Genomic DNA, 57671 nt, shown 5'->3' on the forward strand with positions numbered 1-57671 from the left:
AAGACATTCAAAATGGAAGATATATAAAAATTCTTGAGAGAGCTGCTATTTCAAAGGAGAATGCTCTTTTAGTAGTCAAGATAGGTGAAAAAGGATATGTTATGTCTTCTGTTACTGGTAAGCTTGAAATAGTTTCTGAATTAGAGAAGGAAGAAATCTCAAAAATAGAGTCAGCAAGAGTTATTCCACAGTATGAGAGTTTGAAAGATTTTTATGAAAAATCAGGATTTAAAAATTTTTGTGATAAAACTAATTTAACCACTGTATATGAAAAACTAAAGATTAAAAAAGGAAGGTAGAGATGGATAAAAAAAATAGCAAAATTATTGTAACTGCGTTAGCTTTAATGTTTGTATCTATAATATTTGTTACTACTAAGGTTCATGCGGCACCAGAGACTTTGCCTATACCTAAGATTAACATTTCCGTAGATAATGCAAACACTCCACAGCAATATGTAGGAAACTTAAAGCTACTAGTAATGCTTACAATTTTAACGTTGTTACCTTCTTTTATTATGATGATGACAAGCTTTGTAAGAATTATAGTAGTTTTTGGTTTCTTAAGGACTGCACTAGGAACACAGCAGTCACCACCAAATCAGGTTTTAATTGGACTAGCCTTGTTTTTAACTATATTTATTATGCAGCCAGTTTATAGTCAGGTGAATACTAATGCTATACAGCCTTTTATGGAGAATAGGATAACTCAGGATCAGGCAATTGAACAAGGGGCAAAGCCACTAAGGGATTTTATGCTTAAGCAGACAAGAAAAAAGGATTTTGACTTATTTATAAATGTTGCAAAGCTAGACTATAAGGCAACTAAGGATAATGCTCCATTACATGTAGTAGTGCCAGCATATATGATAAGTGAGTTAAAAACATCCTTTCAAATAGGATTCTTAATATATATTCCATTTATGATAATAGATCTAGTGGTAGGAAGCGTGCTTATGTCAATGGGTATGATGATGCTACCACCGGTAATGATATCTCTGCCCTTTAAGTTATTGTTGTTTGTAATGGTAGATGGTTGGTATTTGTTAGTGAAGTCTTTAATTATGAGTTTCACATGATGAGGTGAGTTAAATGAGCGAAAATTTAGTTATAGGAATTATAAGAGATGCACTTCAGACTGGAATCCTAGTATCAGCGCCACTACTAGGGGTATCCCTAGTAGTAGGATTAATCATCAGTGTGTTTCAGGCTACAACACAAATACAGGAGCAGACATTAACCTTCGTGCCAAAGCTTATAGCAGCAGCCGTTATTGGGCTCTTAACAGGGACCTGGATGCTCCACCAGCTTGTAAGCTTTACTGAAAGGATATTTACTTATATAGCGCACATTACGCAGTAAAATCCAGGTTGACGATTGAGAAATTGACAATTGACAATTTAGGATGCTTTTTTATATAACAAAAGGAGTTTGTTGTAATTGTCTATTGTCAAAAATCTATTGTTAATGTGGGGTGATAAATATTGATTGACACTTTATACTTTACAGCATTAATTTTAATTACAATTAGAATGTTTTGTTTTTTTCTAGTAGTTCCCGTATTTTTCCCAAACGGGACTCCAAACACCGTTAAAACCGGTTTAACTTTAGTTATGGCTTATATATTAGTACCTGGAATAGATTATTCAGGTATTAATACCATAAATAATAATATGTCTTTTATAATCAACTGTATGAATGAAGCAGTGGCAGGGCTTACCTTAGGATTTATAGTAAATTTATGTTTTATGTCAGTGAGAGTAGCTGGAAATCTTATGGATTTTCAAATGGGATTTTCAATGATGACAATGTTTGATCCAAATTCAAGCAGTAATACTACTTTAATGGAACGATTATTATATTGGTTTAGTATGGTAGTGTTTTTTATTGTAGATGGACATCATATGCTGATAAAGGCATTGATGGAAAGCTTTAGTGTAATAAAACTTGGAAACTTTTTTTTATCCCAAGATTCAATAAATGTAATTATAAGAGTTTTTATTGAATACTTTGGCATAGGGTTGAAAATAGCAATACCTATCGTATTGATAATTTTTATAACAGATTTAACTTTGGGACTTATTGGAAGAACAGTTCCTAATTTAAACTTAATGATACTTAGTCTTCCCATAAAAATACTTGTAGGACTTGCAGCCTTCTCTTTTGCACTTCCTATATTTTTAAGAGTTATAGAAAATTCTTTCTATGGCATACCAGATGCTATAAAAGGTTTTTACAAAACTATACCTTTACTTGTAATATTTGCCTCTGACGATAAAACTGAAGAAGCTACTCCTAAAAAGAAGAGTGATGCAAGGAAAAAAGGTCAGATACCTAAAAGTAAGGATGTAGCCTTAGCACTAACACTATTATCATCGACTATTGTTCTAGCATCTTTAGGGGGATTTGTTGGAAACGAACTAAAAACTACAATGATCACATTTTTAAATAATTATTTGACTATGGCATTAGATTATGATAGTGTGCAGAAGATTTCAGTTATAGTTATATGGAGACTGGCAGTAATCTTCTTGCCGATAGTGGTTCCAATAATGCTTATGGGAGTACTTGCAAACTTTTTGCAGACTGGTGCACTTATCACTGGAGAACCATTAAAGCCAGATTTAAAAAAGCTTAATCCTATAAGTGGATTGAAAAGAATGTTTTCTATGAGGTCCTTAGTGCAGCTTGTAAAAGATTCAGCAATAGTATCCATAGTTGGTTTTATAGGGTACAAGTTTATTAAAGATAATTATACCTATATACTTACACTAGGAGATTTAAATGCTGCAGGAGTAATAGCAGCTGTTGGAAAACTTACAGTAAGTATATTTTTTAAAATAACCATCGTAATGGTGGTAATAGCATTAGCTGATTATATTTATCAAAGATATCAATTTAACAAGGATTTGAGAATGACCAAGCAGGAAATAAAGGAAGAATATAAACAAAGCGAAGGGGATCCTCAAATTAAAGGTAAGATAAAGCAGAAGCAAAGAGAAATGGCTATGAGAAGAATGATGCAGGAGGTTCCTAAGGCAACTGTTGTTGTAACAAACCCAACACATATTTCAGTAGCGCTTAGGTATGAAGAAGGACAAAATGCTCCAATGGTTGTAGCAAAGGGTGCAGATAGTGTTGCTCTAAAGATTAAGGAACTTGCAAAGGAAAATGATGTACCTATTATTGAAAATAAGCCACTTGCACGACTTATGTATAAGGAGCTAGAAATAGATCAGGAAGTTCCAGTTGAAATGTATCAAGCAGTAGCAGAGATACTTGCATTAGTTTATAAGCTTAAGAAAAAGTAGTAACAAAAACGGGGTGATATCTTGGAAAGTAGTAAGAGCAAATTCAGTATAAAAAATAACATAGACATATTAATGGCCTTTGTAGTTATAGCGGTAGTTTTGATGATTATTATACCACTACCATCAATCCTATTAGATGTACTTTTAGCTTTTAATATAACAGTATCTGTAGTAATTATTCTTTTAACCTTGTTCACTACAGAAGTACTGCAATTTTCAGTGTTTCCAACCTTACTCTTAATTACCACATTGTTTAGATTGGCACTAAATATATCGTCTTCAAGACTTATACTTAAAGATGGTTATGCAGGAGAAGTAATTAATGCCTTCGGAAGCTTCGTTGTTGGTGGAAACTATGTGGTTGGTATAATTATTTTCTTAATCATAGTTATAATACAGTTTATAGTTATTACTAACGGTGCTGGCAGAGTATCCGAAGTATCTGCAAGATTTACACTGGATGCTATGCCAGGTAAACAGATGAGTATTGATGCAGATTTAAATGCTGGTACTATAGATGAGAGTCAGGCTAGAGAAAGAAGAAAGAAATTACAGCAGGAAGCAGATTTTTATGGTTCAATGGATGGTGCATCCAAGTTTATTAAAGGGGATGCCATTGCAGGACTTATAATCACAGCTATAAATATCTTAGCAGGTATAATAATAGGTGTTATGATGCTTAATATGGATATCTCAACGGCTGCTCAGACCTATACAAGACTTACTATAGGAGACGGACTTGTAACACAGGTGCCTGCACTTTTAATATCTACTGCATCTGGTATACTGGTTACACGTTCTGGAAGTGATGAAAACTTTGGTACATTAGTTGTAAAACAGTTAACAGGGTTTCCGAAAGTTATAGCGATAGCTTCAGTAGTTCTTTTATTTATGGCTATTATACCGGGACTACCTCATATGGCATTCCTTATTCTATCTGTAGCTTGTGGAGTCGCAGCATACTTGCTTTATAAGGATGCAAAGGAACAAATTATACAACAAGCAGAAATAGAACAACAGGAAATAACTGAAACAGAGAGTAAAGAACCTGAAAATGTAATGAGTTTGATATCTGTAGAACCAATGGAAGTTGAGATAGGTTATGGACTTATTCCTCTAGCAGATGAAGGCTCCGGTGGAGATCTTCTCCAGAGAATAACTTCTGTAAGAAGGCAGTGCGCAATTGAGATGGGAATAGTTGTACAACCTATTAGAATAAGAGACAATCTTCAATTAAAAACAAATGAATATGTTATAAAAATAAGAGGTACAGTGCTTGCAAAATCAGAACTTATGCCAAGTATGCTCTTATGTATGGATCCAACTAATGGAGAAAGTGAAATTCAGGGAATAAGAACTATGGAACCATCCTTTGGACTTCCTGCAATATGGATAAATAAGGATCAGAGGGAAGAAGCGGAAATAAGGGGGTTAACAGTAGTAGATCCCACTACTGTTATGGTTACCCATCTAACAGAAACAATAAAAAATCATTCCTATGAATTACTTGGAAGACAGGAAGTTAAACTAATAGTTGAATCAGTAAAAGAGAAATATAGTGCTGTAGTAGAAGAATTAATACCAGATCTTTTAACTATAGGTGAGATTCAAAAAGTACTTCAAAATCTCTTAAGAGAAAGGGTTTCTATAAAGGATATGGTAACAATAATGGAGTCTTTAGCAGATAACTCTAGAACAACAAAGGATATAGAGGTTCTTACTGAATATGTAAGGTTTGCACTAGGAAGAGGTATATGTAACTCTTTAGTTGATGATAATGGGGCAGTAACAGTTGTTACATTAGATCCTCAAATAGAAGATTTAATAGGTAATAATATACAAAAATCTATGCAGGGTTCATTTCCAGCAATAGATCCTGATATTACAGGAAGAATATTGAATTCAATTAAAAGTGTTCTTGATTCAGTTTATTTTTATGAAAACCAACCTGTAATTTTAGTATCACCAAAAATAAGACCTGCTTTTAGAAAACTAATTGAAATGGTATTTCCAGCAGTAAATGTGCTATCACTTAATGAAATCCCGAATGATATTCAAATAAGAACTGAAGGAGTGATTTCCATCTAATGGTTATTAAAAAATATAGAGTTAATAATATGACTGAGGCTCTAACCCGCATAAGATATGAATTAGGGAAGGATGCAGTAATAGTAAGTCAAAGAAAGATAAGAAAAGGTGGAATATTTGGGCTTTTCACAAAAAAAATTCTTGAAGTTACAGCTGCAGTGGAAAATAATAAAAATGACAGCTCAAAGGATATGCAGGAAAGTATAGATGCTATAAAAAAACTAATGAGTAATAAGCTTGGCGAAGAGGCAGTAGTAAGTAAAGTATCTACAGAGGTGGAAAAGAGAAGTCAAGATAGAATTGAAATAAAAGAAGATATGGAAGAAAAGGTTAGATCTAATAGAGTTATATATGATGAAAATTTAATTGAGAGATATAATGAGAAAATTGTAGAAGAAGTTCAGCAAATGAAGTCTATGATTAACGAAATGATGAATATGAATAATATACAAAAATCTGGTAAAGGGAAGGTTCAACTAAAGCTTGAAAAATGTGACTTAAATGAAAACCTTGCAAAGAGAATAGTTGATAAAGTAAATAAGATAGAAGAAAGTAAAACAGAAGATGAGAAGGTTAGAGAAGTAGTTGAGGACATGATAAATGTGGTACCTACTAAACTGGATAATGTTGTAGTACTTGTTGGACCTACGGGAGTGGGAAAAACAACAACTATTGCAAAACTCGCAGGAAGACTTGCGCTGCTGGAGAAAAAGAAGGTTGGCCTTATAACTATTGACACATATAGAATAGGCGCAGTGGAACAGCTAAAGACTTATGCAGATATTATGAATATACCCTTTAAGGTAGTACTAAGTATAAAAGATATGGAATTAGCAATAGAAAGCATGAAGGATTGCGATGTAATTCTAGTAGATACCACAGGAAGAAGCAGTAAAAATACTATGCAGATATCGGAGCTTAGAGCCTTTGTAGATAAGGTGAATACGGAAAATATCCATCTTGTAATAAGCTGCACTACCAAGAATAAGGATATAGAGGTAATAGTTAATGGGTACAAGTTATTGAACTATAATAGTATAATAGTAACTAAGCTAGATGAAACCTCAACCTATGGATCAATACTAAATATACTGGAATGTGCAGATAAACCAATAAGCTTTGTAACTACAGGACAAAATGTTCCAGATGATATAAAAATGATGAATCCTAAAGAGTTAACAAATCTTATTTTAGGAGAGGAAGTAATATGCTAGATCAGGCCGAAAAATTAAGACAGTTAGCTGTAAAAGATAAAGAAAATAAAAAAGATATAGGCTCAGAGAAATCTAAACCTAGAATAATTACAGTAACCTCTGGGAAGGGTGGAGTAGGGAAGAGTAATTTTGTAGTAAATATAGCTATATCCCTTCAAAAGAGAGGAAAAAAGGTACTTATATTTGATGCAGATATGGGTATGGGGAACGACGATGTACTTATGGGATTCTTACCTAGGTACAATGTATTTGACGTAATTGTAGGAAATAAAACTATAGCTGAAGTTATGATAGAAGGTCCCCATGGGGTAAAACTACTTCCAGGAGGAACAGGGGTTGCACGAATTGAAGAAGTAGAGACTGAGCAGCGTGAAAAATTTATAGAAAAACTATCAAGTTTAGCCGATCTTGATTATATTATTATGGATACTGGAGCTGGAATAAATAGAACTGTACTTGGATTTGTTGCATGTTGTGAAGAACTTATAATTATTACTACACCGGAACCAACATCCCTTACTGATGCATATAGTCTTATAAAAGCAGTAAGTCATTTTAATATAAAAAAATCGGCCAAAGTAGTTATAAACAGAATAATAGACGATAAAGAAGGTGAGCTAACCTTTAATAAATTTAACAGCGCAGCAAAGAAATTCTTAAATATAGATCTCCAGTACCTGGGAAGTATAGCGGATGATAAGAGACTTGTTCAAGCTGTAAGAAAACAAGAACCTTTTGTAATTAGCTATCCAAGTTCTACTGTGGCGAAGGATGTAAATAATATAGCAGATAGGATAATAGGACAAGAAGTAAATAAAAAAGAAAGTAGTGTGCAGGATTTGTTTAGAAAAATCTTTAATATTTTTTCATAAGAAGTAAAAGGAGTAATATGGTATGAGTGTTAAGGTAGAATTCCTAATCAATAGTAAGTTAGAAATAGAATATAATGATGATTCCTATAAAAGCAATATTCAAGATATAACAGATGAATATTTAGGGATAAGTATTCCTGTAAGTGATGGGAAATATTTACCTTTAGCAAGAGGAGAAAAGGTTACAGCAGTATATTATTATGGTAAAGATATATTTAGGTTTGATACCGTAGTAATAGGAAGAAAAGTAGAAAAAATACTTATTATTATGCTAAAAAAACCTGAAAAAGTAACAATGGTTCAAAGAAGAAACTTTGCAAGGGTTCCTTTAATGATAAATGTTTATTGTGCACTAATCTGTAATGAGAAAAATATATACACCATAGGTGATAATCAAATTGAGTTTTTTGATGCATATTCGCTAGACATTAGCGGCGGTGGAATGAGAGTTGCTATAGATAGAAAATACGAAAATAAGATCCAGAGAGGTAATATGCTTATGGTGACAATACCTCTTGGCAACGAAAATGTAACTATTCAAGGAAAAATAGTTAGGGTTGAAAACGATAGGAAAAATCCAAAGATTATATGTGGATTAAATTTTATAGATTTAGACAGGAAAGTTCGTGAAACTATAATTAAGATGGTTTTCAATACAATGAGAGATCAAATGAAAAAAGGGGCTAGGGAGGAATAATCTATGGCAATGGCAGCTGAATTAGATATGAAAGAGCAATTAGTTAAGAAGTATATACCGCTAGTTAAATATATTGCATCAAGGGTTATAATAGGCAAAACTAAGCATATCGAGTTTGAGGATTTAGTAAGCTACGGAATGCTTGGTCTTATGGATGCTATAGGAAAGTTTGATGAAACTAGAGGAATGAAATTTTCAACTTATGCATCTATAAGAATAAAAGGTGCTATGATAGATGAGTTGAGAAAGAATAGTCCCATTTCCAAAGGAGCCATGGATAAGCTCAACAAATATAATGAAGCTGTAGAAAAACTGCAAAAACAACTTGGAAGAGAACCAGAGGATATTGAAATAGCTAAAGCTATGCAAATATCTTTAAAAGAGATGATGGAAATTGAAAATTATATAAATTATATATCTGTAGTTTCTTTAGAGGATTTAATATTTTCAGAAGATGATGATATTCCTCTAATCGGTACAATAGAAGATGATAAAAGTCCAAGCCCAGAAAAAAGTTTAGAAGAAAAAGAAGAGTTAGAATATTTGGCAAAAGCTTTAGATATGCTTAACGAAAAGGATAAAACGGTATTATCTTTATACTATTATGATGGTTTAACTTTAAAGGAAATAGGCAAGGTCTTAAATGTTTCCGAATCTAGAGTATGCCAACTTCACAGCAGAGCAATTGTCCATTTAAGAAAGTCAATGACTAAGTTGAAGTATATCTAGATATCCAAGAGCGAAAATTAACTTAGCACCGGTATTTCTATGGATATCTCTTCCGCACTGTTAACAATTTAAAGTTATCTCTAAGGCTCAACATCAAAGAAAATTAATGAAATTAAATAAACTCGCTGTAGCTCAGACAATATTTAATTTCATTAATTTTCTAAGATGTTTCACCAAGAGCTAACTTTAAATTGTTAAATGTGCTATTAGAGATATCCATAGAAATACCTAACATAAGTTAATTTTCAGACATAGATTTGCACATATTAAGTTTGAAGTAATTTGGTGTATTTAAAATTAATGTTTAGGGAAACTAAAAAGTAATTACATTTGCCAGCTAAAGAGGAGAATAGATATGACTGAAGTAATTTTACTTTTGTTTATTGCAATAGTATTAATAGTGTTGAATGTTAACGCAATAAAAAAACAGAAAAAGTCTTTTAGTGGAGCACTAAAGGATAAAGAGAGTAGCATGCAGGATTATGAGATAGAAATCGGAAGGCTTAGAAGGGATTTATCTGAAACGGTATTAGAACTTCAGCAAGAAATTGAAGCTTTGAAAGTAGCAAGGGAAAATGATAATTTTAAAGAAGTAAGTCATAGGGACAACTTAGAAGATAAGGAATTTTATAAAAACCTATATGAAAGAAATTCACATAATGATGAGATAGAGATAAATAAGGATTTAAAATCAGAAGAAGCTAGGCAGCAACTAGAAGAAGTAGTTATGAAAGAAATTGAGCTTGAGCAGAATGGTGAATTAAATGAAAAAGATAAAAATGAATTTGAACATAAATCTATAAATGTTGTAGAATCAGTAAGCGAAAAAGATGATGAAAAAAAAATAAATAATAAACTAAATAATCATGATGTAGTGGACGAAAATAATAAGAGTTATGAAATTAGCAAGAGTAATGAAAATAATAAGGGCAATCAGAATAATATTAAAGTAACTGAGATAAAAACAATGTTAGATGAGGGGTTATCCATTGATGAGATATCAGAAAAAATAGGTATAGGTAAGGGGGAGGTACTATTAATAAAGGAATTATATCTAAAATAAAATTATTAATAGACTTTCTAAGCGACAGAAAACTTTTAATAGGAATAGGAATAGGAATTATTATTTCTACAACTGTTATGGCTGGAGCAAAAATAGAATACCAAATGAGTAAAAGTCAGATTGAAGATAAGGCTAGATCTATGGGAATGGTATATCCAGATGAGGTTAAGGTAATAAATGAAAAGGATAAGGGTGTGAACAAATGATAAGAGGTTTGTATACAGCAGTATCGGGCATGATAACACAGGAAGCTAAACAGGATATAATAACTAATAACATAGCTAATGCAAATACTGTTGGTTTTAAAAGTGATAATTTAGCAATACGTAAATTTGATGATGTGCTACTACAAAACTATGATAAAGTATCTGGAGGCAAAAACGTAAGGAATGTAATAGGTTCAATAAGCCTTGGAAGTGAATTGGATTCAGTAAATACGGATTTTACTCAGGGAATGATACAGTCCACAGATAAGGATACAGATTTTGCAATTGAAGGTAAAGGATTCTTCACTGTGCAAAGAAATAATGGAACTAACAATGAGCAATACTATACAAGAGATGGTCATTTTCATGTAGATATGAATGGAATCTTAGTAAATGATTCTGGTGATAAAGTAATGGGAAGAAATCTGCAGACCAATGAACTAGAGCCTATTAATATTGGTAATGGTAAAATGGTATCTGATGTGTATGGAAATATAAGTGTCAATGGTAGTAGGGTGTACAAACTATATACTGTAGATTTTAATGATTATGGAACATTAAAAAAGATAGGAGACAATCTATACCAAGGAAATAATCCAACGGAAAATAATGCTTTAGTTAAGCAAAAGTCACTTGAAAAGTCTAATATTAATATTATAAATGCAATGACGGACATGATTACAACTATGAGAAGCTTTGAGACAAACCAGAAAATAGTACAATCCTTGGATGAGACCTTAAATAAATTAGTAAATGAGGTAGGAAGTGTAAGATAATAAGGAGTGATTTTTGTTATGATAAGAGCTTTGTGGAGTAGTAGAGCTGCTATGAATGCACAGCAGGAAAAATTAGATAGCGTATCTAATAATATTTCAAATGCAAATACAGTAGGTTATAAAAGGGAAGATGTAAGTTTTCAAGATTTGGTTTATGAAACTTTAAACAGAAAGGGAACTCCTACCGGTGGAAATAATACAGATACTCTTATAAATGGTACGGGAGTAAAAGCCACAAATTGGCTTAGAGATACTAGTCAAGGAAGTCTAAAAGAGACTGGTCAAAACACTGATTTAGCTCTTGATGGAGAGGGATTCTTTAGAGTTACACTTCCAGATGGAAGTAAAGCTTATGAAAGATCAGGAAGTTTTAATATAGACAGTGCCGGTGAAATTGTAGATAAGAATGGTAATAGGTTAGATGTAGCCTTAACTGAAGAGGGAGCTAATATGCTGAGTTCAGGTACAGTTCTAACTACGGATAACTTTGCAGTAAAGGAGAATGGAGACGTTTATTTAGCTGTAGATAATAATGGTTCCAAAAGTAGTTTACTTTATGGAAAAATAAATATTTATAATCCAGTAGGTCAAAACTCTTTAAGGTCAATAGGAGAAAACCTATATGTTCCAAGTGCTGGAGCTACAGTGAATATAACTACAGATGTTAGTATAATGCAAGGATTTGTGGAATTATCTAATGTAGATATGGGAAAAGAAATGACAGATATGATAGTAGCCCAAAGAGCTTTTGAACTTAGTTCAAGAACTCTTAAAACTGCAGATGAAATGTGGGGACTTGTTAACAGCATGAAGGGAAGATAAAGTTCGCCAGTTAACTTTAATAAGATATAAGGTTGTCAGCAAGTATTTATCAAAACACACTAGATTTTATATTATTAATCTGGTGTGTTTTGTTTTTAGTCTATGTTTTAGCTTATTTCAAGTTTTTGTAAACATATGACTTTCTTATACATATAATATATGGATGCAATACTTTGGGAGGATTTATATAATGGATAATACATTTTCGAGGGACAAAAAATGTAAGGGAAAGCATGGGAAACATAAGAAGCATGCTATGTGCCCTATGATGCATCATTGCATGCACAGCAAGCACAATATGGACATGATGGCTCCAGTTAAGTTAGAGGAGCAAGAAGATAAAGCATTTATGAAGGGAATGCAGCAGCCAATGATGGAAACGCCATGTCCAGCAATGCATATGGGAATGCAGCAGCCAATGATGGGAATGCCATGTTCAGCGATGCATATGGAAATGCAGCAGCCGATGATGGAAATGCCATGTCCAGCGATGCATATGGAAATGCAACATCCGATGATGGGAATGCCATGTCCAGCGATGCATATGGGAATGCAGCAGTCAATCATGGAAATGCCATGTCCGGCTATGCATATGGGAATGCAGCAGCCAATGATGGGAATGCCATGTCCAGCGATGCATATAGGAATGCAGCAGCCAATGATGGGAACGCCATGTCCAGCGATGCATATGGAAATGCAGCAATCAATGATGGGAACGCCATGTCCAGCGATGCATATGGAAATGCAGCAACCAATGATGGAAATGCCATATCCATCAGCGGATATGGAGATGCAGCAACCAATGGCGGGGATGGAAGAAATGGAAGAACTAATGGAGGGTATGGAAGAACCAATTATGGAAATGCAGCAGCCAGTAGAAAGAATAGATCAGCCTTCAGAGATTATGAAGGATGCTGGTAGTGTAAAAATAAAAAAGGTAGATATAAGTGAGATAGAAGATTAATTTTACTGGAAGACGTACGGCTCATAGAAGAAAAGCTCCATTTTTTACTACTCTTTTAAGAGATAAAAAATGGAGCTTTTTAAAAATATTAATGATTTAAGACACCTTAAAAGAAGCAGCTAGTCAGTATTCTAGTTATTTCTTTAAGATTCCCAAGTTTTATCCAATGACTACCCGCTCTAATACTGCCATACGCACTCTGTGAAAGCGATTCACACAAAATCATAGATTTTGGTTCTCTGCTTTTCTTCAAAGTGTACGTTGCGAGCGGCTACGTTCCTGGATTCGTTCAACTAAGAATTAGGTGGAGTTTGAAACTCCACCTAATTCAAGTTTTCACTTCATTTTTGAGAAGCCATTGCTGCAGTTAATTGAGGTACAACTTGTTTCTTTCTTGAAAGAACACCAGGTGCATAAGCGCTATTGCCCTCAAGGGTTACACCAAAGGCTCTAGAAACAGCATCCGTATGATCACCGATAGCGATTAATTCTGAACCACCTTTTAATATGTCCGTTACTAGTAGAAGAACTAATCCGTAACCTTCATCGGTAGCTGTTTTTTCCATTAATTCAACAACATCTTTTCTTACAGCTTCAAAACCTTCTGTATCCATAGTTGTAATTTGGCCTACTCCAACTTTAATATCGCTCATACTAAATGGCTTAAAGTCTTGATTAAGTATCTGAGAAGGTGTTTTTCCTTCTAATGAAGATCCTGCCTTAAACATTTCCTTTGCAAACTTTTCAGGATCTATATCAGCTATACTTGCAAGTCTATTTAATGTAAGTTTATCTGCATTAGTTGAAGTTGGTGATTTAAATAACAATGTGTCTGAAATAATTGCGGCACATAAAAGACCGGCAGTCTTTTTAGATGGTCTTATACCATTCTCGAAAAAGATAGAAGCAACTATTGTAGCTGTACATCCAACAGGTTCATTTCTAAAATATATAGGATTTCCTGTTTCAACACCTCCAATTTTATGGTGGTCAATTATTTCTAATATTTCAGCATCCTCTAGACCATGAACAGACTGAGCTTTTTCATTATGGTCTACAAGTACTACCTTCTTCTTATTTTTAGAAATTAAGTGATATCTAGAGATATTTCCTACTATTTTATTTTCAAAATTTACAACAGGATAGCTTCTAAATCTAGTTTTAAGCATAACTTCTCTTACATCATCAATGAAGTCATCAGTTCTAAAACATACAAGATTCTCACTAGTCATCACATGACTTACAGGGACACTTTGAGTAATTAATCTTGAGGCAGTAAATGTATCGTAAGGTGTTACTATTATGGAGCAATTTTCTTCTTTAGCTCTTTGTAGTATCTCGTCACTTACAGCATGATTACCTGTTATTATCATAAGAGATGCATGGCAGTTAAGTACTACATTTTGAGCATCTTCTCTATTTCCACAGATAACTAAGTCTCCCTCATCTATAAATTCTCCAGCGCTTTCAGGCTGCATCGCTGCAACAACTACTTTGCCTGTAAATTTAGGATCATTTTCAGAAACATATATGCATTTAGCTGAAAGAGTATCTAAGATGTTTTCAAGCTTTGTATTGCTTTTCTCAATTACATTAGTATCCCATATATCCATATAACATGAAGTTATATTTGACTGAGATGCAAGACCTATTAATCTGTCTTCATCATCAACAACAGGTAAAGTTTTAACGTTATTCTTTCTTATCATTGACCAAGCTGTCTTTAATGAAGTTTCAGCACAAATAGGTGTAACACTATCAATCTCTAAATCTGCTATTTGAGTTTTTACAGTCTCCACTAATTTTGGAACCTTAACGCAAAAATAATCAAGTGCAAACTGAGTTTCACGACTTACTTCTCCCAATCTAATAGGAACAGCATTTATTCCAGTTTTGTTTTTAAATTCTGAGTAGGAAATAGCGGAACAAATAGAATCCGTATCTGGATTCTTATGCCCTGTTATGTATACTACATCATTCATTTGTGAATTCCTCCTAATTTATATGTATATAAATATTTTTGTATTTGGGAATTAGACAGTAAATTATATCTATAATCTATAACTTTTATAAGTAAAGCCCATATATATTATATACAATAGCTAAGTTTTATCAAAGATATTTTAACATAAAATTTAAAATTCGCAAATTTAATATAGGACCCCCTCAATATGCTCACATAATTACGTATATATTTATATACGTAATTATGAAGCAAAAGGAGAAGAAACAATAATGGATAGATATTATGAAGAAGGAACAAATAATACTACTACTGAAGCTGTAATATGGACATCATCTAATCTAAATGTAGCTACTGTAAATAATGGAGTAATAACAGCAGTAGGTGTTGGTACTGCTATTATTACAGCAACTACACTTGATGGAAATAAGTCTGATTCTTGTTCTGTTACTGTTAGCTAATTTAAAGTTTCTTTATTTAAATAGTAATTCAATCAATGATAATTATAAACAGTCATTGGAAATGCTTTACCTAGCTTAATTAAAAAATTTTGTAATTTACTTAATCATAATACTGCATCATCTCCTCATATATTTAATTAGTGAAAGACCATGTAAAAATGTAGTGCTTGGGGGATGGAGTTGATTAATGAAAGGGAATTACAAAATGGGTTAACACAAGTTGAAGCAGCCAGAAGGCTGAAAAAACATGGGCCAAATAGGCTAGAAAATAAGAAGAAAATATCTCCTGTAAAGATATTTTTAGCACAGTTTAATGATTTCATTGTATGGGTTCTTATTGCAGCTACACTGATATCAGGCTTTATAGGAGAAAAAGCAGATGCTATTACAATATTGGTTATAGTTATAATGAATGCAATATTGGGTTTTATACAAGAGTATAAGACAGAAAAATCTCTAGAAGCTCTAAAGGAATTAGCAGCACCTACTGCAAAAGTAATAAGAGATGAAAATATTAAAGTAATAAATGCTGAGGAAATAGTTATAGGTGATTTATTAGTACTTGAGAGTGGAGATAGAGTTCCAGCAGATTGTATGCTTGTAGAAGACAGCAATTTTATGGTAGATGAATCTCTTTTAACGGGAGAATCTGTTGGAGTAGAAAAAAGCTCTAAAAAGAAAGATAGTTCTGCCTATATGGGGACTATAGTTCTTACTGGTAAGGGTAAAGCCAGAGTTGTACAAACAGGTATGAATACTGAAATGGGAAAGATAGCAGGTATGCTTCAGAGCATTGAAAATGAGAGGTCCCCTCTTAAAGAGAAGCTCAATTCTTTAGGAAAAGTATTAGTAGTAATCTGTATTGTTATATGTACAATTGTAACTCTAACAGGTATTTGGAGAGGGGAAGACAGATATGAGATGTTCCTCCTTGGTGTTAGTTTAGCAGTAGCAGCAATTCCTGAAGGTCTAGCAGCAATAGTTACAGTAGCATTAGCACTTGGAGTTTCAAGGATGCTAAAGAGAAATGCTTTAGTAAGAAAGCTTCCAGCTGTGGAAACCTTAGGGTGTACATCAATAATATGTAGTGATAAAACTGGAACCTTAACAGAAAATAAGATGGCAGTAAAGGCTATGTATTTTAATGGAAGAGTTTTTAATGTGGACAAAGATCAAGTGCCTGAAAACTTATTGCTAAAAAAAGCTTTTACATATTGTAATGACTGTAATTTCGATTTTCAGGAAAGCAATATTTCAAAAAGCTTATTTGGAGATCCTACTGAGACCGCATTAATTAAGGCATTTTTCATAGAAAATACAGATTTAAAAAAATTTTTAGATGTGTCGCGAAGAGTATATGATATTCCTTTTGATTCTGATAGAAAAATGATGTCTGTAGTAATGAAAGAAGGCGGAAAAGAAACCTGTTATGTAAAAGGTGCACCAGAAAGAGTAATAAACAGATCTAAATATATATTAGATCAAGGTCAGGTAAAATTACTTACATCAGATTATAAACAAAGGGTATTGAAAGCAGTTGAAACTATGTCTTTCAATGCATTAAGATGTATTGCTGGAGCCTATAAAGAACAGAATATTATAAAGGGAAAAGGCTTGGAAGATAATCTAATATTTATAGGTATAGCAGGAATTATAGATCCTCCAAGAAAAGAAGTAAAGGACGCAGTTTTAAAATGCAGAATGGCAGGTATTAGGCCTGTTATGATCACTGGAGATCATAAAAATACAGCCTTTGCAATTGGGAAGGATTTAGATATCTGTAAGAGCCAATCTGAAGTTATAACAGGAGAAGAATTAGATGGATTAAGTGACAAGCAGTTGGCTTCAAGGGTTAGTGAACTTTCGATTTTTGCAAGGGTAAGTCCCAATCATAAATTAAGAATTGTAAAAGCTTTTAAAACTAAAAATAAAATTGTGGCAATGACTGGAGACGGTGTAAATGATGCACCGGCAGTTAAGGAAGCAGATATTGGTATATCTATGGGGGTATCTGGAACAGATGTAACTAAAGAAGCATCTTCTATGATACTTTTAGATGACAACTTTGCTACAATTGTATCCGCGGTAGAAGAGGGGAGAGTAATTTACGATAATATAAGAAAATTTATAAGGTATCTTCTTTCATGTAACCTAGGGGAAGTTTTAACTATGTTTTTAGCCTCACTATTATATTTAGATACACCGCTTCTACCTATTCAAATTTTATTGGTTAACCTAGTAACAGATGGATTACCAGCTATGGCTTTAGGAGTAGATCCGGCTGATGGTCATATAATGAGTGGAAAGCCAAGGCCTAAAAACGAAAGTATATTTGCTAGAGGATTAAGTGAGAAAATTATTGTAAGAGGCTCTTTAATTGGAGCATGTACAGTATTGGCATTTTTGGTAGGAAGATACTATGGATTTGAATTGAAGACCTGTAGAACTTTGGCCCTTTGTACTTTAGTAATGTCACAGCTTATACATGTATTTGAATGCAGATCTGAAAGACATTCAATATTTGAAATAAAATTATTTACTAATCCTTATCTTGTTGGTGCAGTAGCTATTTCAATAACTATGATTTTATGTGTACTGTATATTCCATTTATGCAAGGTGTATTCCACACAACAGCACTTGGCATTGGTCAATGGGGAATAGTATTATTCTTCTCAGGAATAATTGCATTAATAAATAGCCTCTATTTGTACTTTAAGTAAAGATAACAGTAGAGAATTGTAACTTGAAGTTAATTTTGAGACATAGAGATATATAAGTAAAAATAAAAGGTCAGAACTGCGATGGCAATTCTAACCTTTTATTTTTATTTCATTCTTTGAACTTTTTGTACCTTCTGCATTTTTCCTTCCATAGGCACTAAGTCTTTTTTAGTAGTCATGTTTCTAATATTAATCATTTCAACTTGTTCGCTGTTTCCTTTACCTTTTTTACCTTTCAATCCTTGAACTAAAACAAGATTCCCCTGATTTACAGTTATAAATTCAGGCTTTTTGAACCATCTGTTTCTTAAATAAACGCATTTAATTACGTTCTTGCTTCTTTCAGGTCTTACTAAAAGAGTAACAGTTATCTTATTAAATATCCATAAGATAGTCTTCTCAGAAACTTTAACAGATACAACAGTACCTTGCACTTGAGTAAGTCTATCACCGTATTTTTTCAAATAGGATTTTGTGTAATATTGAGCGATTTTTTCTTTAAAACTCATATGTATAACTCCTTTGTGTTAAAAAATTATTGAATGCTGAGTACTCAGCAGTATTGCTTGTAGAATTTTACGTATATTATAACATAGTATTCTCAGTTTTAAAATATAATGAGTAACTTTTGTAATAGTTTTCCCTATTACATATATATAGATACATGCGATAATTAAGTAAAGTTATTAAAAAGATCAAGTTCACCCTTTATTTTTTTGTTTTTTGTGCCTAAATCTCTTTTTTAAGAATATTATTATAGTAAGCGGTGAAAGGGGGATGAGATATGAATAGAGAATTGACGCCACAAGAAATAATCTATGATTTTAAGGTTACTAACTTTAATCAGAGAGAAGATATTGATAGTATGCCTGAATATGATCAGGTATATGAAAAAATAAAAACAGCTTTAGAGATAGAGAAAGAGGGATATAATGTTTATCTTATAGATGATTTTTCAAAGGATAAGTTAGATAAGATCACTGAATTTGTAAGAAAAAAACTTGAAGCTAAAGATAAGCCTCAAGATATATGTTATGTGGTGGATAATGATGAAAAGTGCCCCAAACCTTTATTTTTACCAGGAGGTAAAGGTGTAGAGCTTAAGAGAACCCTTGAAAATATACAAAAATTATATGCAGAGCGAACCTATGAGTTCTATAACAGTTCCTCAAATAAGGAAAAAGAAGAAATAGTTGAAAGTCTTCAGAAAAAAAGAAGCAATTTAATAAATAAACTTGTAAAAATGGCAGAAGATGATGGATTTACAATGAAAGCTACACAAAATGGATTCACTTTCATTCCTCTTAAAGAAGAGGGCGAATTAATGAATGAGAACGATTATGATGATTTAAAATGTGATGAAAAAGAAAATATATTAAATAAAGTTGGTAATTTAAAAATTAATGCTCAGGACTTGTTAGAGGAGTTAAAGAAGATGGAACTATCAGAAATTGAAAAAATAAAAAAGCTGATGGTACAATATTACAATAAAGAATCAAAAGAACTAAGAAATCAGTTTTTAATGGATTTTGAAGAAGATCCTGAGACTTTAGAATTTCTAAAGAATGTATGTGACAATATTGAAAAACAGGTAATGGAAATATACTCAATAAATTATGAAGATGATGAAGAGTATATAAGTGAAATAATTTATAAGTATGTTGTCAATGTCTTAGTTGATAATAGCGAAAATGATACACCACCTGTAATATTTGAAGAGGATCCCAATATCAATAGTTTACTTGGAAGTATGGAATATGAGAACAAGAATGGGGTGTATACAACAGATGTAAGCTTAATTAAAGGGGGATCATTTTTAAAAGCTAATGGAGGTTGTTTAATATTAAGGGTCAGCAGTCTTTTAACTAATTCATCAGCCTATTATTATTTCAAAAAGTCCCTTATTAGTGGAAAAGTAGACTTAGATTACAACAGAGGATATCTAGAACTTTTATCACTTAGTGGATTGAAACCAGAACCTGTGAAGTTTGATGCAAAGATTATACTAATAGGTGATTATCATACCTATGATTTACTTTATAGCTATGATGAGGATTTTAAAAAAATATTTAAAATAAGAGCTGAGTATAAATCAACATTAGATATCAATAAAGAAACAAAGCAATCTTTTTTAGGAAAGCTCTCCAGTATTTGCAGTGACAATGGAGTCCAATCTCTTACAGACGATGCTGTAAAAGAGTTAGCAAAATTTCTATCAAGAAAAGCGGAAGATAAAAATAAATTATATATTGATGAGTATGAGTTAGAAAGAGTTTTAATGCTCTCAAATAATAGGGTGCAAAGGGAAAATAGAAAATTTATAGAAGGTCAGGATATAATAGATACTGCTTACTATGAGGAATTGATAGAAAAGGAAATAGATGAAAGTTACAGGGAAAATAGAATATTTATTAATGTAAAAGATAAGCTTATAGGTCAGGTGAATGGACTATCAGTTATAGATACTGGATACTTCAGTTTTGGAAAGCCGATAAGAATAACTTGTTCCTGCTATAAAGGAAATGGAAATATAATAGATGTACAGAAGGAAAGTGATTTAAGTGGTAAAATTCATAATAAAGCTATAAATACTCTAAGAGGATTTATGAACACATTACTTGGAGGATATGAGAGACTTCCTGTGGATTTCCACTTGAGCTTTGAACAATTATATGGAAAGATAGATGGAGATAGTGCCTCTGTAGCAGAAATTATTTCGATGATGTCCTCTTTGAGCAAAATAGGTGTAAAACAGAATATAGCAGTTACCGGTTCTATAAATCAGTTTGGAGAAGTACAGCCAATTGGTGGTGTGAACGAGAAGATAGAAGGGTTCTTTAAGATATGTAAGTTAGTAGATACAATAAAAGATAAGGGTGTACTAATTCCTGAATCAAATGTAAATAGTCTGGTGCTAAATCAGGAAGTTGAAGAGGAGATTACAAAAGGAAATTTTCATATATACTCTATGTCTCATATTAAAGATGCAGTGGAGATTCTAATGGGAGAGAATGAATTAGGTTATAGTTATGTTATGGATGAGATATTAAAAGAATCAAAAAAATACGCAGATAAAAGTGAAAGTAAAAGAGGTGGAAAAACAAGTAAATAGCATAAAGGTTAGCTTGAACTCGCCTGTTTATAAGCATCTTTCTGATAATGTTAATAATTTAAAGCTATCTCTAAGACCTATACCAAGAGATAGCTTTAAAAGATTTACACGTTAAATCTAAAGTTTACTATATCGCCGTCCTGCATAACGTATTCTTTTCCCTCAAGTCTGTAGTAGCCTTTTTCTTTAGCTGCTGCTTCTGAGCCTACTTCTACTAATTTGTCATAAGAAATGGTTTCAGCTCGGATAAATCCTTTTTCAATATCTGAATGAATTTTTCCAGCAGCTTGAGGTGCTTTTGTACCAATTCTTATAGTCCAAGCTCTTGCTTCTTGAGGTCCAACAGTTAGAAAACTCATAAGACCTAAAAGCTTATAGCTTGCATGAATTAACTTATCAAGGCCAGATTCCTCAAGTCCATATTCTTCAAGCATTTCTTTTTTCTCTTCTTCATCTAAAGTAGAGAGTTCTTCTTCGATTTTAGCAGAAATAACTACTACACCAGACTTTTCATTAGCTGCGAATTCCTTAACTTTTTTTACATAATCATTTTCTAGATTGCCGCTTACTAAGTCGTCCTCAGAAATATTTGCTGCATATAATACTGGCTTTGTTGTAAGTAGAAAGAATCCATTAACAATAACTGTTTCTTCTTCAGTTAAGTCTAAAGTTCTTACTGGCTTTCCTTCTTCAAGGTGATTTTTAATTCTTATCATTAAATCATATTCAGCTTTTGCTTCCTTATTGCCACTTCTTGCAAGCTTGACAACCTTTTCTATTCTTCTGTCCATAACCTCTATATCTGAGAATATAAGTTCAAGAGTTATAGTTTCAATATCACGAATAGGGTCGATAGTAGCATCTACGTGAACTATATTAGGGTCATCAAAGCATCTTACTACATGAACTATTGACTCAACTTCTCTTATGTGTGATAAGAATTTGTTTCCTAGTCCTTCTCCTTTGCTTGCACCTCTAACTAATCCTGCTATATCATAGAACTCAATAGCTGTAGGTATTTTCTTTTTTGAACCATATATTTGTTGAAGGACATCTAATCTTTTATCCGGAACACTAACTACTCCAACATTTGGTTCTATTGTACAGAAGGGATAGTTAGCTGATTCAGCTCCTGCTTGCGTTATAGCGTTAAATAAAGTACTTTTACCTACATTAGGTAATCCTACAATTCCTAATTTCATTTATGTACATTCCTTTCATAATAACTTATATTTTCAAATTAAATCTATTAAATTATACTCTACAAAGCTAGCCATTTCAAGAAAAGCAGGAGATTTTATATATAAACAATTTTAGGCTAGCTCATGGCAAAGTACCTTAGAGCTAGCTTAAGATTGCTAATAGTATTATTTACGACCTAAATACATTCCAACCATGATACCTCGGATAAAGCTAATTCCTATAATTCCGGCAATACACATTTTTTCACAGTTATTTAAACAATTCATATGATGACGCTTAAACATGTACTTCATAGTTTTATGTCTCATCATTTTAAATCATCCTTTCCTATCTTAGTTATATATAATATGTAGCGTTAGTATGAAAATTTTGTCTGTTAGAAATTTTCATTCATGATTAGTGTTAAAAATTTAATATATTTTTATTAATAAAAGTTAAGGATATAGTGGTTATGGTTGGAGTATAATCCATAAAAATACCTACATTAAAATTAGGCTTCTTACTTACATGTCTATGTAATTTTTACTAAGAAAAAACAGTCGTATTTAGGAGAGTTAAAGTTAATTTAAATAGGACAAATTACAGAATATGAATAAATTTTACACTATTTGAGATAAATAGAACAACATAGCTGCTACATCCTAAAAGTATATCAGTCGATAAAGCTGGAAAAAACAATTTTAATAGACTTAAAAAAAATATTAAAAAAGCTTTTTAAAAAGAGGAAATTTTATGTTATTATAGAATAAGTAATCTTAGTGGTTAAAAGTGGGGTAAAGTGGAGTGAAATAACAAAATAGGGGGACAATATGTTTATTGGGGAGTATGAACATGCCTTAGATAGCAAAAATAGAATAATTGTTCCTTCGAAATTCAGAGAAGAGTTGGGAAATAAATTTATCCTCACAAAAGGTTTAGATGGTTGTTTATATGCATACCCCTTAAATGAGTGGCAATCGCTAGAAGAGAAATTAAAGAAACTCCCTTTAACTAATAAAAATGCAAGAGCTTTTGTAAGATTCTTCTTTTCAGGAGCTAATGAAATGGAATTGGATAAGCAATCTAGGACTTTAATTCCACAAAGTCTTTTAGAATATGCTGCGATAAAAAAGGAAATAGTAAGTATAGGTGTATCAAATAGAGTGGAGATATGGAGTAAAGAGAACTGGGAAGAGTATAACAATTCAAATATAGATTTTGATGATATAGCGGAACAGATGAGTGAACTTGGAATATAAGAAAAATTGGAATAAAGAGCAATGAATAGAGCACACATACTGATTATAGATTAGGAAACGAAGAAGTGTGGTAGAAATATAAGAAAAATTGGAGTAATAAGAAAATGAATGGAGTACACGTATTGATAATAAATTAGGAAACAAGAAGTATGATAGAAAGATAAGAAAAATTGGAGGAAGTAAGATATGGAGTTTAAACATGTATCAGTTTTATTAGGTGAGTGTATAGAAGCATTGAATATAAAGGAAGATGGAATATATGTAGACTGTACCCTTGGAGGCGGGGGCCATTCCTATGAGATAGCTAAAAGGTTATCTAATAATGGAAGACTAATAGGAATTGATCAAGACACAGCTGCCTTGAGTGCAGCAAAGGAAAGATTAAAAGAATTTAATAATGTAACTTATGTCCATAATAATTTTTATAATATAGATTCAATATTAAAGGATTTAAATATAGATAAAGTAGATGGAATATTAATGGATCTAGGAGTATCATCATATCAACTAGATGAAGCTGAAAGAGGATTTAGTTATATGAAGGATGCGCCACTGGATATGAGAATGAATAGAGAAAGCGATCTTTCAGCCTATGATGTAGTTAATACTTATAGTGAAGAGCAGCTTTTTAAAATAATAAAAGAATATGGTGAAGACAATTTTGCTAAAAGGATAGCTAAATTTATAGTAGAAAGAAGGGGGAATGAAGGTATAAAAACTACTGGAGAACTTGTAGATATAGTAAGAGCTGCTATACCAGCAAGGTTTCAAAAAGATGGTCATCCAGCAAAAAGGACTTTTCAGGCTATAAGAATAGAGGTCAACAAAGAACTTGAAATACTAAATAAAGCAGTAGAAGATAGTGTAAACCATCTCAATTCTGCAGGAAGAATAGCAATTATAACATTTCATTCATTAGAAGATAGAAAAATAAAAGTGAAATTTAAGGAATTAGAAAATCCATGTAAGTGTCCATCAGATTTTCCAATTTGCGTATGTGAGAAAAAACCTACAATTAAAATTGTAAGTAGAAAGCCAATAGAGCCCTCTGAGGAGGAAAGAGAAAACAATTCAAGAAGTAGAAGTGCAAAGCTTAGGGTAGCTGAGAAAATTTAGTTCTAAAAATTGTGTGGGGTGAATAAAGTGATAGTGGTAAATGAAAATAGTGTTATACGCGGTAATACTGTTCTTAAACCTAATTATAATCCTTATGAAGATGACCAATTACAAAGAGAAGAGGAAAGAGAAAGAAAACTAAAACAGAATAAACAAAGAAACAGAAGAGTAAAAAGTAAGGTTAAAGTTATGAGAAATATTATTTTTACATTTATTACGGGACTTACACTTGTGGGAAGATATTGTATTATATATGACATGCAAAGAGAGTTAAATTCAGTAAGATCCAGTATAAGTGTAATAAATAAGGAAAATGAAAATTTGAAAGTTGAACTAGTTAAATATAATAATTTGCAAATGATAGAAGAAACCGCGATAAATAAACTTAAGATGATAAAGCCTGATAAAAGTGGGGCAATATACACAAACTTAAGTAAAGAAGTTATACAATCTAGAGAACAGAAAAAGGAAATAGAAGCACAACAGAACATTTGGAATAGATTAAGAAAAATACTATTTTAGATAAAAAAGTCTCATAAGGATTTGGATATACTATAGGATGAAGTAGAAATTAACTTGCTTTAATTATATTGATATTTACAGTAATGTTTAACGGAGGTAAACAGGTTGGCTAAAAAGGAATACAGGGATACAGTTATCATTAGAAAAAGAATGATAGTTATTTTCAGTTTTCTTTTCCTTACGTTTTGCGTACTATTTAGCAGGATGTTTTACATAATGGTATACCAATCCCCAAAATTAAAATCCTTGGCAATTGATCAGTGGACAAGCGAAGTAAAAATTGATGCCAAAAGAGGAAGAATCCTTGATAGAAATGGACATGAATTGGCTGTTAGTGCAAATGTGTATAGAGTAGATTTGGACATGAATACTCTAAGAGATACAATGAAAGAAAAGAATTTATCACTAGATCAAGTGGCGGAAAAGCTTGCTGGAGCTTTATCAATGGATAAGGCAGAAGTATCAAAAACTTTAAGTAAAACACTGCCAGGAGGACTTCCAATTGGATCTGCTACATTAAAAAGAAGAATTGAAAAGGATGCAGCAGATAAAATTAGAGATTTAAATTTAAATGGAGTCTTAGTATCGGCGGATACTAAAAGATATTATCCTAATGATAATTTTTTGGCACATGTACTTGGGCATACTAACTCAGATGGAAATGGACTTACGGGAGTAGAGCTTTACTATAATAAGGAGTTATCAGGTACTCCAGGTGTTAGAATAGCAGAAACTGATAGAAAGAGTAAAGATCTGCCATACACCATATCAGAATACTCAAAGCCTGTAGACGGAAGAGATGTAATTCTAACTATAGATGAAATGATTCAGCATTTTGCTGAAAAGGCGGCAGACCAAGCTTTAAAGGATAATAAAGCAAAAGCAGTTTCAATAATTGCTATGGACCCTACAAATGGCGAAATACTTGCGATGGTAAATAAACCGGACTATAACCCAAATGATCCTTGGATAAAAGGAGTATCCTACGAGGAGCTTCAAAAGAGTTGGAGAAATAGAACTGTAAGTGATACCTTTGAACCAGGATCTATATTTAAGGTAATAACAGCAACAGCGGCTCTTGAAGAAGGGGTTGTTTCCGAAAGTGATAAGTTTATATGCACAGGAAGTTTTACAATAGGAAATAAGATAATTCACTGCTGGAAAACTTCAGGACATGGAGAACAAAATTTTATAGAAATACTAAAGAATTCATGTAATGCGGGTTTTGCTGCAGTTGGAAAGAAAGTAGGTAAGGAAAATCTATATAAATATATAAAAAAGTTTGGTTTGGGTGAAAAGACAGGAATAGATTTACCAGGAGAAGCAAAGGGGATTATTAAGAAACCAGAAAATATAAGTGAGATTGATTTAGCTACTATATCCTTTGGTCAAGCTAATACTGTGTCAGGAATTCAGTTTTTAACAGCCTTCAATGCGATAGCTAATGGGGGATCTCTAATAAAACCTCATGTTATGAAAGAAATAGCTCATTATGATGAAAGTAAAAATGTTGAGATAACAGATCAGAAATTTGATATATCGGTCAATAATATTAAAAAGGTATTAGATTCAGATAAATTAGCACAATTAAGAGGATATTTGGAAAAGGTTGTTTCTGAAGGTGGAGGTAAAAAGGCATTTATAGAAGGCTATCATATAGCCGGAAAAACAGGAACAGCACAAAAGGCAGGAGTTGGAGGATATCAACAAGGAAAGTATGTAGCATCTTTTGTAGGTATGGCACCAGCTAATGACCCAAAAGTAACTCTTTTTGTATCAATAGATGAACCGGATCCATCTAACTACTATGCTGGTCAAATATCTGCTCCAGTGGCGCAACAGGTCTTTAATGATGTTTTCAATTATCTGGCTATGAAAAGCGATGCCAGCAGCAGTGATATAGCTAGAAGCATGCTTAAAGATGTGGTTGTGCCAGATGTAAGAGGTATGAAAAAGGCTGATGCGGAAAAGGTATTAAAGGAGCAACACTTGGAGGCAGAATCAGATGCTAATGGTGAGTATATTGTAGATATGAATCCCAAACCAGGGTATACCGTTAAAGAAGGAAGTAAAATTGTACTTTACACAGGTACTACACCAACTTATAATAAAGTAGTGGCTGTTCCAGATGTTACTGGATTAAGCCCTGAAAGAGCAGTAGCAGTATTTAATAGTGTAGGGCTAAAAGCGGAATTTGACGGGAACGGAATGATATCTGATCAAAGTGTCGAAGTAGGAAAAGAAGTAGAAAAAGGTACGGTTATAACCCTTCACACAGAAGAAATAGGAGACTAAATTTTAGGCATGCAATACATATAGAAGAATTCTATATGTGCTGCATGCTAATGCTATGTTAAAGTAAAGGAGTTGAGTTTATGAAACTAAAAGAAATCATGAAGCAAATAGACTATACAATTATTAAAGGAAATGATGATTTAGAGATAAGGGAAATACAGTATGACTCAAGGGAAGTTAAGAAGGGCGATTTGTTTGTTTGTATAGAAGGATATAATACAGATGGTCATAAATATATAGATAGTGCAGTTAAGAATGGAGCTTCTGTTGTTATCTGTGGTAAGGATATTGAAAACCTTCCAGAGTGTACTGTGATAAAAGTTGAAGATAGCAGAAAAGTATTGGCGTTGGCTTCAGCTAATTACTATAACAGACCGGCAGATAAGCTTAAGGTTATAGGGATAACAGGCACCAATGGAAAAACTACCTCTACGTTTATGATGAAATCAATATTGGAAACAGCAGGCTATAAGGTAGGGCTTGTTGGAACTATAGCAAATTATATTGGGGATAAAAAAATACCATCTCACAGAACTACACCGGAATCCTTAGAATTGCAAAAGCTATTTAAAGAGATGGTTGATGCTGGTGTGGAGTATTGTGTAATGGAGGTATCCTCTCACTCTTTATATCTTCATAGAGCTTATGGGGTTAAGTTTTCTCAGGCAATATTTACAAACTTAACAAGAGATCACTTGGATTTTCATAAAACTTTTGAAAACTACTATGATGCAAAGCTTATGTTATTTAAAAATACATTAAACTCAATTGTAAATATAGATGATGAATATGGAGAAAAAGTCTATAGTGATGCATTAGGAAGCAAAATTTCTTACTCAATAGATAAAACTTCTGATTTAAAGGGAAGTGACTTACATATGCATTCTAGAGGTGTTGATTTTAATATAACATATGATAATCAGACTGAGCATATAAATTTAAATATACCAGGTAAATATAATGTAATGAATGCACTAGGAAGTGCAGGGGCATGTTTAAAAGAAGGGATATCTCTTAAAGTGGTAAAACAAGGATTAGAGAACATGCTTTGTGTACCAGGAAGGTGTGAAATAGTAACAAAAGATTATAATTTAGGCTATGAAGTTATAGTTGATTATGCACATACTCCAGATGGATTAGAAAACATATTGAAAACTGCTAGAGAATTTACAAAAGGAAGACTAATAAGTGTATTTGGATGTGGAGGAGACAGGGATAATACGAAGAGACCTATTATGGGTAAGATAGGCACAGAATTAAGTGATTTAGCTGTAATTACATCAGATAATCCTAGAACTGAAGACCCAATGTCAATAATAAATGAAATAATTACAGGAGTAGAAAAAGATAATTATACGATGGTAGAGAACAGAAGAGAAGCTATTAAAAAAGCAATGGAAATGGCTAAAAAAGATGATATTATAGTTGTAGCAGGAAAAGGCCATGAAGATTACCAAGTTTTAAAGGATAAAACAATACATTTTGATGAAAGAGAAATTATTGCTGAAATAGTTAAAGAGTTATAGGAAGGAGGTTGTTTTTAGTTGGAACACATGACACTGGATGAAATAGTTAAGGCAGTACAAGGGGAAATTGTAATTCCAGGTAAGTTTACTGGATTTAATTTAGTAAGCACTGATACTAGAAAGATAGAAAAAGGTAATATTTTTATTGCACTTAAAGGTGAAAAGTTCGATGCAAATGATTATATAGAGGAAGCCAGTAGTAAGGGAGCAGCAATATGTATTGTTGATCAAATTAAATATAATTCAGAAGAGATTCAAAAAGATACTACTATTATTAAAGTTGAAGATACAGGGAAGGCGTTATTAGATTTAGCAGAATTCTATAGAAGCAAGCTAAATTTAAAAGTAGTTGCCATTACTGGGTCTACAGGAAAAACATCCACTAAAGATTTAGTAGCGGCTGCTCTTAGTTCCAAATATAAGGTTTTTAAGACAGAGGGAAATTTTAATAATCAGATAGGACTTCCTTTAATGATTTTTAAACTAGATAATAATTATGATATTGCTGTTTTAGAAATGGGAATGAATAATTTAGATGAAATTCATTCCATGGCAAAGGCAGCAAGGCCAGATATTGCTTTAATCACAAATGTAGGAACAGCTCATATAGGAATGCTTGGAAGCAGAGAAAATATATTAAAAGCAAAGCTTGAAATAACAGATTTTTTTGATCATAAAAGTATATTGGTGATAAATACAGATAATGATCTACTTTCTACGGTTAAAACTGATAAATTCAAAATTGTTAAAACAGCTGTTGATAATGATGTGGAATTTAAGGCTGAGGACATAGAACTAGGAGAGGCTTCTGTGGATTTTACTTTGAGAGAGAATGGGCATAACACTGGAGAAAAATTTCATGCAGATGTTCCAGGAAAACATACTATATATAATTCACTATTAGCTATAGCTTGTGGTAAGGTTCTAGGTATTGAGAATAAAGATATAATTCAAGGATTAAAGAACTTACAAACTACAGCAATGAGATTAGACATAATTAAAGGAAGTAAGTTCAATATAATTGATGACTGCTATAATGCAAATACTGAGTCTATGAGAGCGGCTATAGAGGTTCTTAAAAATATAAACTCTAATAGAAGAGTTGTAGTACTTGGAACTATGGGGGAACAAGGCAAAATAGCTTTTGAGGCACATAGAGCTGTAGGAAAGTATGCTGCAGAAAATGGAGTAGACTTGTTAATAACACTAGGCGAATTTAATAATGCATACGAAGAAGGCTTTAAGCTTGGTTTAACTAATAAATTCAAAAGTGAATTTAAGGCTTTCGATGACTACGATAAAGCAGTGGATTATCTTTTAAATGAATATCTAAAATCTGGTGATACAGTTTTAGTAAAGGCATCAAGGGCTGAAAAGTTCGAAAAAATAGTAGATAAACTAAAGAAGAATAACGGATAAGGGGAGGTGAAGACGCTCTAATCTTAGAGCGATAACGTATAATGGATAGATTAATTTATTCAGTGTTAGTTGCATTTTTAATATCGATTTTAGAGGGACCAGTCATAATACCTTTGTTACACAAACTAAAATTTGGCCAAAGTATAAGAGAAGAAGGACCTAAAAGTCACCAAAAGAAAGCAGGAACCCCTACAATGGGAGGAATAATATTTATAATTTCATCATTTATAACTATGCTGCTTATAGTTAAAAAACCTGGTGATGAAGCTATGGTTGCACTATATGCTTTTGTAGCTTTTGGGATAATAGGTGCATTAGATGATGGTTTGAAAATTATTCGAAAGAAAAATTTAGGTCTTAGAGCTTATCAAAAAATGATACTCCTTTTAGTTGTATCAGGTAGTTTTGCATATTATGCTGCTCATAATCCTTATATAGGTACATCTATAATATTACCTTTTGCGCATAAGACTTGGGATTTAGGTGTATTTTATATTCCATTTATAATAATTTATTTTGCTGCAACAACTAATGCAGTTAACTTAACTGATGGGCTTGATGGTTTGGCTACATCTGTAACACTACTAGTTATGACCTTCTTTGCTTTAGTAAGCTTTGCTACAGGACATTATACTTTAGCAATATTTTGTGCAGTAGTTGCAGGTGCACTTTTAGGATTTTTAAGATATAATGCTTTCCCAGCGCAGGTATTCATGGGAGATACAGGATCTTTAGCTTTAGGTGGAGCAATTGCTGCTATAGCTATGATATTAAAAATGCCGTTGTTGGTTATAATAGTAGGTGGAATTTATGTAATGGAAACATTATCTGTTATACTTCAGGTAGCATCCTTTAAGCTTACTGGAAAGAGAATATTCAAGATGAGTCCATTACACCATCATTTTGAGTTATCTGGCTGGCATGAGACAAAAGTAGTTTCTATATTTTGCATTGTTACAGTTATTTTGTGCTTAGTGGCATTCTTGTCATTATTAGTTTAGGCTTAGGTTGCTAGCTTGATAGGAGTAATCAGGTAGGAGGAATAAAGATGAGTAAACCTGGCAATAAAATGGGGCCCATTGATTTTATGCTTTTTTCAACTATAATGCTTCTAGTAGCTATTGGAGTTGTTATGGTTTATAGTGCCAGTTCTTATAGTGCATTTTTTAATCCTGCATTTAAAAATGATAGTATGTATTTTTTAAAAAAGCAAGGATTAGTAGCCTTGGTAGGAATAGGGGCCATGTTTCTTGCTATAAGAACTGATTATCATAAGATAAAAAAATATACAAAAATAATTATGATAGGGGCAATAATACTTCTATCAGCGGTGTTTGCTTTCCCACCAGTAAACGGGGCTAGAAGGTGGATTAATCTTGGTCCAGCTTCATTGCAACCTTCAGAAATCGCTAAATATATCGTAGTATTATATATGGCTAAAAGTATTGAAAAGAAAGGTGAAAAGATTAAGAGCTTAAGTCACGGAGTTGTACCATACCTTTTAGTTTCTGGTTTCTATGCAGGAATGGTATTTCTAGAAAAGAATTTAAGTATTGCCGCGGTAATAATGATAGTTACACTTATCGTACTTTATGTGGCAGGAGCTAAAACTTCTCATATGCTTGGATTAATTGGGTTGGTAGGATTAGCAGGGGTAGCAGGTATACTGTTTGAGCCTTATAGAATGGCTAGGTTTACTAGTTTCTTGGACCCTTGGGCAGATCCAAAAGGTAAGGGATATCAGCTAATTCAGTCTTTATTAGCCTTAGGATCTGGTGGGATATGGGGTATGGGACTAGGCGAGTCAAGGCAGAAATGTTACTACATACCAGAACCTCATAATGATTTTATATTTTCAATAATTGGAGAAGAGTTGGGGCTTATTGGTTGTACCTTTATTGTTATATTGTTTATTATTTTTATATGGCGAGGAATTGTTACAGCGGTAAGGGCAAAGGACACTTATGGAACTCTTTTAGCTACGGGCATTACATCCGTAGTAGCGGTGCAAGCCATAATAAATATAGCAGTTGTTACAGGTTCTATGCCAGTAACAGGAGTACCATTGCCGTTTATAAGTTATGGAGGGTCATCACTGGTGTTTAATCTAATCGCCATGGGTGTACTTCTAAATATATCAAGGCAAAATGAATATAGTTAATTCTTAATATAGCATTGCGTTAAGCAATGCTATAATTTATATTCGGAAAAGATAAATTATATATAAATTTAATGAATAATTTAATGAAATTAATTCTATGAAGTGTTATTATATATATATCTTAATACAGTGAACTAAGGCAGGTTGGTGTAATATGGGTAAAACTACAAGTAAAACAGATAATGAATTGATTTTAAGAAGACGAAGAAAAAAGAAACTGCAAAAGACACTTTTGTTGTTTACGCTTATGATATCACTATGTGCAATACTTTGTCTGAAGCTTCCATATTTTAATATAAAAACAATTCAGGTTCTTGGAAATAAAAATATTTCACAAAGTAATATTATTTCGCTTTCTAAAATAAGTACTGGCAATAATATATTTTATATTGATTTAAAAGACAGTGAAAATAATATTTTAAGCAATCCATATATATATAGTGCTGAAATTATAAGAAAACTGCCATCCACTGTACAAATAAGTGTAAAAGAGAGGGAAGCGGTATTTTATAATGTAAAAGATAATATGAACCTTGTAATTGATAAAAATGCTATTGTACTGCAGCAGAGAGAGGATATACGCGGCATGAAGTTAATAAAATTAGATGGACTTGATTATAATAAGGTGGAACTTGGAAAAATAATTAACGATGCAGATAGTAGAAGAGTAGATGTAGTAAAAGCTTTAGGTGATATTATTGAAAGCAATAAAATTTTAGGTATAACGTCTATTGATGTAAGTAGTTCAGTAGATATAAAAATATATTATGGTAATATCTTGATAAAAATTGGTAATGAAGATGATATAGATAAGAAAATGAATAAGGCCCTAAATATGATTGAAAGAAAAGAGATAAAAGGGGCTAAAGGATATATTGATGTAAGTTTTGAGGGTAATCCTGTATTCTTTATACAAAATTAGGAGGATGTATTAGATGCGTAGAGTTAAATCGCAAGTTGGTGTTGCTGTGGTATGTGCAATATTAGGATTTATGGTTGCATATCAATTTAAAGTTCTTATGAAACAAGATAAGGCACTACTAAATACTAATAATAAAAATAGTACTGATGTAACTGTTGAGATAGAACAATATAAGAAACAAAAACAAGAATTAGAAACTAAAGTTGATGATCTTCAGAATCAAGTTAAAAATTACGAAAAGGCAGCAGCGGGAAAAAGTGATGCTACAAAAAATATGCTAAAGGAACTTGAAGACACTAGAATTCTTACTGGAACTACTGATGTAAGCGGACAAGGCATAACCATTTATCTTACACCAGATAGTAAAATTTTTGGAAATAATATAGAGGATCACATAACAGATAAGCATTTGGTTTATCTTGTAAATGAATTAAGATTTGCTGGAGCGGAGGCTATATCTATAAATGATATAAGAGTAGTTTCAAGAACGGGAATAAGAAATGCAGGTAATTATATATTAATAAATGATGAAAAAATTTCTCCTTCAAGAAGAATTGTAATACAGGCAATAGGAGATAAAAATTTGTTATATAGCGCGATGAGTTTTCCAGAAGTTTTTTCTGATTTTAAAGGTTTGAGTGATGTGAAATTTGAGAAGACTGATAATATTAAAATAAATAAGTATAATAAAACTTATAAATTTGAGTATGCTAAGCCAGTTAAAGAATAGGTTAGTAGGTATAATATATTATTTTTTATAATTATAATTGACTATAAGGGAGTGTTGTCTAGGATGGTTGGTTTTTTGGGGCTTATAATAGGAGTTATAATTGGTATTGTTTGGAATGTAAATATTCCAGATCAATTTTCTCCATACATGTCCGTAGCGATATTAGCTTGTTTAGATTCTGTATTCGGAGCAATAAAAGGAAGTCTTGCTAAGAATTTTCAGCCAGATATATTCATATCAGGATTTTTTGGAAACGCAGTATTAGCTGCGGGGCTTGCTTATTTAGGAGATAAGCTAGGGGTGCCTATATACCTAGCAGCAGTTATAGTTTTTGGAGGAAGAGTATTTGATAACTTCGCAATAATAAGAAGGTTATTAATAGAGAAAGCTAGATCTCGTCAATGAGGTGGAATAAATGAAAAATAACGAAGCTAACACTTTTGTATTCATAGCTTCTATAATTATAGGTATACTAATATCAATGAATATTAGTTTCTCTAGAAGTAGTGAAATGGTATTTTTGAGTACGAAGCAGTATCACGATGCATACAATTATAAAAATAAATTATATAATGATATTGTTGGACTTGTAGAACAATACGATAAATATTCTTCTAAACTTGAAAAGTATAAAAGTAATGAACAAAGTCAGGAGCAAGTTACAGAAGGAATAGAAGAAGAATTGAGAGAAAATGAAATAATAATTGGAAAAACTCCAGTGGAAGGTCAAGGAATAAAGATAAAATTAAATGATGCTAGCATAGAAGATGTTGAAGATACTTTTGACTATCAGTTAAGACTTGTCCATAATACTGATATAATACAGGTATTAAATGACTTGAGAAATGCTGGAGCAGAAGCAATTTCAATAAATGGTCTAAGGATAGTGGAAAGTTCAGAAGTGTACTGCAGTGGACCCTTCCTAAGAGTAAATGGTGTAAAAATAGCAGCAGAATTTAGTATTGACGCCATTGGAAATAAGGAAGTTCTATATAACTATATGATGTCAAATGAAAATTACTTAAAAACCTTGATGATTAGAAAATTAAATGTAAAAGTTGAGCAATCAGATAAAATACGAATTTCAGCTTATACAGATCAGCCAAAACTAAGCTTTATGAAGTGAAAACTTGAATCAGATGGAGTTTCAAACTCCACCTGATTCTTAGTTGAACGAATCCAGGGACGCAGCCGCTCTTTACTCCCACTTTGAAGAAGATGGGAGTATTAGAGCGGGTAGTCATCGGATAAAGTCAAAATAGCAGTATATTGCAATTTATTCCAATAAGTATATTTATTATATTTAAATTAATTAAAAAATTAATTAATTTTGAAGGAATTTTAAATTTTATGAAGAATAGTATTAATAGTTAGATGGTAAATTGGAAAATTAGAAGAATTGTATAGTTAATTAACTATCTAAAATTCAATTTGGCATAAAAAGGAGACGATAAAGTTGTCAGTTGAAGAAAATATAAATAGAATTAAAAACAACATTTCTGAGGATGTTACTTTAATTGCAGTTTCGAAAACCAAACCTGTTGAAGTAATAGAGGAAGCATATGGTATTGGAATTAGGGATTTTGGTGAAAATAAAGTTCAAGAACTTGTAGATAAGTATGATAAGCTACCAAAAGATATAAGATGGCATTTAATAGGTCACCTTCAGAGAAATAAAGTTAAATATATAGTTGGAAAGGTACATCTTATTCATTCTCTAGATAGTATAAAACTTTTAGATGAAATAGAAAAGCAGTATAAAGCTAGTGATGCAACAGCCTATGCACTAATCCAGATAAATATAGGCAAAGAAGAAAGTAAAACAGGAATTTATCTGGAGAACTTAGAAGAATTACTACAAGCTTGTGAAGCATGCAATCATGTGAAAATAAGGGGTCTTATGGCAATCGTTCCTCAAGGAAGCAAAGAAAGCTGTAAAGAATATTTTAAACAAATGAAAAATATATTTAACGACATAAAGAAAAGAAAATTTAATAACATAGTCATGGAAGTATTGTCTATGGGTATGACAGAGGATTATGAAGAGGCAGTTGAAGAAGGCTCAAATATGGTAAGAGTAGGTTCAGGTATATTTGGAAAAAGAAATTATAATAATAAATAGGAGGTAAATATTATGGCTGGTAAAGTGATAAACAAAATGATGGGATTTTTAGGTTTAGAGGATGATCTAGAAGAGATAGAAGAGGAAAAGGCTGAGAAAAAAGCAGTTAATGATATTGCAGAAGTGGAACCTATTATGTCAAACAATAAAAGACAGAACAAAGTAGTAAGTATACATACTACTATTTCTGCAAAGGTTAAAATTGTTAAACCTACTAGTTATGAAGAAGCTGCAGATATCTGTGATGAACTTAAAAATAGAAAAATTGTAGTTATAAATACAACTAGTTTAGAACCAAGAACGGCTCAAAGACTTTTAGATTTTATGGGAGGCGCAAGTTATGCCTTAGGTGGAGATTTAGAAGAAGTAGAAAGAGGCGTATATATACTATCACCAGCAACTGTAGAGGTAAGTAATGACTTGAAAAGTGAGTTATCTGGTAAAGGTCTTTTTAGCTGGAATAAATAATTACGGAGGGTAAGATGATAGATACTTTAAGAGTTGCAATATCCTTGCTGTTTAGGTTTCTTGAGGGAGCCATATTCATAGAAGTTATTTTATCCTGGGTTATGCCAGGGAGAAGTAATGTATTTTTAGATTTTTTAAGAATATTTACAGAACCTTTTATGGCACCAGGAAGAAAAATTCAGGAGAAACTTATGCCCCGTCTTATGATTGATTTCTCACCTATAATTGCTTTATTCATACTTGATATTTTGAGAGCAATTGTATTTAGTATTATATAAAGAAATACTATGGATAAGAAAACTTTTCTAAATAAGTTTAACTCAGTAGACAGCAGCATAGTTTCTAGTATTTATGATAAAATAATTTTAGCAAAAAAAACAAATAGAACTATTTTTACAGGAGAATTTTATACACCTAATATATGGAAAATCACGGAGGATATTTCTGGAGAACTGGGAATTGGAGTACATACAAACGGTATTTTTCAGGATGCTGAAAGAAAAATTATAGCATTTTCTTATGATGAGGTGTGGGATTATCCAATAAGTTTAATTAGGATTACATGCAAGGATAAGTTCAATAAGCTTAAGCATAAAGATTATTTAGGATCAGTAATGTCTCTAGGAATAAAAAGAGAAAAGTTTGGAGATTTGATTTTAAAGAATGATGAGTGTTATTTAGCTGTACAGGTTGAACTAGATGATTATATTAGAATGAATTTGAAAAGCGTAAGTAGATGTACTTGTGCTGTAAGTATTTTAGATACAAACATAACTGAAATTCCTGTATATGATTTTCAAACAAATATTGTGAATGTTTCCTCTCTGAGAATTGATTGTGTTGTTAGTGGTTTATGTAACACATCAAGAGGTAAAGCAGAAGAATTAATTAGACAAGGCAAAGTCCTTGTAGATTATTCTGAGGCTTCAAGAAAAGATAAGATGCTCAAAAGTGATTGTATAGTAACTGTAAGAGGATACGGAAAATTTAAAATTATAGAAGAGGCAGGATGGACAGGAAGTGGAAGGATAAAGCTTGTTGTAAAAAAATTTATTTGATACGAGGTGTTCACAATGAAGATAACATCTATGGAAATAACTAACAAGGAATTTAAAAAAGTTCTTAGAGGATATAATGTAGATGAGGTTGATGAATTTTTAGATAAAGTAGCTGAAACCTATGAAGCACTTTATAAAGAAAATTCATCTTTAAAAGAAAAGATTTTTAATTTTGAAGAAAAAGTTGCTCATTACAATAAGATGGAAAATACCATACAAAACACTTTGCTTTTAGCTCAAAATGCATCTGACCAGGCAAGAGAAAATGCTAAAAAGGAAAGTGAGTTAATTCTAAAGAACGCTAATGATACAGCACAAAAGATAATAGATAAAGCTCATAGTGATGTAATACATATTAATGATGAATTTGAAAGAATGAAACAGGAGTTTAGCAAATTTAGAACTAAATTTAGAAGCTTTATGGAGTCACAACTTGAAATGTTCGATGATATGGAAAAGGAATTTGTAAAGAATTATAATATAGGATATGAAGTAAGTGAAAATATTAATAAAGCAAACCAAATAAGTGGAAAAGAAATAGAACTAGTGTCTGCAGAATACTCAAGCAATGAAGAGCAAAAGAAAACTGAAAACTCAGGCTCTCAGATGAAAGAAGAATTAGCTATTAACGTAGATGAATTAGAAGAAATTAAAAATTTCTTTGTAAATGATTAAGAAAAAATCCCACTCAAATGAGTGAGATTTTTTTGTTGAGTGAGAAGTTGACATTTATTCCTCATTTATGTATGCTATTAATCATGGTAAAAAAATAGTAACATAACATTTAATTTAATTAAAGAAGTTGATAAATCCAAGATGAAGTGTAAACTTGAATCGGACGGGGTTTCGTCTACGACCCTTGGCTTTGCCCGTTAAATGCCATTTAGGCATTTAACCACCCACCTGATTCTTAGTTGAACGAATCCAGGGGCGTATCCGCTCGCAACGTACACTTTGGAGAAGGTGGGAGTATTAGAGCGGGTAGTCATCGGATAAATTAGAAATTACGAAGGAAAGGTTCCTTCAACGTTAAAAAGATATGTTACGAGGAGGTAATAAAATGATAATCGGAATTATTGGAGCTATGGATGAAGAATTAGAAATTTTACTAAAGGAAATGAAGCTTGAAAGAATAGAGGTAAAGGCAAATATGCGTTTTAATCTTGGAAAGCTTTATGGCAAGGATCTAGTAGTTGTAAGAAGTGGTATAGGAAAGGTAAATGCTGCTGTTTGTGCTCAAATTTTAATAGATGATTTTGCTGTAGATAAAGTTATCAACGTAGGGATAGCTGGCGGTATAGGCAAAGATGTGTATCCAGGAGATGTGGTTGTTGCTAATAACCTAGTTCAGCATGATATGGATACTACTGGTTTTGGATATGAGGTTGGACAAATACCGAGACTAGAGACATATGATTTCAAGTGTGATAAAGAACTAGTGGACAAAGCTAAGAATGCCTGTGATAACATCAAAGAACAAAAAAGTTTCGTAGGAAGAATAGTAACTGGAGATCAATTTATTTGTAATACAGAAAAAATAAAATGGTTAAATGAAAAGTTCGAAGCACTTGCATGTGAAATGGAAGGCGGAAGTATTGCACAGGTTTGTTATTTGAATAATATACCTTTCGTTGTAATAAGATCTATATCAGATAACGCAAATAATGGAGCTCATATGGATTATGAAAAATTTGCTCCAATAGCAATAAAAAACTCTACAGAGATATTAAAGAGTATGCTTACCAATATTTAAGTCAATTCAAAACTAAAGAAAAAGGTTCCATAATTGCAGAATAAATAAAAAAAATCTAGTTAAAATAAGAATAAGCATGAAATAATATGTAAGACTAGAGGAAGGGGTTTCTGTGGTTATGGATAAAGAAAGATTAGAGTACTTTAGAAAAAAGCTAAATAAAGAGAAAGATAGAGTATATGGATTATTGCATCAGATGGAGGAGAATGAAACAATTAATTCTAATTCATCAATGTCTAGAGAGTTATCTGCCTATGATAATCATCCCTCTGATACTGCAACAGAGTTGTTCGACAAGGAAAGAGGTTTAGCTTTCAAAGGAAATGAAATGACTATAGTAAAGAAAATAGAAGATGCCTTGGTTAGTATTGATGATGGCACTTATGGTAAGTGTAAAATGTGTGGAATAGATATAAAGCCAGAGAGACTGGAGTTTATTCCCTATGCCCAGTTCTGTACTGAGTGCCAAAAAGAAGTATTTGATATAAGGCCTGAAGAAAAGAACAATAGACCTATAGAAGAAGATGTTCTTGGATATCCTTTTGGATATGGATATAATGATTATAGTTATGATGATCAGTTAGGATTTGATGCGGAGGATAGTTATCAAGCTGTTGATAGATTCAATAGGTTACAAAATCAGCCGGAATGGTATACTGATCAGGATGAGGATTATGTAGATCCTATAGAAAGAATAAGTAATGGTCAATATATTAATCAATTACCTGACTAAAAAATAGGGAATTGAGATTTGTTAGATGATTTTCAGTTGTTGTATGAAAATCATCTTTGATTTTCAATTTCCTCTTTGAAATTTTTAATTTAATAGTGGGGGAATGTATGTGGAGATTTTAATAATAGTTTTAGGATTATTTTTCGATAGAATTACAAAAATATGGGCACTAAATACTTTAATTAAGGTGCCAGAGATAGTTTTGATAAAGGATTTCTTTAGCTTTTCATACCTTGAAAATAGGGGAGCAGCTTTTGGAATATTTCAAAATAAGGTATTATTTTTGTCATTAATAACTTTTATTATAATGTTAGCAATAGTTTACTATTTAATTAAGTACAAACCTAATTCAAAACTATTAAGAATAAGCTTAGCACTTATATTAAGTGGCGCTATAGGAAATTTAATAGATAGAGTAGGATATAAGTATGTAGTTGATTTTATTATGATTCACTACAAAGATGAATACTATTTTCCTACTTTTAATGTTGCGGATATGTTAGTTGTAATAGGCACAGCACTACTTGCAATTTATTTAATGAAGGAAGAAAACTATGGAAAATAAAGAATTTATAGTCGATGAAGATTTAAAAAACTTAAGGTTAGATGTATTTCTGTCAAGATATTTTGAGGATAAGTCTAGATCCTATCTTCAAAATTTAATAGAAGAAGGAAATGTAAAGGTTAATGAAAAATTAAAAAAAAGTAACTATAAATTAAAGTCAGGAGAAAAAGTGAGTATCCTAATACCAGAGCCTGTTGGTCTCAATGTGGAACCGGAAGATATACCCTTAGATATAGTTTATGAAGATAATGATGTAATTGTAGTAAATAAGTCTCAAGGAATGGTTGTTCATCCAGCGGCAGGGATTTATAATGGAACCTTAGTAAATGCTCTTTTAAGTCATTGCAAGGATTTGTCCGGTATAAATGGTGTGGCAAGACCAGGAATAGTTCATAGAATAGATAAAGATACCAGTGGAGTACTTGTAATAGCTAAGAATGATAATGCGCATAATAAATTAGCAGAGCAATTTAAAGATCATTCTATGACAAGATCTTACTTAGCCCTAGTAGAAGGAGTATTAAAAAAGGATGAAGGTACAATTGATGCACCCCTTGGGAGACATCCTATTGAAAGGATAAAGATTGCAGTTATTAAGGATGGTAGAAGAGCAGTTACTCATTATAAAGTATTGGAGAGATTCAACAATAATACATTAGTAGAATGTGTGTTAGAAACAGGAAGGACACATCAAATAAGGGTGCATATGTCTCATATTGGTCATCCACTAGTAGGAGATCCAGTGTATGGACATAAAAAACAAAGGTTTAATTTAAAGGGTCAGATGCTCCATGCTAAAAAACTAGGGTTTATACACCCTTCTACAGGAGGATATATGGAGTTTCAGTCTGATTTACCAGAATATTTTACAAAAGTTATAGGTATTCTAAAAAATGAGTTGAAATAAAAAAAAGTTTATGATATACTATGCAAGAGAATTTATAAAAGATTAAACGACAATATTCTACAAATATTTTATAATTGAATATCCTTTAAGTGATCCAGTGAGGTCATAAGGCGATGAATCAGACTTTATGTAGGCTTAATGCGCCCATACTCACTGAGTATGGGCTTTTTTTATGTAAAAAGGAAATTTAAATTATATATTTAGTAAGTAGTTATGTGTTGGACAAGTTGAGTTTAGTACTTAAATTAAAAGAGGAGGTATTTGTTATGAATCTTAAAGCAATTATTCTAGATGAAAAAGGAATAAAAAGAACTTTAACTAGAATATCTCATGAAATAATTGAAAAAAATAAAGGCGTAGAGGATATAGTACTTGTGGGTATAAAGAGAAGAGGATATCCAATAGCTAAAAGGATTGCTGAAATAATAGAGCAAATAGAGGGAAGAAAGGTTGAAGTGGAGAGTGTAGATATAACTCTTTATAGGGATGATTTAAGTAAATTAGATGAACAGCCAATAGTGACTGATATGGATTTAATTAATGTGGAAGAAAAGAAACTAATATTAGTAGATGATGTAATATATACTGGTAGAACAGTTAGAGCAGCTATTGATGCAGTAATACACGCAGGAAGACCTAAAATGGTGCAGTTAGCTGTGTTAGTAGATAGAGGTCATAGAGAGCTTCCTATAAGGCCTGATTATATAGGGAAAAATATTCCGACTTCAAGAAATGAGCTTGTTTCTGTAGAAATTACCGAAATAGATGGATGTGATTCAGTAAAAATTTATGAACAATAATTTATTGTTATCAGTCACTAAAAGTTAATCGACTGTTGTAAATAAAATATGCTTTTAAAATGGTCCCGTGAGACTATAAAGGAGGAAATATTAATGAAAAATTTTGTAGATGTAGAAGAAAAGTTGCCGATAGGGGTTACTATTCCATTGAGTTTTCAGCATCTTTTTGCTATGGTAGGTGCTACTATTTTAGTACCAATTATTACAGGAATGAGTCCATCAATTGCATTATTCTGTAGTGGTGTTGGTACATTACTATATATATTATGTACTAAAGCAAAGCTTCCAGCGTATATAGGTTCATCCTTTGCATTTATAGGACCTATGCTAGTAGCTTCAAAAAACTATGGTCCAGAAGCTATGCTATCTGGTGTTATGGCAGCAGGAATGGTTTATATTATAGTGGCAGTAATAATTAAGTTTTTTGGTATTAGTTGGTTGAATAAAGCTTTGCCACCAGTAGTTGTAGGATCTATAGTTATCGTTATAGGACTTGGACTTGCAGGAACGGCCATAAATTGGGCTGGTTTAAACTCAGCTTATACAGATCCGTCATTAGCTAATGTACCAAGATGGGCATGGATAACAGTATCTGTAGTTACTTTAGCTGTAGGCGTACTTGGAAGTATGTACTTTAAGGGATTTTTAGCAGTAATACCAATACTTGTAGCAATGATAACTGGATATATAACAGCTTTAGCTCTTGGGGTTATTCCTCATCAAGCATTAGAAACAATAGCTAATGCAAAACTATTTAGACTTCCACCATTTATTGCGCCAAAGTTCAATTTAAATGCAATGATGCTTATGGCTCCAGTATCATTTGTAACATTAGCGGAACATATAGGGCATGTTTATGTTACAAATAACATAGTAGGAAGAGATTTTACAAAGGAACCAGGATTGCACAGATCAATTTTAGGTGATGGTGTTGCTACAATGTTTGCCGGATTTGTTGGTGGACCTCCAAATACAACTTATGGTGAAAATATAGGTGTTATGGCTATAACTAGAGTATATAGTGTATGGGTAATTGGAGGAGCAGGAATAATAGCTATAGTACTTTCCTTTATAGGACCAGTAGCAGCAATAATCGAAACTATGCCTCTACCAGTTATGGGTGGAGTAAGTATACTACTTTTCGGTATAATAGCTTCATCAGGCTTTAGAGTATTTGTAGAAGACAAAATAGACTTTGGGAAAAAGAAAAATTTAATACTTGCGTCAATTATTATAGTAATTGGAATCGGCGGCGCTGCAGTTAAATTCAAATTCAACGGTGCAGATGTAGAAATTGCAGGAGTTGCACTAGCAACAATCGTTGGAATGGTGTTAAACTTAATATTGCCAGATACCAGTGCTTCTGAAGAAGATCATAGTGGCGAGAATGATAGATTAGAAGATAAAGTAGTTTAGTAATTATAAAGTTAAATTAATGATGAAAATAAAATTAGAAAAAATCTCTAAAGCTTGATAAAATAGTTTTGGAGATTTTTTCTGTTTATTTATTCCTTTAAAATTTCCTGCTTTATGGTTATAATAAATTTATTATAGGATAAAATGGTAACAAAAGTAATGCTGTTGGTCTAATATTTTATTATCATAGAGTTATAGGTTTAAGTAATTATTGGTATCTATTAATACATAGTAAGAGGAGATAGAAAATGAATTATACACTAATTGCAACATCAACCTTTGGGTTGGAATCAGTAGTAGCAAGTGAGTTAAAGGAACTTGGTTATGATGATTTGAAGATAGAAAATGGAAAGGTAACCTTTCAAGGGGACGAAAGAGATATAGTAACTTGTAACATGTGGCTTAGAACTGCAGATAGAATCTTAATAAGAATGGCAGAGTTTAAGGCAATAACCTTCGAGGAATTATTCCAAGGAACCTTAGCAGTAGATTGGGGCAGCATAATGCCTATAAATGCCTTTATGCATGTAACAGGAAAATCAGTTAAATCTACATTATTTAGTGTTCCAGATTGTCAGTCTATAGTAAAAAAGGCTATAATTGAAGGAATGAAAAGAAAGTATAATACAGATTGGTTTAGTGAGGATGGTCCTGAATATAAAGTGGAGATAGGTTTATTGAAGGATATAGCAACTTTAACGTTAGATACCTCAGGAACTGGTCTTCATAAAAGAGGATATAGAGAGAATGCAGGTGGAGCACCTATTAAAGAAACCTTAGCAGCTGCATTGGTACTTTTAAGTAAATGGGAGACATCAAGAATGCTGGCAGATCCTATGTGTGGTTCAGGTACTATTGCAATTGAAGCCGCACTAATAGGAAAAAATATTGCGCCAGGAATAAATAGAAGTTTTATATCAGAAAAATGGGGTATTATACCTGATAACATATGGGAAGAAAGCCGAAGATATGCTAGAAACGCTATTAATGATAAACAGTTTAACATACTTGCATCAGATATAGATGGTAGAGTTTTTAGAACTGCTAGAGAAAATGCTAAAAAAGCTGGAGTTGAAGAATACATTACTTTTCAGAAAATGCCTATGCAGGATTTTAGTACTAAAAAAAGATATGGTTTCATAATAACTAATCCACCTTATGGGGAAAGACTTGGCGAAGCTAAAGAAGTAGAAAAATTATACAAAGATATGGGGCAAACCTTTGAAAAACTAAAGGACTGGTCCTACTTTGTAATTACAGCACATCCAGACTTTCAAAAGCTTTTTGGGAAAGATGCCACTAAAAATAGAAAGCTTTATAATGGAAAACTAAAGTGCTACTATTATCAATATCTTGGGCCAAAACCAGAGAAGAAGTTTTATGAGAAGGAAGAACAGCATAGTTCTTAGGTGAATTTTATCATACAGGGTTCAAAGCTTATAAATTAGCTTACACTCCGGGATATGCGACCAAGTCTTCTACACTATAAATACTTTTTAATGAGTCTAAAGCTCGGATTTGAGAAAAACTAAGAACCTTTAATAACTCGCTTACGCTCAGACAATCAAAGGTTCTAAGCTTTCCTCAAATCCTGCACTAAGACTCATAAAAAAGTATTTAAATGTGCTTTGAGAATTAGCAACATATCCCTCTGTATAAGCTAACTTTCGGAATTGAAACCCTATATATATTTTTTGACTTGAGAATCAATTTATTGAAGGCTTTTATTGGTAAATATAATCCTATAAACTTTAAAATATAAAGTTTATGAATAAGTTAAGATAGTATCTAGAAACCCTATAGTAAAAACCTCTTTAAGATATTGGTATACCAGTATTTATTGAGGTTCTTGTGTAATCAAATAGTTTAATGAAAACTATGATATAATTACCATTGGTTGAGTCGAAGCTGTAAGAAAATGTGATAAAAATAAAATAGATGCATAAATATTATACTATAATATATAAATAGTTTATTTTAGATACGAATGGACATAATATATTAATAAGTCATCCTCATATCAATATTTAGTACTATGAAATAAATAGTAATTATTTATATAAATTTATGTCGAATTTGTTGTATTGGAATTTTTATGAGCTAAAATTAATTTAAGAAACGTTTTAGTCAAAAATCATATACTAGAAATAGGTGTTGATATGGGAGTAGAGAATTTATTACAAAAATCAGAGGATAATTTTAAGACTGCTAGCTGGGCAGAACGTAATAACCTTTACGATGCTGCAGTTAGTAGATATTATTATTCTCTTTACGAAAAGATAATTTATATTTCAAAGAAAAAAGGTTTTTATACAAAGCCGCCAAGTGGTCAGGATTCACATGTTTTTACTATTAATGAATTCACTAATAATTTATTAAGTAGTCTTCCACCACAAGAGGTAGCAAAACTTTCACCGATGTTTAAGCTGAAAAGACTCAGGGTAGATGCAGATTATAATGAAGATAGGATAGATAATAAAAATGAATTTAATTTAGCATTTAAGTTTTATTTTAATTCAATTAACGAAGTTTTAGATAAGTTAGTATAAAGGGGGTATCACTATGGATGCTAGATCCCATGAAGATTTAATAAAAGTTTTTATTTTATCAGTTAAAGAGAAATATTCGGATCTTATAATTGATTATGCTTATGATGAAGACGTAGGTATGTACGATATATGGCATAATAATAAGGTATTGCAATTCGAAAGTGAGTCATTTTTAGAGTTTATTGGATCTAAAATGAAGGAGATTCTTTACAATAATGGTATGTTTAATTTTTCTTTTGGATATGATTATATTAAAGCGAAAAGTTTAGAGCCTAGTTATATATTACAAAAGGATACAACAGTATACGCTAACCCAAGTATTATACAAAGTAAGCATATGCCAGCCATAAATAGATTTTCTTATAGCATTAATTTAGAAAAAGACACTATATCAAATGTAAGACCAAATTTTGTATTCACTAGTGGTGAAGGACTTAGTACATTTGGATTTTATAGTGAAGTTCAAAATATTGTACTTAATGAGCCAACTCTCCAGTTGGCCCATGTTAAGAAGAAAGTTGAAGAAATGGGGTTAGCAGCATAATGGACAAGAATAAACAACCTGGAATAAGTTTTGATAATATTATATTAGTTAAGGAGAATTTTTGGAGAGATTATGATGTTCCCGAAGATTCAAAATTGGATTTTCAAATTGGAACTGGATGGGATATAAAGGATAATAGCTATTATGTTGAACTTTCTTCAACAATAACGCTTATTAGTGCTGATAAAGAAGCATTGAAGTTAGAAAATACATTTGTTGGAGTATTCTCAGTAATAAAAGGCAGTGAAAATATGAATATTGAAGATTACATAAGGAATAATTCTGCAGCACTTATGTTTCCTTATATGAGAGAGCATATAGCAACAATAACTCAAAAATCTGGAATAAAACCAATACTATTACCGCCGGTAAATATCTTAGCTCTTATACAACAAAATTAAGCAATAAGAAAGTATATCAGTTTATGGTATACTTTTTTGTTTAATAAAAATAGTATAGTTAAGGCTTTTCTAAACAAAACATTTTCGTACGCATTAATTTGATAGTGATTTTAATAAGAAAAAATTTTATATCCAAGTATGTTTTTAAGCAATAGAAAATATTGAAAACGATCGCTAAGGCACATTCCAAAATCTTGGATAGTTCATATTTTAGGTGAGGGAACGTGGTTAGCATGAAATGTATAACACAAAATTCCTATCTTACGTCACAACTTAAAAATGAAAAATTCACTAGGGCGCTGTATTATTAAAATTTGAATTTTACGGTGTTTTTGCATTGTAATGTAAAAAATTCTGTTGTAATTATCATATGTTAATTACAACAAATGAAGAAAAATTTATAATTAAAGAAAAGTTATAGAAAAAAGAGAAGAAAGATACTAGAAAGATTAGTGCAAATATAGCAAATAGTTGAGAATTTTATGCTGGTTAAAATGCGCGATGAAGTTGTTGAAAAAGCGGCACATATGGTTACAATTAGAAAGATATCTAAGGTGGAGATAACTGTCTATGGAGGAGATATGCAAAAAGAGGTATACTTTGTTATTTCAGCATTATTAAGGCGCTATTATATTGATATTAACGGAAATGATATAACACGTTTTTTCATAAAGAAAGATTCATTTTGTGGTAGTAAAGCACTATTAAAACAGGAATTATCGAAATGTTGTATTGAAGAATTAGACCATTGTAAAGTCCTAGTTATAAATGGGAGTCATTTAAAAGAATTAATAGAAGCGAATATGTATTGTATGAAAGCGTATATCAAATTCTTAAAGCTCGGACAAGGGGTTAGATTTGATCTAGAACCTTATGCCTGAGTGGTGGGAAGATGTAGAGTGTGGAAGTCAGCATTGAACGAAAGATTACAACCTCTTATACTGGCGATATTAAAAAGGCTTAATTTTTTTCAGCTTTCAAAGAAAGCATTGAAAAAATTGCCTTTTTAAAATTGAGCCAGTATTAGAGGTTGTTCTTGAAGTGAAGGCTGACAGAACACTTTACATCTGCCTACCACTCAGGTTGACAAGTTATAGGTCAAAGTTACACTTGCGTAGTCTCTTACTTAAAGATAGACTAGATACTATGTAAGTGTCCTGAATTTAATTTAATTGCTCTAAATCTAGTTTTTTAGGGTCTACATAAATAGTCTTGTTAGTATGATAAATAACCATACCAGGTTTCGAACCGTTTGGCTTATGTACTTGTTTTACCTCCGTATAATCTACTGGTACCTTAGTAGAATCCTTTGCTTTGCTATAAAAGGCAGCAATTACAGCAGCTTCTTCTAAAGTTCTATCGGGAATATTTCCAAAATTTTTGACTATAACATGAGATCCAGGGATATTTTTAGTATGCATCCAGATATCCCTTTTATCTGCAAACTTTAAAGTTAAATAATCGTTTTGAAAATTATTTTTTCCTACATATATTTCAATTCCATCGCTTGATAGGAATTTCATAGGTTTTGAAACCTTATTCTTTTTATTACATTGTTTCTTAAACTTAATATATCCTGTTTCCATAAGTTCTCTTTTGATTTCTTCTATACTTTCATAGTCTTCTGCATTTTTTATATTTGTTAGCACTGATTGCAGATATTCTATTTCTTCAACAGTTATATCCATTTGAATCTTTGCTGCTTCCTCAGCTTTTTTTGCTTTTGTATATTTCTTGAAATAATATTGTATATTCTCAGTAGGAGTTTTATTTTCATCAAGTTTTATGTCAACATAATCCCAATCTTCAGTATAGTAATTTTGTAATTTGACAGAAGTATCGCCTTTCTTCAAACTGTAAATATTAGCAGTCAAAAGCTCTCCATATATCTTATATTGATCCTTATTAGTGCAGTCCTTAAGTGTATTTTCTAATATATCAGATTTTTTATAACATCTTTCTAAATTTATATTTAAAAGCTTTTGCAAATCTGAACTTTTATTATTTAATCTATCTGCTTTATCTTTTTCAAAATAATAATCTTCAAGCATTTCAGAAGGTGACGAAAATAACTTTTCAGTATATTCATTTAGATAAGTAAGTTTTTTACAATAAAAATCTTTTACTAATCCATTACAGGAGTAAGAGGCAAAGTAAAATTCGTTACGTTTAAATTTTTCAAAAGTTTGATTTGAAAATTCAAATATCTCATCTAAGTTTTCAAAAGAAAAATCTTTATCATTATGAATAAATTCGTAGTTCATTTCTTTAGAAAATTGTGAGCTTACTCCTGTAAATATCTTCGAAAAGAAATTTTTATCTAGTTTAATATGGTTATTCGTAATAAAAGTTTTAAAGTCTTCTCTAGTGTAGTCAAAGGGACTAAGTTTTGTGGAGTTAGGAGGAAAAATGTATTCAATTCCAGGATAAAGAGATCTTATAGAATTTATTGCAGGAGTAATATGTTTTATACTGTCCATAATCATATTATCTCTTTGACGAATTAAAGTAATGTTACTATGTCTTCCCATGATTTCTATTACTAAAGTATATATGCTATTAAATCCTAGTTCATCAGAGGCTTCAAAGTCTATAAAAACTACTCTATCCGTATCTAGTTGTCGTATATTTATAATTCTTCCTGTATTTATATGTTTCCTTAAAACCATGCAGAACATAGGTGGCTGCATTGGATTAACCTTACTTATTTTTGTAAGATGTATTTTAGGATAAACAGAACTAGCACTAATTAAAAGTTTATAATTTTTTCTATCATTTTTTATAGATAAAATTATTTCATCTTTTTCAGGTTGATTTACTTTATCAATTCTACCATTTAATAAATAGCTTTTTAATTCTTCTACAATGCTGTGCATAAAAATGCCATCTAAAGCCATGAATATCATCCTTTCTTATATGAAGTAAAACTTGAATCAGATGTGGCCAAAGCCTTATCTGATTGCTAGTCATCGGATAAACTACAATCCATTGAATAATATAAAATTATAACATTTAAACTTTTTAAAATAAAGTTAAATAATATTATTGATAAAACTGTAGTAGAGTAGTAAACTTATTTTGAAGTTGAAAAACTGGAAAAAATAATGGCAAAGGTGGCAGAGTTTAATGAAATTTACTAAAATGAATGGTACTGGTAATGATTTTGTAGTTATAGATGATAGAAAGGGTCAGTTTTTAGGCAGAGAAGGAGAATTGGCTAAAACCCTTTGCAACAGAAATTTTGCAATTGGTGGAGATGGAATACTCATAGTAAGAGAGAGTAATATTGCTGAAACTCAGATGATTATAATGAATGCAGATGGTTCATACGCATCTATGTGCGGAAATGGAATTAGGTGTTTTGCAAAATATGTATGGGATGAAAATATAGTAAAAGGTAATTCAATTAAAATTGAAACTGGAGATGGAATAAAAGAAGCATTTTTAAATATAGAAAATAATGAAGTGAAGGAAGTAACTATTAATATGGGAGTTCCTTCTTTTAAAATAGAAGATATACCAGCAAAATTTACTGAAGAAATTATAGATAGGCAAATAAAAATAAATGATAAGGAATATAATATAACAAGTATGCTTATGGGGGTGCCGCACACAGTTATATTTGGAAACCTTGATCAACATGATGTGCAAGAGGGAAAATATATAGAAAAGAATGAAATATTCCCTATAGGAACTAATGTTAATTTTTGTGAAGTTATAAGTAAAGATAAAGTTAAAGTGAAAACTTGGGAAAGAGGTGCTGGTCCAACTCTAGCTTGTGGAACAGGAAGTTGTGCATGTGTTATAGCTTCTAATAAATTAGGTTTCACAGATGCTAAGGTAGAGGTTCAGGTACCTGGAGGGAAACTATTAATTGAAATAAAGGAAGATGGTGTTTTTATGACAGGCCCAGCAGTAGTATCCTTCAAAGGAGAATATGAGATTTAGAGGGGAATATGAAAATTAAATGAATGTTCTTACAAAAACAACCTTTTTCATAACCTTTTTTATAGCAATTTTAAGCTTTACCGCATGTGGTTCAAAAGAAGAAAAACTACCAGAAGTTAATAATTTACCACATTATTCTCAAGTTACTGCAATAGAAAATAAAGATAGTACTGCAGATGTATTTAAAATCGAAAATAATGCTCTATACAATATAGGAAATATAGAGAAAATAATTGATATGGTGTATAGTGTCAAGAATTCTGCATATATATATTCGGTAAGTGTTGGCAGTGGGCAAAATTTGGACAGCAACAAATTGGTAATCGTTAAGGACAAAAAGAGAAAAGAGTTAAAAGATTTTTATTCAGCGGTAGATTTAAAAATCAACTCTTTAGGAGATAAAATTGTATTTAGAACTTTTAGCAAAGATGCAAAAGAGAGTGCTGAAGGATTAAAAATATATGATATAAATAATAAAAAGTATATAAATATGAATTCAAAGGTATTGGTATCTGGAAATTTATATCAATGGATAGATGAAAATAAAATTATTTATTATGGGAGTATAGAAGGTCAAAAAAATTCTACTAAAATATATTTATATAATTTTAGTAGTAATAAAGAAGAGGTATACCTAGATAATATGAATGGCTATTGTATGTACTTTACTCCTATAGATAAAGATATTTTATTCCTTGCAAGCCAAGAAGATAAGTTCAAATTGTATTACTATGATAGTAAAGATAAAAAATCTAGAGTTGTAGCAGAAAATATAGAAGAAATCTATAGATCTGCAGTAGATGTAAAAAATGGCCATATATTTTTATTTGCTGAAGGATCGGGAGGAAGCATAGAATTATATCAGTTTTCTACTGAAAGTTTACAGTTAGAAAGAATAACTTACGATTTTCCAAAACAAATTGATACACTTTCAGGTATGGGTTTAGATGAAGAAGGTAATGTCTATTTTTCTGGCATGCAGAATGAAGATAACAAGGATAAAAAAGACATATTTATGTATAATAATAAAGAGCGTTCAATAAATTTAATTTCTAGTCATGAAGGGAAATATAGCGTTTATAGTTCTGATAAGTCTTAGATCAAGTGGAAACTTGAATCAGATAAGATTTTGTCAAACACCGGGTGATTTGCCGCTAAATGCCATTTAAGCATTTACCACCTACCTGATTCAAATTTCTTTCATGAAATCATTTTTAAAATAAGGATTTAGTACTGAAAATAGTTAACCTCAGTACTAAATCCTATTTTTATTTATAACAGCTTGTTTAAATGTAAAAATGATGGACATAATTTGAGTATGGAACTATTACAAGTATACATTGTAATAAGGCTTGATTAGTCTATATTTAAATAATAAGAGGTGGTGATATAGCAAAGTGGTAAATGTAGAAGAGCTACAGACCATAGATTTAGAAGAGTTATTGATTGATATATCAGTTGTTAAAAACATTGCGGAGCACATAGCTATAGCTAATTGTATAATAGCTTTTAAAGAATATGATAACAATTTATGTGTAGCCATTAGTGAAAGCTTAGATTTATCTATTGAAGAAGAATTAAAGTTTATAAGTGGTAAAGAAATAATGTTTTTTTACTCGTCAAAAGAAAGCATAACAAAGGCAATAAATACCTATTATTGTAATCATAGTGTGGAGAAAGCTATTAGAACTATAGAGATTCAGAATAATTTTAATACAAGTGAAGAGAAAGAAAAATTCATAGAAGAAGAAAAATTACAAGAATTTCCCGTAGTTAAACTTACTAGTTCCATAGTAAATAGCGCTATATTCAGAAGTGCTAGTGATATACATTTAGAACCATTTCAAAATCATTCCTTAATAAGATTTAGAATAGACGGAGTTATTGTTGAATTCAGATCCATACCTAAAAAAATATATACTCTAATTTGTGCAAGATTAAAAATAATGGCCTCTATGAACATTACAGAAAAGAGAATTCCTCAGGATGGAAAGATAAAATACATGTATGAGAATAAAAATTATGATCTTAGAACATCAACTATACCTACAGTATATGGAGAGAAAATCGTTATAAGAATTCTTTATAACTCAGAAAGAATGAAAGCATTAGACTCACTGGGATTTTGTAAAAAAGATGTTAAACATATAAAGTCCATGATTTTTAATCCAAATGGAATTGTTCTCGTAACCGGCCCCACAGGCAGTGGAAAAACTACTACTTTATATTCCATGATTAATTCTTTAAATAAAAAAGAAAAAAATGTGACAAGTATAGAAGATCCAGTAGAGTACACTCTGGAGAACGTTAATCAAGTTAATGTTAACAGCAAAATAGGATTTAACTTTTCCGAAGGTCTAAGAAGTATTCTAAGGCAGGATCCAGATGTAATAATGGTAGGAGAGATAAGGGACCAAGAAACAGCAGAAATAGCTATGAGGGCAGCAATAACTGGACATTTAGTTATGAGTACACTTCATACCAATGATGCAGCAGAAGCTATAATAAGGCTTAAGGATATGGGCATTCCATCTTATTTTATTAATGATGCCATAGTGGGAATTATTGCTCAAAGACTAGTAAGGAAAATATGCCATTATTGCAAAGAAGAATATTTTCCATCTGAAAATGAAGCTAAGAATTTAAAGTTAGACCTCAATGATAAATTGTATAGAGGCAATGGTTGTAGTAAATGTAGTAATACTGGATATAAAGGAAGAACAGTGGTCTATGAGATAATAAATATGAAAGAAACTAAAAAAGATATTATTAAAGCTATAGAAAATGCAGAGGAATTAAGGAAATATAATTTACAAAATAATATAAATTCTATAAGAGATAACTGTGCAAGCCTTGTTAGAAGCGGCATAACAACTTACGAAGAATTTATTAGAATAAGCATCTAAAATAACTAAAGGTGATTAGATTTTAGCTTTTTTAGGGGAAGAGTATATATAACTACCACATTTAATTATGGAAAGGGTGAAAAGAATATTTAAATATACTGCGGTCAATTTAAAAGGTAGTAGAATAAAAGGATATTGTTACGATACAAATATCAATAAACTTAAAATTGATTTAAGGAATAAGGGATATTTCTTGTTAGATTTAAAAATGAAAAGGAAAAGCTTTAAAGGTTTATTTTATAAAAAGGTTACTTTTCAAGATCTAAGTGTTTTTTGTAATGGATTAAGTACTATGATTGATTCAGGAATTTCTATTTCTCAAGCTTTCAGTATTATAAGAGACTTAAATAATAAGAAACAAATTAAAGAAAGTTTATACGAAATTGATAAGAGTGTAAGTAAAGGTGAAACAATATACCTGGGAATGAAAAGGTTTTCTGGTATATATCCAACATTTATGATTGAAATGATTAAACTAGGGGAAGAAAGTGGCAATTTGGATGAAGTGCTGAAAAAGTTGTCACAGTATTATGAAAAACGCAGTAAGATATCTGTAAAAATAAAAACTTTAATAATATATCCGATGTTAGTATTTGTTACTTCAATTTTTATGATTATATTTGTAATGATGAAAATAATTCCTCAGTTTATGGAAATTTTAAATTGCAGTGGGGGAGAACTTCCTATAATCACCAGATTCGTTTTATTCTTTTATACTTTTATTAAAACCAATATTATTCAAATTAATATAGTTTTATTTTCTTTCATAGGGGTTATATACATTTATAGTAACACACCAGGCGGAAGAACTTATTTAGATAGTTTGAAAATGAAGATACCTTTATTCAATAAGTTTTATAATAAGCTTATCATATCTAGATTTTCAATTTCTATGGGAATTTTAGTATCATCAGGAGTAATTATTGTAAAGGCTTTAGAGATTACTCAAAGTATACTTTTAAATAAAGTTGTGGAAAGAAAAGTTATGATTGCAGCGGAAGATATAAAAAAAGGAGAAAGTATTTACTATTCCTTTAGAAAGCAGAGAATAGGTGATGATCTATTTCTAGCTTTGGTAAAAACAGGAGAGGAGAGTGGTAACCTAGATAATATGTTATTAAAGGCTGGAGAAATATTTGAGGATGATGTGGCAGAAATTTTGAAAAAAGTGATAGCTCTTATAGAGCCTATAACAATTTTGTTTTTAGCCTTTTTTATAGGAGCATTTGTAATAGCGGCTCTTATGCCAGTGTTTAGCATTATGGATTCAATTGGATAATTAAATTATAGTTCAGATAAATTTTGGGAGGAAAATTATGTTTAGAAATAAATTAGTTCACAAGAAAAAAGGGTTTACATTGATAGAACTTATGATTGTGATATCTATATTATTAATTTTGATAGGTTTTATGATTCCTAAGTTCTCAGCTTATATGGATAAGGCAAAAAATATAAAGGCTGTGAATACTGCAAAACAGATTCAAACAGCAGCTATGGCAAGCTATGGAGATAATAATGGTAAGTTTGTTATAAATGATGTTACAAGTACTATAACTACGTTAACAACAGTGGTTTCGGATGACATTGTTAGTACAACTATAGATGGAGATCAGGTTTTAAAAATTAATTATAATGTTGATGGAAAAAACTATACCATAGACATTGATGCTGCAGCCAATACATATGAGTTAACTCCAGAAGCTGAATAATGAAGTAAAACTTGGATTAGGTGGGAGTATTAGAGCTGGTGTCATCGGATAAATATTAGAGAGGATATCATGTAAAATAAATATATGGTTAGCATCAAAGATAAAAATAAAGGTTTTACTCTTTTAGAATTAATATTAGTTTTGAGCATTATATCTATATTTTTTAGTATAAGCTTAATAAATATTAGAGGATATAGAAAATTAAATAATAAAATAGATGTTGAATTATTCTGCAATACTCTTTTGAATTATATTAATAATTCAAAAGAGTATTGCAGAGATAACAGTGTAGGTGGATACATATATTTTGACATCGAAAGAAATATGATAACTTTAAATTGTGGTATAAGACAGATTAATAATTTGCCCTTACCAGATGACTTTAGTTTAAAACAAGTAGGGCTAGATAATAAAATAAAAATTACTAATATAGGGACAACAGGAAGTTCATGTACTATTAAGTTTATAGATAGGGAAGGGGAGACACATGATATAACTATGTGCGTTGGTACGGAATATGTACAAATTAAATAAGAAAAAGGGCTTTAATTTAATTGAAGTAATATGTAGTGTTACACTATTTTCAATTTTATTTATGATAACTCTAACAATTGGTGTAAAGGTATTAAATATTAAAAAATATAATAAGGAAATAAATAACTATACTTTGGTAATGGAAGAAATTAAAAATAGAATGATTTATAATGCTGCATACAATGAAGTAGAGCAACTCAACTTAGAGCATAAGTATTATATATCTAAAGAAGACATTAATCTTGATAAGCTTCGGCAAAAAGATCTTATAGACATTTTTATCGAAAGCAAGCCATTCCAGGAACCGTATTTAGTAATTAGCATAGAAGAGGGGTATGTTTTAAAATTAAACTTAAAGCTTTATGCGAAGGTCAATAATAATATTAATATTATGGAGTGTGAATTTTATAAAGGGAAATATAAAAGATAATAAGTTTACAAAGAAGGGTTTTACATTAATAGAACTTTTATTAGCAGCATCAATAGCAGGCCTTATAATTTCTTCTCAAGTATTGATAATTTGCAAATATCTAAAAATTCACAGACAAGAAATAATACAAAGCAGGGAATCTTTTTATGTTAACGAAGCTTTTATAATAATTGAGCATGAAGTTAACAGTGCTAAATATACAACTGTAGAAAATAATAAAATTAAGTTAAAAAGCTATAATAGGTCTGGATATGATTACATTAGAATTGATATGGACCAAGATATTATTATTTCATATGACTACTCTCATACTAATAATATACTTAAAAATATTAAGGATTTTAAAGTTGAGCAAGAAAATCAGTTGTTGTATATATTTATTGAGACAAAGGAAGGTAATATTTATAAAAGATGTTTAGGTTTAGAAAGAGTAAAAGTAAAGGATACACTTTAATTTATGTGCTAATTATAAACAGTTTATGTCTTTCTATAGTATTTGGATGTTATAAAATGGAGTTCTTAAAAAGAGAAAATAGTATAAAGATGAAGAAAAATGTCCTGAAAGTAGATAAATTACAAAAGTACAGAGAGTATCTTTTAACTGAATTGGATGAGAATATCTATGGAAATGTTAACAATATTACTGAGGAAGAGATAAAAAATTATCTTAGTTCCGCAGATGACTTTTCTTTAATATA

58 protein-coding genes (2 of these 58 cut by a window edge) are annotated in these 57671 nt (G+C 31.3%); 53 read left to right on the forward strand and 5 right to left on the reverse strand.

Annotation, left to right across the window (positions count from 1 at the left end):
* The 13 genes from CLMAG_RS05765 to CLMAG_RS05825 all read left to right on the forward strand — a co-directional run.
* On the forward strand, nucleotides 1–299 hold the 3' portion of the coding sequence (locus CLMAG_RS05765) for a flagellar biosynthetic protein FliO (RefSeq protein WP_066619187.1). 103 nt of this gene lie to the left of the window's left edge; 299 of the gene's 402 nt are visible here — the last part of the coding sequence; its start codon lies beyond the left edge, outside the window; it ends in the stop codon at nucleotides 297–299.
* Nucleotides 300–346: 47 nt separating this feature from the next.
* A complete protein-coding gene (fliP, locus tag CLMAG_RS05770; protein ID WP_423231064.1) occupies nucleotides 347–1078 on the forward strand; it encodes a flagellar type III secretion system pore protein FliP in 732 nt (243 codons plus the stop codon).
* Nucleotides 1079–1091: 13 nt separating this feature from the next.
* On the forward strand, nucleotides 1092–1361 hold the full coding sequence (fliQ, locus tag CLMAG_RS05775) for a flagellar biosynthesis protein FliQ (RefSeq protein ID WP_066619191.1): 270 nt from the start codon (nucleotides 1092–1094) through the stop codon (nucleotides 1359–1361).
* A 122-nt stretch (nucleotides 1362–1483) separates the two neighbouring features.
* Nucleotides 1484–3310, forward strand: coding sequence for a fused FliR family export protein/FlhB family type III secretion system protein (locus CLMAG_RS05780; RefSeq protein WP_066619211.1), 1827 nt, complete (start codon nucleotides 1484–1486; stop codon nucleotides 3308–3310).
* A gap of 72 nt (nucleotides 3311–3382) precedes the next feature.
* The gene (gene flhA / locus CLMAG_RS05785) at nucleotides 3383–5398 is read left to right on the forward strand and encodes a flagellar biosynthesis protein FlhA (protein ID WP_423231065.1); all 2016 of its coding nucleotides are present in this window, start codon (nucleotides 3383–3385) and stop codon (nucleotides 5396–5398) included.
* Complete coding sequence (gene flhF / locus CLMAG_RS05790; protein ID WP_066619218.1) at nucleotides 5398–6612, forward strand: flagellar biosynthesis GTPase FlhF; 1215 nt, start codon at nucleotides 5398–5400, stop codon at nucleotides 6610–6612. The genes flhA and flhF overlap by 1 nt, the downstream gene beginning before the upstream one ends.
* Nucleotides 6606–7484 carry a MinD/ParA family protein gene (locus CLMAG_RS05795; protein ID WP_066619224.1) on the forward strand — a complete coding sequence of 293 codons (879 nt, stop codon included), beginning with the start codon at nucleotides 6606–6608 and terminating at the stop codon, nucleotides 7482–7484. The genes flhF and CLMAG_RS05795 overlap by 7 nt, the downstream gene beginning before the upstream one ends.
* Nucleotides 7485–7506: 22 nt before the next feature.
* Complete coding sequence (locus CLMAG_RS05800; RefSeq protein ID WP_066619227.1) at nucleotides 7507–8181, forward strand: flagellar brake protein; 675 nt, start codon at nucleotides 7507–7509, stop codon at nucleotides 8179–8181.
* A gap of 3 nt (nucleotides 8182–8184) precedes the next feature.
* Nucleotides 8185–8910 carry a FliA/WhiG family RNA polymerase sigma factor gene (locus CLMAG_RS05805; protein ID WP_066619231.1) on the forward strand — a complete coding sequence of 242 codons (726 nt, stop codon included), beginning with the start codon at nucleotides 8185–8187 and terminating at the stop codon, nucleotides 8908–8910.
* A gap of 355 nt (nucleotides 8911–9265) precedes the next feature.
* Nucleotides 9266–9973: a hypothetical protein gene (locus CLMAG_RS05810; RefSeq protein ID WP_066619241.1), complete on the forward strand. Its 708-nt coding sequence runs from the start codon at nucleotides 9266–9268 to the stop codon at nucleotides 9971–9973.
* Nucleotides 9974–10175: 202 nt separating this feature from the next.
* Complete coding sequence (locus CLMAG_RS05815) at nucleotides 10176–10955, forward strand: flagellar basal-body rod protein FlgG (protein ID WP_066619244.1); 780 nt, start codon at nucleotides 10176–10178, stop codon at nucleotides 10953–10955.
* A gap of 18 nt (nucleotides 10956–10973) precedes the next feature.
* Complete coding sequence (locus CLMAG_RS05820; RefSeq protein ID WP_066619247.1) at nucleotides 10974–11777, forward strand: flagellar basal-body rod protein FlgG; 804 nt, start codon at nucleotides 10974–10976, stop codon at nucleotides 11775–11777.
* 190 nt (nucleotides 11778–11967) lie between these two features.
* On the forward strand, nucleotides 11968–12741 hold the full coding sequence (locus CLMAG_RS05825; protein WP_066619254.1) for a hypothetical protein: 774 nt from the start codon (nucleotides 11968–11970) through the stop codon (nucleotides 12739–12741).
* Nucleotides 12742–13082: 341 nt separating this feature from the next.
* On the opposite strand, the gene CLMAG_RS05830 is transcribed toward CLMAG_RS05825, so the two are convergent.
* Nucleotides 13083–14723: a putative manganese-dependent inorganic diphosphatase gene (locus CLMAG_RS05830; protein WP_066619256.1), complete on the reverse strand. Its 1641-nt coding sequence runs from the start codon at nucleotides 14721–14723 to the stop codon at nucleotides 13083–13085.
* A 253-nt stretch (nucleotides 14724–14976) separates the two neighbouring features.
* Between CLMAG_RS05830 and CLMAG_RS05835 the strand changes: the two genes are divergently transcribed.
* Together CLMAG_RS05835 and CLMAG_RS05840 are read left to right on the forward strand one after the other, a co-directional pair.
* Nucleotides 14977–15165, forward strand: coding sequence for an Ig-like domain-containing protein (locus CLMAG_RS05835; RefSeq protein ID WP_066619263.1), 189 nt, complete (start codon nucleotides 14977–14979; stop codon nucleotides 15163–15165).
* Nucleotides 15166–15339: 174 nt separating this feature from the next.
* A complete protein-coding gene (locus CLMAG_RS05840; protein ID WP_423231058.1) occupies nucleotides 15340–17886 on the forward strand; it encodes a calcium-translocating P-type ATPase, PMCA-type in 2547 nt (848 codons plus the stop codon).
* 104 nt (nucleotides 17887–17990) lie between these two features.
* Here the strand turns inward: CLMAG_RS05840 and CLMAG_RS05845 are convergent, their stop codons facing one another.
* Nucleotides 17991–18395: a hypothetical protein gene (locus CLMAG_RS05845; protein ID WP_066619269.1), complete on the reverse strand. Its 405-nt coding sequence runs from the start codon at nucleotides 18393–18395 to the stop codon at nucleotides 17991–17993.
* A gap of 275 nt (nucleotides 18396–18670) precedes the next feature.
* Between CLMAG_RS05845 and CLMAG_RS05850 the strand changes: the two genes are divergently transcribed.
* Complete coding sequence (locus CLMAG_RS05850; protein ID WP_066619272.1) at nucleotides 18671–20998, forward strand: AAA family ATPase; 2328 nt, start codon at nucleotides 18671–18673, stop codon at nucleotides 20996–20998.
* 104 nt (nucleotides 20999–21102) lie between these two features.
* Here CLMAG_RS05850 and ychF read toward each other — a convergent pair whose 3' ends face one another.
* Both ychF and CLMAG_RS32280 read right to left on the reverse strand, forming a co-directional pair.
* The gene (gene ychF, locus CLMAG_RS05855) at nucleotides 21103–22200 is read right to left on the reverse strand and encodes a redox-regulated ATPase YchF (protein WP_066619274.1); all 1098 of its coding nucleotides are present in this window, start codon (nucleotides 22198–22200) and stop codon (nucleotides 21103–21105) included.
* Nucleotides 22201–22365: 165 nt separating this feature from the next.
* Nucleotides 22366–22512, reverse strand: coding sequence for a hypothetical protein (locus CLMAG_RS32280; RefSeq protein ID WP_161486936.1), 147 nt, complete (start codon nucleotides 22510–22512; stop codon nucleotides 22366–22368).
* Between the two features lie 498 nt (nucleotides 22513–23010).
* Here CLMAG_RS32280 and mraZ point away from each other — a divergent pair, with 498 nt between their 5' ends.
* From mraZ to CLMAG_RS05995, 28 genes are all read left to right on the forward strand, one after another.
* Nucleotides 23011–23439 (forward strand): division/cell wall cluster transcriptional repressor MraZ, encoded by a 429-nt coding sequence (gene mraZ / locus CLMAG_RS05860; protein WP_066619275.1) that lies wholly within the window; start codon nucleotides 23011–23013, stop codon nucleotides 23437–23439.
* 186 nt (nucleotides 23440–23625) lie between these two features.
* Nucleotides 23626–24555, forward strand: coding sequence for a 16S rRNA (cytosine(1402)-N(4))-methyltransferase RsmH (rsmH, locus tag CLMAG_RS05865; protein WP_066619278.1), 930 nt, complete (start codon nucleotides 23626–23628; stop codon nucleotides 24553–24555).
* A gap of 18 nt (nucleotides 24556–24573) precedes the next feature.
* The gene (locus CLMAG_RS05870) at nucleotides 24574–25077 is read left to right on the forward strand and encodes a septum formation initiator family protein (protein WP_242872935.1); all 504 of its coding nucleotides are present in this window, start codon (nucleotides 24574–24576) and stop codon (nucleotides 25075–25077) included.
* Between the two features lie 105 nt (nucleotides 25078–25182).
* On the forward strand, nucleotides 25183–27372 hold the full coding sequence (locus CLMAG_RS05875; RefSeq protein ID WP_066619284.1) for a stage V sporulation protein D: 2190 nt from the start codon (nucleotides 25183–25185) through the stop codon (nucleotides 27370–27372).
* 80 nt (nucleotides 27373–27452) lie between these two features.
* Nucleotides 27453–28898, forward strand: coding sequence for a UDP-N-acetylmuramoyl-L-alanyl-D-glutamate--2,6-diaminopimelate ligase (locus tag CLMAG_RS05880; protein ID WP_066619285.1), 1446 nt, complete (start codon nucleotides 27453–27455; stop codon nucleotides 28896–28898).
* 18 nt (nucleotides 28899–28916) lie between these two features.
* A complete protein-coding gene (locus CLMAG_RS05885) occupies nucleotides 28917–30317 on the forward strand; it encodes a UDP-N-acetylmuramoyl-tripeptide--D-alanyl-D-alanine ligase (protein ID WP_066619293.1) in 1401 nt (466 codons plus the stop codon).
* A gap of 41 nt (nucleotides 30318–30358) precedes the next feature.
* On the forward strand, nucleotides 30359–31318 hold the full coding sequence (mraY, locus tag CLMAG_RS05890) for a phospho-N-acetylmuramoyl-pentapeptide-transferase (RefSeq protein WP_066619296.1): 960 nt from the start codon (nucleotides 30359–30361) through the stop codon (nucleotides 31316–31318).
* Between the two features lie 47 nt (nucleotides 31319–31365).
* Entirely contained in the window at nucleotides 31366–32478 is a 1113-nt protein-coding gene (spoVE, locus tag CLMAG_RS05895; protein WP_066619299.1) for a stage V sporulation protein E, read from the forward strand.
* Between the two features lie 154 nt (nucleotides 32479–32632).
* Nucleotides 32633–33400, forward strand: coding sequence for a cell division protein FtsQ/DivIB (locus CLMAG_RS05900; protein ID WP_066619301.1), 768 nt, complete (start codon nucleotides 32633–32635; stop codon nucleotides 33398–33400).
* A gap of 13 nt (nucleotides 33401–33413) precedes the next feature.
* Complete coding sequence (locus tag CLMAG_RS05905; protein ID WP_066619303.1) at nucleotides 33414–34130, forward strand: DUF881 domain-containing protein; 717 nt, start codon at nucleotides 33414–33416, stop codon at nucleotides 34128–34130.
* A 63-nt stretch (nucleotides 34131–34193) separates the two neighbouring features.
* Nucleotides 34194–34535 (forward strand): small basic family protein, encoded by a 342-nt coding sequence (locus tag CLMAG_RS05910; protein ID WP_066619307.1) that lies wholly within the window; start codon nucleotides 34194–34196, stop codon nucleotides 34533–34535.
* Between the two features lie 10 nt (nucleotides 34536–34545).
* Nucleotides 34546–35256: a DUF881 domain-containing protein gene (locus CLMAG_RS05915; RefSeq protein WP_066619310.1), complete on the forward strand. Its 711-nt coding sequence runs from the start codon at nucleotides 34546–34548 to the stop codon at nucleotides 35254–35256.
* Between the two features lie 303 nt (nucleotides 35257–35559).
* Entirely contained in the window at nucleotides 35560–36252 is a 693-nt protein-coding gene (locus tag CLMAG_RS05920) for a YggS family pyridoxal phosphate-dependent enzyme (protein ID WP_073393112.1), read from the forward strand.
* Nucleotides 36253–36264: 12 nt separating this feature from the next.
* On the forward strand, nucleotides 36265–36720 hold the full coding sequence (locus CLMAG_RS05925; RefSeq protein ID WP_066619316.1) for a cell division protein SepF: 456 nt from the start codon (nucleotides 36265–36267) through the stop codon (nucleotides 36718–36720).
* Between the two features lie 14 nt (nucleotides 36721–36734).
* Nucleotides 36735–36998: a YggT family protein gene (locus CLMAG_RS05930; protein ID WP_066619319.1), complete on the forward strand. Its 264-nt coding sequence runs from the start codon at nucleotides 36735–36737 to the stop codon at nucleotides 36996–36998.
* Nucleotides 36999–37007: 9 nt separating this feature from the next.
* Nucleotides 37008–37778 carry a YlmH family RNA-binding protein gene (locus CLMAG_RS05935; RefSeq protein WP_066619323.1) on the forward strand — a complete coding sequence of 257 codons (771 nt, stop codon included), beginning with the start codon at nucleotides 37008–37010 and terminating at the stop codon, nucleotides 37776–37778.
* A gap of 15 nt (nucleotides 37779–37793) precedes the next feature.
* Nucleotides 37794–38453 (forward strand): DivIVA domain-containing protein, encoded by a 660-nt coding sequence (locus CLMAG_RS05940; RefSeq protein ID WP_066619326.1) that lies wholly within the window; start codon nucleotides 37794–37796, stop codon nucleotides 38451–38453.
* A 385-nt stretch (nucleotides 38454–38838) separates the two neighbouring features.
* A complete protein-coding gene (locus CLMAG_RS05945) occupies nucleotides 38839–39531 on the forward strand; it encodes a 5'-methylthioadenosine/adenosylhomocysteine nucleosidase (RefSeq protein WP_066619329.1) in 693 nt (230 codons plus the stop codon).
* Nucleotides 39532–39649: 118 nt separating this feature from the next.
* Nucleotides 39650–40264 carry a TraR/DksA C4-type zinc finger protein gene (locus tag CLMAG_RS05950; protein WP_066620410.1) on the forward strand — a complete coding sequence of 205 codons (615 nt, stop codon included), beginning with the start codon at nucleotides 39650–39652 and terminating at the stop codon, nucleotides 40262–40264.
* Between the two features lie 109 nt (nucleotides 40265–40373).
* Entirely contained in the window at nucleotides 40374–40829 is a 456-nt protein-coding gene (gene lspA / locus CLMAG_RS05955; protein ID WP_066619332.1) for a signal peptidase II, read from the forward strand.
* Nucleotides 40819–41736, forward strand: coding sequence for an RluA family pseudouridine synthase (locus CLMAG_RS05960; RefSeq protein ID WP_066619338.1), 918 nt, complete (start codon nucleotides 40819–40821; stop codon nucleotides 41734–41736). The genes lspA and CLMAG_RS05960 overlap by 11 nt, the downstream gene beginning before the upstream one ends.
* A gap of 266 nt (nucleotides 41737–42002) precedes the next feature.
* A complete protein-coding gene (gene pyrR, locus CLMAG_RS05965) occupies nucleotides 42003–42536 on the forward strand; it encodes a bifunctional pyr operon transcriptional regulator/uracil phosphoribosyltransferase PyrR (protein WP_066619341.1) in 534 nt (177 codons plus the stop codon).
* 93 nt (nucleotides 42537–42629) lie between these two features.
* A complete protein-coding gene (uraA, locus tag CLMAG_RS05970) occupies nucleotides 42630–43952 on the forward strand; it encodes a uracil permease (RefSeq protein ID WP_066619344.1) in 1323 nt (440 codons plus the stop codon).
* Nucleotides 43953–44200: 248 nt separating this feature from the next.
* The gene (locus CLMAG_RS05975) at nucleotides 44201–45361 is read left to right on the forward strand and encodes a THUMP domain-containing class I SAM-dependent RNA methyltransferase (RefSeq protein WP_066619346.1); all 1161 of its coding nucleotides are present in this window, start codon (nucleotides 44201–44203) and stop codon (nucleotides 45359–45361) included.
* Between the two features lie 750 nt (nucleotides 45362–46111).
* On the forward strand, nucleotides 46112–46501 hold the full coding sequence (locus tag CLMAG_RS05980) for a hypothetical protein (RefSeq protein WP_066619348.1): 390 nt from the start codon (nucleotides 46112–46114) through the stop codon (nucleotides 46499–46501).
* Nucleotides 46502–46514: 13 nt separating this feature from the next.
* Nucleotides 46515–47045, forward strand: a complete 531-nt coding sequence (locus tag CLMAG_RS05985; protein ID WP_066619350.1) for a hypothetical protein — start codon at nucleotides 46515–46517, stop codon at nucleotides 47043–47045.
* Entirely contained in the window at nucleotides 47045–47446 is a 402-nt protein-coding gene (locus CLMAG_RS05990) for a protein-export chaperone SecB (protein ID WP_066619352.1), read from the forward strand. The genes CLMAG_RS05985 and CLMAG_RS05990 overlap by 1 nt, the downstream gene beginning before the upstream one ends.
* A gap of 482 nt (nucleotides 47447–47928) precedes the next feature.
* Nucleotides 47929–48327, forward strand: a complete 399-nt coding sequence (locus tag CLMAG_RS05995) for a Crp/Fnr family transcriptional regulator (protein WP_066619360.1) — start codon at nucleotides 47929–47931, stop codon at nucleotides 48325–48327.
* Nucleotides 48328–48609: 282 nt separating this feature from the next.
* Here CLMAG_RS05995 and CLMAG_RS06000 read toward each other — a convergent pair whose 3' ends face one another.
* Nucleotides 48610–50343, reverse strand: coding sequence for an Rqc2 family fibronectin-binding protein (locus CLMAG_RS06000; protein WP_066619362.1), 1734 nt, complete (start codon nucleotides 50341–50343; stop codon nucleotides 48610–48612).
* Nucleotides 50344–50572: 229 nt separating this feature from the next.
* Here CLMAG_RS06000 and dapF point away from each other — a divergent pair, with 229 nt between their 5' ends.
* From dapF to CLMAG_RS06045, 9 genes are all read left to right on the forward strand, one after another.
* Entirely contained in the window at nucleotides 50573–51394 is an 822-nt protein-coding gene (dapF, locus tag CLMAG_RS06005) for a diaminopimelate epimerase (RefSeq protein WP_066619364.1), read from the forward strand.
* A gap of 19 nt (nucleotides 51395–51413) precedes the next feature.
* Nucleotides 51414–52493 (forward strand): hypothetical protein, encoded by a 1080-nt coding sequence (locus CLMAG_RS06010; RefSeq protein WP_066619366.1) that lies wholly within the window; start codon nucleotides 51414–51416, stop codon nucleotides 52491–52493.
* A 298-nt stretch (nucleotides 52494–52791) separates the two neighbouring features.
* Complete coding sequence (locus CLMAG_RS06015) at nucleotides 52792–54300, forward strand: GspE/PulE family protein (RefSeq protein ID WP_066619369.1); 1509 nt, start codon at nucleotides 52792–52794, stop codon at nucleotides 54298–54300.
* A 67-nt stretch (nucleotides 54301–54367) separates the two neighbouring features.
* A complete protein-coding gene (locus CLMAG_RS06020) occupies nucleotides 54368–55579 on the forward strand; it encodes a type II secretion system F family protein (RefSeq protein ID WP_242872936.1) in 1212 nt (403 codons plus the stop codon).
* 37 nt (nucleotides 55580–55616) lie between these two features.
* On the forward strand, nucleotides 55617–56009 hold the full coding sequence (locus tag CLMAG_RS06025) for a type II secretion system protein (RefSeq protein WP_066619370.1): 393 nt from the start codon (nucleotides 55617–55619) through the stop codon (nucleotides 56007–56009).
* Nucleotides 56010–56093: 84 nt separating this feature from the next.
* Nucleotides 56094–56543: a pilus assembly FimT family protein gene (locus CLMAG_RS06030; RefSeq protein ID WP_066619372.1), complete on the forward strand. Its 450-nt coding sequence runs from the start codon at nucleotides 56094–56096 to the stop codon at nucleotides 56541–56543.
* Nucleotides 56527–56973 (forward strand): type II secretion system protein, encoded by a 447-nt coding sequence (locus CLMAG_RS06035; protein WP_066619375.1) that lies wholly within the window; start codon nucleotides 56527–56529, stop codon nucleotides 56971–56973. The genes CLMAG_RS06030 and CLMAG_RS06035 overlap by 17 nt, the downstream gene beginning before the upstream one ends.
* Nucleotides 56942–57427 carry a competence type IV pilus minor pilin ComGF gene (locus CLMAG_RS06040; RefSeq protein ID WP_066619378.1) on the forward strand — a complete coding sequence of 162 codons (486 nt, stop codon included), beginning with the start codon at nucleotides 56942–56944 and terminating at the stop codon, nucleotides 57425–57427. Before CLMAG_RS06035 ends, CLMAG_RS06040 begins: the two co-directional genes overlap by 32 nt.
* A 56-nt stretch (nucleotides 57428–57483) precedes the next feature.
* Nucleotides 57484–57671: the 5' portion of a hypothetical protein gene (locus CLMAG_RS06045; protein ID WP_082831812.1), read on the forward strand. Its footprint extends 166 nt past the window's final position; 188 of the gene's 354 nt are visible here — the first part of the coding sequence; its start codon is at nucleotides 57484–57486; the stop codon falls past the right edge of the window.

The sequence above is a fragment of the Clostridium magnum DSM 2767 genome (assembly GCF_001623875.1).
GTDB lineage: Bacteria > Bacillota > Clostridia > Clostridiales > Clostridiaceae > Clostridium_AM > Clostridium_AM magnum.

Coding starts and splice junctions, on each gene's coding strand:
- CLMAG_RS06010 (WP_066619366.1), top strand. CDS start 51,414: ATGAATGTTCTTACAAAAACAACCTTTTTCATAACCTTTTTTATAGCA.
- CLMAG_RS05795 (WP_066619224.1), top strand. CDS start 6,606: ATGCTAGATCAGGCCGAAAAATTAAGACAGTTAGCTGTAAAAGATAAA.
- flhA (WP_423231065.1), top strand. CDS start 3,383: ATGGCCTTTGTAGTTATAGCGGTAGTTTTGATGATTATTATACCACTA.
- CLMAG_RS05815 (WP_066619244.1), top strand. CDS start 10,176: ATGATAAGAGGTTTGTATACAGCAGTATCGGGCATGATAACACAGGAA.
- flhF (WP_066619218.1), top strand. CDS start 5,398: ATGGTTATTAAAAAATATAGAGTTAATAATATGACTGAGGCTCTAACC.
- CLMAG_RS05960 (WP_066619338.1), top strand. CDS start 40,819: ATGGAAAATAAAGAATTTATAGTCGATGAAGATTTAAAAAACTTAAGG.
- mraY (WP_066619296.1), top strand. CDS start 30,359: ATGGATAGATTAATTTATTCAGTGTTAGTTGCATTTTTAATATCGATT.
- CLMAG_RS06025 (WP_066619370.1), top strand. CDS start 55,617: ATGTTTAGAAATAAATTAGTTCACAAGAAAAAAGGGTTTACATTGATA.
- fliQ (WP_066619191.1), top strand. CDS start 1,092: ATGAGCGAAAATTTAGTTATAGGAATTATAAGAGATGCACTTCAGACT.
- CLMAG_RS05835 (WP_066619263.1), top strand. CDS start 14,977: ATGGATAGATATTATGAAGAAGGAACAAATAATACTACTACTGAAGCT.
- CLMAG_RS05910 (WP_066619307.1), top strand. CDS start 34,194: ATGGTTGGTTTTTTGGGGCTTATAATAGGAGTTATAATTGGTATTGTT.
- dapF (WP_066619364.1), top strand. CDS start 50,573: ATGAAATTTACTAAAATGAATGGTACTGGTAATGATTTTGTAGTTATA.
- CLMAG_RS05840 (WP_423231058.1), top strand. CDS start 15,340: ATGGAGTTGATTAATGAAAGGGAATTACAAAATGGGTTAACACAAGTT.
- CLMAG_RS06000 (WP_066619362.1), bottom strand. CDS start 50,343: ATGGCTTTAGATGGCATTTTTATGCACAGCATTGTAGAAGAATTAAAA.
- CLMAG_RS05990 (WP_066619352.1), top strand. CDS start 47,045: ATGGACAAGAATAAACAACCTGGAATAAGTTTTGATAATATTATATTA.
- CLMAG_RS05850 (WP_066619272.1), top strand. CDS start 18,671: ATGAATAGAGAATTGACGCCACAAGAAATAATCTATGATTTTAAGGTT.
- CLMAG_RS05935 (WP_066619323.1), top strand. CDS start 37,008: ATGGATAAGAAAACTTTTCTAAATAAGTTTAACTCAGTAGACAGCAGC.
- CLMAG_RS06035 (WP_066619375.1), top strand. CDS start 56,527: ATGTACAAATTAAATAAGAAAAAGGGCTTTAATTTAATTGAAGTAATA.
- CLMAG_RS05975 (WP_066619346.1), top strand. CDS start 44,201: ATGAATTATACACTAATTGCAACATCAACCTTTGGGTTGGAATCAGTA.
- CLMAG_RS05985 (WP_066619350.1), top strand. CDS start 46,515: ATGGATGCTAGATCCCATGAAGATTTAATAAAAGTTTTTATTTTATCA.
- mraZ (WP_066619275.1), top strand. CDS start 23,011: ATGTTTATTGGGGAGTATGAACATGCCTTAGATAGCAAAAATAGAATA.
- CLMAG_RS05900 (WP_066619301.1), top strand. CDS start 32,633: ATGGGTAAAACTACAAGTAAAACAGATAATGAATTGATTTTAAGAAGA.
- pyrR (WP_066619341.1), top strand. CDS start 42,003: ATGAATCTTAAAGCAATTATTCTAGATGAAAAAGGAATAAAAAGAACT.
- CLMAG_RS06020 (WP_242872936.1), top strand. CDS start 54,368: ATGGAAAGGGTGAAAAGAATATTTAAATATACTGCGGTCAATTTAAAA.
- CLMAG_RS05800 (WP_066619227.1), top strand. CDS start 7,507: ATGAGTGTTAAGGTAGAATTCCTAATCAATAGTAAGTTAGAAATAGAA.
- CLMAG_RS05995 (WP_066619360.1), top strand. CDS start 47,929: ATGCTGGTTAAAATGCGCGATGAAGTTGTTGAAAAAGCGGCACATATG.
- CLMAG_RS05810 (WP_066619241.1), top strand. CDS start 9,266: ATGACTGAAGTAATTTTACTTTTGTTTATTGCAATAGTATTAATAGTG.
- spoVE (WP_066619299.1), top strand. CDS start 31,366: ATGAGTAAACCTGGCAATAAAATGGGGCCCATTGATTTTATGCTTTTT.
- CLMAG_RS05930 (WP_066619319.1), top strand. CDS start 36,735: ATGATAGATACTTTAAGAGTTGCAATATCCTTGCTGTTTAGGTTTCTT.
- ychF (WP_066619274.1), bottom strand. CDS start 22,200: ATGAAATTAGGAATTGTAGGATTACCTAATGTAGGTAAAAGTACTTTA.
- CLMAG_RS05945 (WP_066619329.1), top strand. CDS start 38,839: ATGATAATCGGAATTATTGGAGCTATGGATGAAGAATTAGAAATTTTA.
- CLMAG_RS05805 (WP_066619231.1), top strand. CDS start 8,185: ATGGCAATGGCAGCTGAATTAGATATGAAAGAGCAATTAGTTAAGAAG.
- CLMAG_RS05940 (WP_066619326.1), top strand. CDS start 37,794: ATGAAGATAACATCTATGGAAATAACTAACAAGGAATTTAAAAAAGTT.
- CLMAG_RS05915 (WP_066619310.1), top strand. CDS start 34,546: ATGAAAAATAACGAAGCTAACACTTTTGTATTCATAGCTTCTATAATT.
- CLMAG_RS05905 (WP_066619303.1), top strand. CDS start 33,414: ATGCGTAGAGTTAAATCGCAAGTTGGTGTTGCTGTGGTATGTGCAATA.
- rsmH (WP_066619278.1), top strand. CDS start 23,626: ATGGAGTTTAAACATGTATCAGTTTTATTAGGTGAGTGTATAGAAGCA.
- CLMAG_RS05880 (WP_066619285.1), top strand. CDS start 27,453: ATGAAACTAAAAGAAATCATGAAGCAAATAGACTATACAATTATTAAA.
- uraA (WP_066619344.1), top strand. CDS start 42,630: ATGAAAAATTTTGTAGATGTAGAAGAAAAGTTGCCGATAGGGGTTACT.
- CLMAG_RS05980 (WP_066619348.1), top strand. CDS start 46,112: ATGGGAGTAGAGAATTTATTACAAAAATCAGAGGATAATTTTAAGACT.
- CLMAG_RS06030 (WP_066619372.1), top strand. CDS start 56,094: ATGGTTAGCATCAAAGATAAAAATAAAGGTTTTACTCTTTTAGAATTA.
- CLMAG_RS05820 (WP_066619247.1), top strand. CDS start 10,974: ATGATAAGAGCTTTGTGGAGTAGTAGAGCTGCTATGAATGCACAGCAG.
- CLMAG_RS05845 (WP_066619269.1), bottom strand. CDS start 18,395: ATGAGTTTTAAAGAAAAAATCGCTCAATATTACACAAAATCCTATTTG.
- CLMAG_RS32280 (WP_161486936.1), bottom strand. CDS start 22,512: ATGATGAGACATAAAACTATGAAGTACATGTTTAAGCGTCATCATATG.
- fliP (WP_423231064.1), top strand. CDS start 347: ATGTTTGTATCTATAATATTTGTTACTACTAAGGTTCATGCGGCACCA.
- CLMAG_RS05925 (WP_066619316.1), top strand. CDS start 36,265: ATGGCTGGTAAAGTGATAAACAAAATGATGGGATTTTTAGGTTTAGAG.
- CLMAG_RS05830 (WP_066619256.1), bottom strand. CDS start 14,723: ATGAATGATGTAGTATACATAACAGGGCATAAGAATCCAGATACGGAT.
- CLMAG_RS05825 (WP_066619254.1), top strand. CDS start 11,968: ATGGATAATACATTTTCGAGGGACAAAAAATGTAAGGGAAAGCATGGG.
- CLMAG_RS05950 (WP_066620410.1), top strand. CDS start 39,650: ATGGATAAAGAAAGATTAGAGTACTTTAGAAAAAAGCTAAATAAAGAG.